62 protein-coding genes (1 of these 62 only partly in view) are annotated in these 54,888 nt (G+C 53.5%); 29 read left to right on the forward strand and 33 right to left on the reverse strand.

All coding sequences use genetic code 11. The features are described 5' to 3' along the window. Positions 1-146, forward strand: a 146-nt coding sequence (locus tag MVK60_RS07760) for an SHOCT domain-containing protein (RefSeq protein WP_297438411.1), incomplete at its 5' end; no start/stop codon positions are given. Positions 147-292: 146 nt separating this feature from the next. Further along, positions 293-646, forward strand: a complete 354-nt coding sequence (locus MVK60_RS07765; RefSeq protein WP_297438131.1) for a hypothetical protein — start codon at positions 293-295, stop codon at positions 644-646. 4 nt (positions 647-650) lie between these two features. On the opposite strand, the gene MVK60_RS07770 is transcribed toward MVK60_RS07765, so the two are convergent. Further along, entirely contained in the window at positions 651-1,244 is a 594-nt protein-coding gene (locus MVK60_RS07770) for a TRASH domain-containing protein (RefSeq protein ID WP_297438133.1), read from the reverse strand. A 118-nt stretch (positions 1,245-1,362) separates the two neighbouring features. Between MVK60_RS07770 and MVK60_RS07775 the strand changes: the two genes are divergently transcribed. Both MVK60_RS07775 and MVK60_RS07780 read left to right on the forward strand, forming a co-directional pair. Continuing rightward, complete coding sequence (locus MVK60_RS07775; RefSeq protein WP_297438413.1) at positions 1,363-3,762, forward strand: heavy metal translocating P-type ATPase; 2,400 nt, start codon at positions 1,363-1,365, stop codon at positions 3,760-3,762. Positions 3,763-3,772: 10 nt separating this feature from the next. Beyond that, a complete protein-coding gene (locus tag MVK60_RS07780) occupies positions 3,773-4,069 on the forward strand; it encodes a thioredoxin family protein (protein ID WP_297438135.1) in 297 nt (98 codons plus the stop codon). 60 nt (positions 4,070-4,129) lie between these two features. Here MVK60_RS07780 and MVK60_RS07785 read toward each other — a convergent pair whose 3' ends face one another. Beyond that, the gene (locus MVK60_RS07785) at positions 4,130-4,309 is read right to left on the reverse strand and encodes a hypothetical protein (RefSeq protein WP_297438136.1); all 180 of its coding nucleotides are present in this window, start codon (positions 4,307-4,309) and stop codon (positions 4,130-4,132) included. 1 nt (position 4,310) lies between these two features. Then, the gene (locus tag MVK60_RS07790) at positions 4,311-5,018 is read right to left on the reverse strand and encodes a SagB/ThcOx family dehydrogenase (protein WP_297438138.1); all 708 of its coding nucleotides are present in this window, start codon (positions 5,016-5,018) and stop codon (positions 4,311-4,313) included. A 378-nt stretch (positions 5,019-5,396) separates the two neighbouring features. Here MVK60_RS07790 and MVK60_RS07795 point away from each other — a divergent pair, with 378 nt between their 5' ends. After that, positions 5,397-6,200, forward strand: coding sequence for a hypothetical protein (locus MVK60_RS07795; RefSeq protein ID WP_297438140.1), 804 nt, complete (start codon positions 5,397-5,399; stop codon positions 6,198-6,200). Between the two features lie 18 nt (positions 6,201-6,218). Here MVK60_RS07795 and MVK60_RS07800 read toward each other — a convergent pair whose 3' ends face one another. The 6 genes from MVK60_RS07800 to MVK60_RS07825 form a co-directional block, all read right to left on the reverse strand. After that, complete coding sequence (locus tag MVK60_RS07800; RefSeq protein ID WP_297438414.1) at positions 6,219-7,307, reverse strand: VIT1/CCC1 transporter family protein; 1,089 nt, start codon at positions 7,305-7,307, stop codon at positions 6,219-6,221. A 40-nt stretch (positions 7,308-7,347) separates the two neighbouring features. After that, complete coding sequence (locus tag MVK60_RS07805) at positions 7,348-7,695, reverse strand: desulfoferrodoxin family protein (protein WP_297438142.1); 348 nt, start codon at positions 7,693-7,695, stop codon at positions 7,348-7,350. A 10-nt stretch (positions 7,696-7,705) separates the two neighbouring features. Beyond that, complete coding sequence (gene rd, locus MVK60_RS07810) at positions 7,706-7,867, reverse strand: rubredoxin (protein ID WP_297438416.1); 162 nt, start codon at positions 7,865-7,867, stop codon at positions 7,706-7,708. 79 nt (positions 7,868-7,946) lie between these two features. Further along, positions 7,947-8,462, reverse strand: coding sequence for a rubrerythrin family protein (locus tag MVK60_RS07815; protein WP_297438144.1), 516 nt, complete (start codon positions 8,460-8,462; stop codon positions 7,947-7,949). Positions 8,463-8,543: 81 nt separating this feature from the next. Next, positions 8,544-8,936: an ArsR family transcriptional regulator gene (locus MVK60_RS07820; protein ID WP_297438418.1), complete on the reverse strand. Its 393-nt coding sequence runs from the start codon at positions 8,934-8,936 to the stop codon at positions 8,544-8,546. A gap of 26 nt (positions 8,937-8,962) precedes the next feature. Then, entirely contained in the window at positions 8,963-9,451 is a 489-nt protein-coding gene (locus MVK60_RS07825; protein ID WP_297438146.1) for a DUF1858 domain-containing protein, read from the reverse strand. A gap of 101 nt (positions 9,452-9,552) precedes the next feature. Between MVK60_RS07825 and MVK60_RS07830 the strand changes: the two genes are divergently transcribed. Together MVK60_RS07830 and MVK60_RS07835 are read left to right on the forward strand one after the other, a co-directional pair. Further along, positions 9,553-10,893 carry a DUF438 domain-containing protein gene (locus MVK60_RS07830; protein WP_297438420.1) on the forward strand — a complete coding sequence of 447 codons (1,341 nt, stop codon included), beginning with the start codon at positions 9,553-9,555 and terminating at the stop codon, positions 10,891-10,893. A 1-nt stretch (position 10,894) separates the two neighbouring features. Then, the gene (locus MVK60_RS07835) at positions 10,895-11,971 is read left to right on the forward strand and encodes a Xaa-Pro peptidase family protein (RefSeq protein ID WP_297438148.1); all 1,077 of its coding nucleotides are present in this window, start codon (positions 10,895-10,897) and stop codon (positions 11,969-11,971) included. A gap of 81 nt (positions 11,972-12,052) precedes the next feature. Here MVK60_RS07835 and MVK60_RS07840 read toward each other — a convergent pair whose 3' ends face one another. Beyond that, entirely contained in the window at positions 12,053-12,331 is a 279-nt protein-coding gene (locus tag MVK60_RS07840; RefSeq protein ID WP_297438150.1) for a hypothetical protein, read from the reverse strand. Positions 12,332-12,471: 140 nt separating this feature from the next. Between MVK60_RS07840 and MVK60_RS07845 the strand changes: the two genes are divergently transcribed. Both MVK60_RS07845 and MVK60_RS07850 read left to right on the forward strand, forming a co-directional pair. Then, positions 12,472-12,942 (forward strand): peroxiredoxin, encoded by a 471-nt coding sequence (locus tag MVK60_RS07845; RefSeq protein ID WP_297438422.1) that lies wholly within the window; start codon positions 12,472-12,474, stop codon positions 12,940-12,942. 11 nt (positions 12,943-12,953) lie between these two features. Then, positions 12,954-13,430: a ferritin family protein gene (locus MVK60_RS07850; RefSeq protein ID WP_297438152.1), complete on the forward strand. Its 477-nt coding sequence runs from the start codon at positions 12,954-12,956 to the stop codon at positions 13,428-13,430. A 37-nt stretch (positions 13,431-13,467) separates the two neighbouring features. Here MVK60_RS07850 and MVK60_RS07855 read toward each other — a convergent pair whose 3' ends face one another. The 4 genes from MVK60_RS07855 to MVK60_RS07870 form a co-directional block, all read right to left on the reverse strand. After that, positions 13,468-14,559, reverse strand: coding sequence for an FAD/NAD(P)-binding oxidoreductase (locus MVK60_RS07855; RefSeq protein WP_297438154.1), 1,092 nt, complete (start codon positions 14,557-14,559; stop codon positions 13,468-13,470). A 35-nt stretch (positions 14,560-14,594) separates the two neighbouring features. After that, a complete protein-coding gene (locus tag MVK60_RS07860; RefSeq protein WP_297438424.1) occupies positions 14,595-15,824 on the reverse strand; it encodes an FprA family A-type flavoprotein in 1,230 nt (409 codons plus the stop codon). Positions 15,825-16,284: 460 nt separating this feature from the next. Then, the gene (locus MVK60_RS07865) at positions 16,285-16,932 is read right to left on the reverse strand and encodes a peroxiredoxin (protein WP_297438156.1); all 648 of its coding nucleotides are present in this window, start codon (positions 16,930-16,932) and stop codon (positions 16,285-16,287) included. Between the two features lie 238 nt (positions 16,933-17,170). After that, positions 17,171-17,677: a ferritin family protein gene (locus MVK60_RS07870; protein WP_297438426.1), complete on the reverse strand. Its 507-nt coding sequence runs from the start codon at positions 17,675-17,677 to the stop codon at positions 17,171-17,173. A gap of 115 nt (positions 17,678-17,792) precedes the next feature. Here MVK60_RS07870 and MVK60_RS07875 point away from each other — a divergent pair, with 115 nt between their 5' ends. Further along, a complete protein-coding gene (locus MVK60_RS07875) occupies positions 17,793-18,605 on the forward strand; it encodes a mechanosensitive ion channel family protein (protein ID WP_297438157.1) in 813 nt (270 codons plus the stop codon). A 468-nt stretch (positions 18,606-19,073) separates the two neighbouring features. Here MVK60_RS07875 and MVK60_RS07880 read toward each other — a convergent pair whose 3' ends face one another. The 4 genes from MVK60_RS07880 to thiC are packed head-to-tail and all read right to left on the reverse strand — an operon-like array spanning position 19,074 to position 22,532. Beyond that, positions 19,074-19,661 carry an IMP cyclohydrolase gene (locus tag MVK60_RS07880; RefSeq protein WP_297438159.1) on the reverse strand — a complete coding sequence of 196 codons (588 nt, stop codon included), beginning with the start codon at positions 19,659-19,661 and terminating at the stop codon, positions 19,074-19,076. After that, positions 19,658-20,590, reverse strand: coding sequence for a formate--phosphoribosylaminoimidazolecarboxamide ligase (locus tag MVK60_RS07885; RefSeq protein ID WP_297438161.1), 933 nt, complete (start codon positions 20,588-20,590; stop codon positions 19,658-19,660). The genes MVK60_RS07880 and MVK60_RS07885 overlap by 4 nt, the downstream gene beginning before the upstream one ends. Beyond that, positions 20,587-21,246, reverse strand: a complete 660-nt coding sequence (locus MVK60_RS07890) for a phosphoribosylaminoimidazolesuccinocarboxamide synthase (RefSeq protein WP_297438163.1) — start codon at positions 21,244-21,246, stop codon at positions 20,587-20,589. The genes MVK60_RS07885 and MVK60_RS07890 overlap by 4 nt, the downstream gene beginning before the upstream one ends. Next, complete coding sequence (thiC, locus tag MVK60_RS07895; RefSeq protein ID WP_297438428.1) at positions 21,243-22,532, reverse strand: phosphomethylpyrimidine synthase ThiC; 1,290 nt, start codon at positions 22,530-22,532, stop codon at positions 21,243-21,245. The genes MVK60_RS07890 and thiC overlap by 4 nt, the downstream gene beginning before the upstream one ends. Positions 22,533-22,674: 142 nt before the next feature. Here thiC and MVK60_RS07900 point away from each other — a divergent pair, with 142 nt between their 5' ends. The 3 genes from MVK60_RS07900 (at position 22,675) to thiD (ending at position 26,432) form a co-directional block, all read left to right on the forward strand. Continuing rightward, positions 22,675-24,267 (forward strand): hypothetical protein, encoded by a 1,593-nt coding sequence (locus MVK60_RS07900; protein WP_297438165.1) that lies wholly within the window; start codon positions 22,675-22,677, stop codon positions 24,265-24,267. A gap of 124 nt (positions 24,268-24,391) precedes the next feature. Then, entirely contained in the window at positions 24,392-25,144 is a 753-nt protein-coding gene (locus MVK60_RS07905) for a sulfide-dependent adenosine diphosphate thiazole synthase (RefSeq protein WP_297438430.1), read from the forward strand. Between the two features lie 4 nt (positions 25,145-25,148). Then, positions 25,149-26,432 (forward strand): bifunctional hydroxymethylpyrimidine kinase/phosphomethylpyrimidine kinase, encoded by a 1,284-nt coding sequence (thiD, locus tag MVK60_RS07910; RefSeq protein WP_297438167.1) that lies wholly within the window; start codon positions 25,149-25,151, stop codon positions 26,430-26,432. A 247-nt stretch (positions 26,433-26,679) separates the two neighbouring features. Here thiD and mrtA read toward each other — a convergent pair whose 3' ends face one another. Next, positions 26,680-27,282: a CPBP family archaeomyxosortase MrtA gene (gene mrtA / locus MVK60_RS07915; RefSeq protein ID WP_297438169.1), complete on the reverse strand. Its 603-nt coding sequence runs from the start codon at positions 27,280-27,282 to the stop codon at positions 26,680-26,682. A 37-nt stretch (positions 27,283-27,319) separates the two neighbouring features. Continuing rightward, entirely contained in the window at positions 27,320-28,312 is a 993-nt protein-coding gene (locus MVK60_RS07920) for a peptidylprolyl isomerase (RefSeq protein ID WP_297438432.1), read from the reverse strand. Positions 28,313-28,487: 175 nt separating this feature from the next. Here MVK60_RS07920 and cysS point away from each other — a divergent pair, with 175 nt between their 5' ends. From cysS to MVK60_RS07935, 3 genes are all read left to right on the forward strand, one after another. Continuing rightward, on the forward strand, positions 28,488-29,918 hold the full coding sequence (gene cysS / locus MVK60_RS07925; protein ID WP_297438434.1) for a cysteine--tRNA ligase: 1,431 nt from the start codon (positions 28,488-28,490) through the stop codon (positions 29,916-29,918). A gap of 90 nt (positions 29,919-30,008) precedes the next feature. Continuing rightward, positions 30,009-30,656 carry a phosphoribosyltransferase gene (locus MVK60_RS07930; RefSeq protein WP_297438171.1) on the forward strand — a complete coding sequence of 216 codons (648 nt, stop codon included), beginning with the start codon at positions 30,009-30,011 and terminating at the stop codon, positions 30,654-30,656. A gap of 21 nt (positions 30,657-30,677) precedes the next feature. Then, a complete protein-coding gene (locus tag MVK60_RS07935) occupies positions 30,678-31,004 on the forward strand; it encodes a hypothetical protein (protein ID WP_297438173.1) in 327 nt (108 codons plus the stop codon). Here the strand turns inward: MVK60_RS07935 and MVK60_RS07940 are convergent. Continuing rightward, positions 30,983-32,821, reverse strand: coding sequence for a DUF4932 domain-containing protein (locus MVK60_RS07940; protein ID WP_297438175.1), 1,839 nt, complete (start codon positions 32,819-32,821; stop codon positions 30,983-30,985). The genes MVK60_RS07935 and MVK60_RS07940 overlap by 22 nt on opposite strands. A gap of 91 nt (positions 32,822-32,912) precedes the next feature. Here MVK60_RS07940 and MVK60_RS07945 point away from each other — a divergent pair, with 91 nt between their 5' ends. Further along, entirely contained in the window at positions 32,913-33,896 is a 984-nt protein-coding gene (locus MVK60_RS07945; RefSeq protein ID WP_297438177.1) for a zinc ABC transporter substrate-binding protein, read from the forward strand. A 31-nt stretch (positions 33,897-33,927) separates the two neighbouring features. Here the strand turns inward: MVK60_RS07945 and MVK60_RS07950 are convergent, their stop codons facing one another. The 4 genes from MVK60_RS07950 to MVK60_RS11245 form a co-directional block, all read right to left on the reverse strand. Next, positions 33,928-34,839: an ABC transporter permease gene (locus MVK60_RS07950; protein WP_297438179.1), complete on the reverse strand. Its 912-nt coding sequence runs from the start codon at positions 34,837-34,839 to the stop codon at positions 33,928-33,930. After that, a complete protein-coding gene (locus tag MVK60_RS07955) occupies positions 34,836-35,879 on the reverse strand; it encodes an ABC transporter permease (protein ID WP_297438181.1) in 1,044 nt (347 codons plus the stop codon). Before MVK60_RS07955 ends, MVK60_RS07950 begins: the two co-directional genes overlap by 4 nt. Next, a complete protein-coding gene (locus tag MVK60_RS07960; RefSeq protein WP_297438436.1) occupies positions 35,876-37,375 on the reverse strand; it encodes an ABC transporter ATP-binding protein in 1,500 nt (499 codons plus the stop codon). The genes MVK60_RS07955 and MVK60_RS07960 overlap by 4 nt, the downstream gene beginning before the upstream one ends. Positions 37,376-37,438: 63 nt before the next feature. After that, the gene (locus tag MVK60_RS11245) at positions 37,439-38,728 is read right to left on the reverse strand and encodes a BMP family protein (protein ID WP_367270879.1); all 1,290 of its coding nucleotides are present in this window, start codon (positions 38,726-38,728) and stop codon (positions 37,439-37,441) included. Positions 38,729-38,850: 122 nt separating this feature from the next. On the opposite strand from MVK60_RS11245, the gene MVK60_RS07975 reads away from it, so the two are divergent. Together MVK60_RS07975 and ftsY are read left to right on the forward strand one after the other, a co-directional pair. Next, positions 38,851-39,300, forward strand: coding sequence for a hypothetical protein (locus MVK60_RS07975; protein WP_297438440.1), 450 nt, complete (start codon positions 38,851-38,853; stop codon positions 39,298-39,300). A 124-nt stretch (positions 39,301-39,424) separates the two neighbouring features. After that, positions 39,425-40,330, forward strand: coding sequence for a signal recognition particle-docking protein FtsY (gene ftsY, locus MVK60_RS07980; protein ID WP_297438183.1), 906 nt, complete (start codon positions 39,425-39,427; stop codon positions 40,328-40,330). Between the two features lie 3 nt (positions 40,331-40,333). On the opposite strand, the gene MVK60_RS07985 is transcribed toward ftsY, so the two are convergent. The 7 genes from MVK60_RS07985 to surE form a co-directional block, all read right to left on the reverse strand. Beyond that, positions 40,334-40,792: a hypothetical protein gene (locus MVK60_RS07985; protein ID WP_297438185.1), complete on the reverse strand. Its 459-nt coding sequence runs from the start codon at positions 40,790-40,792 to the stop codon at positions 40,334-40,336. Between the two features lie 18 nt (positions 40,793-40,810). Next, positions 40,811-41,035: a hypothetical protein gene (locus tag MVK60_RS07990; protein WP_297438186.1), complete on the reverse strand. Its 225-nt coding sequence runs from the start codon at positions 41,033-41,035 to the stop codon at positions 40,811-40,813. Further along, entirely contained in the window at positions 41,022-41,768 is a 747-nt protein-coding gene (locus tag MVK60_RS07995) for a hypothetical protein (protein WP_297438188.1), read from the reverse strand. The genes MVK60_RS07990 and MVK60_RS07995 overlap by 14 nt, the downstream gene beginning before the upstream one ends. 92 nt (positions 41,769-41,860) lie before the next feature. After that, positions 41,861-42,352 (reverse strand): hypothetical protein, encoded by a 492-nt coding sequence (locus MVK60_RS08000; RefSeq protein WP_297438190.1) that lies wholly within the window; start codon positions 42,350-42,352, stop codon positions 41,861-41,863. Between the two features lie 66 nt (positions 42,353-42,418). Continuing rightward, a complete protein-coding gene (locus tag MVK60_RS08005) occupies positions 42,419-42,892 on the reverse strand; it encodes a hypothetical protein (protein WP_297438192.1) in 474 nt (157 codons plus the stop codon). A 4-nt stretch (positions 42,893-42,896) separates the two neighbouring features. After that, positions 42,897-44,132, reverse strand: a complete 1,236-nt coding sequence (locus MVK60_RS08010; protein WP_297438194.1) for a hypothetical protein — start codon at positions 44,130-44,132, stop codon at positions 42,897-42,899. Positions 44,133-44,353: 221 nt separating this feature from the next. Continuing rightward, a complete protein-coding gene (gene surE, locus MVK60_RS08015; RefSeq protein WP_297438196.1) occupies positions 44,354-45,133 on the reverse strand; it encodes a 5'/3'-nucleotidase SurE in 780 nt (259 codons plus the stop codon). Positions 45,134-45,191: 58 nt separating this feature from the next. Between surE and MVK60_RS08020 the strand changes: the two genes are divergently transcribed. The 9 genes from MVK60_RS08020 (at position 45,192) to MVK60_RS08060 (ending at position 52,230) form a co-directional block, all read left to right on the forward strand. Further along, positions 45,192-46,166: an archaeosine biosynthesis radical SAM protein RaSEA gene (locus MVK60_RS08020; protein WP_297438197.1), complete on the forward strand. Its 975-nt coding sequence runs from the start codon at positions 45,192-45,194 to the stop codon at positions 46,164-46,166. A 158-nt stretch (positions 46,167-46,324) separates the two neighbouring features. Continuing rightward, positions 46,325-46,597 carry a 2-oxoglutarate ferredoxin oxidoreductase subunit delta gene (locus MVK60_RS08025; RefSeq protein ID WP_297438199.1) on the forward strand — a complete coding sequence of 91 codons (273 nt, stop codon included), beginning with the start codon at positions 46,325-46,327 and terminating at the stop codon, positions 46,595-46,597. A 2-nt stretch (positions 46,598-46,599) separates the two neighbouring features. Then, a complete protein-coding gene (locus MVK60_RS08030; RefSeq protein ID WP_297438442.1) occupies positions 46,600-47,790 on the forward strand; it encodes a 2-oxoacid:acceptor oxidoreductase subunit alpha in 1,191 nt (396 codons plus the stop codon). After that, positions 47,790-48,644, forward strand: a complete 855-nt coding sequence (locus MVK60_RS08035; protein ID WP_297438201.1) for a 2-oxoacid:ferredoxin oxidoreductase subunit beta — start codon at positions 47,790-47,792, stop codon at positions 48,642-48,644. The genes MVK60_RS08030 and MVK60_RS08035 overlap by 1 nt, the downstream gene beginning before the upstream one ends. Positions 48,645-48,648: 4 nt before the next feature. Then, positions 48,649-49,161 (forward strand): 2-oxoacid:ferredoxin oxidoreductase subunit gamma, encoded by a 513-nt coding sequence (locus MVK60_RS08040; RefSeq protein WP_297438203.1) that lies wholly within the window; start codon positions 48,649-48,651, stop codon positions 49,159-49,161. Then, on the forward strand, positions 49,158-50,306 hold the full coding sequence (locus MVK60_RS08045; RefSeq protein ID WP_297438205.1) for a 2-oxoacid:acceptor oxidoreductase subunit alpha: 1,149 nt from the start codon (positions 49,158-49,160) through the stop codon (positions 50,304-50,306). Before MVK60_RS08040 ends, MVK60_RS08045 begins: the two co-directional genes overlap by 4 nt. A gap of 1 nt (position 50,307) precedes the next feature. After that, a complete protein-coding gene (locus MVK60_RS08050) occupies positions 50,308-51,153 on the forward strand; it encodes a 2-oxoacid:ferredoxin oxidoreductase subunit beta (RefSeq protein ID WP_297438207.1) in 846 nt (281 codons plus the stop codon). Further along, positions 51,150-51,710 (forward strand): 2-oxoacid:ferredoxin oxidoreductase subunit gamma, encoded by a 561-nt coding sequence (locus tag MVK60_RS08055; protein ID WP_297438209.1) that lies wholly within the window; start codon positions 51,150-51,152, stop codon positions 51,708-51,710. Before MVK60_RS08050 ends, MVK60_RS08055 begins: the two co-directional genes overlap by 4 nt. 49 nt (positions 51,711-51,759) lie before the next feature. Next, positions 51,760-52,230: a DUF192 domain-containing protein gene (locus tag MVK60_RS08060; RefSeq protein ID WP_297438211.1), complete on the forward strand. Its 471-nt coding sequence runs from the start codon at positions 51,760-51,762 to the stop codon at positions 52,228-52,230. 12 nt (positions 52,231-52,242) lie between these two features. Here the strand turns inward: MVK60_RS08060 and MVK60_RS08065 are convergent, their stop codons facing one another. Continuing rightward, positions 52,243-52,590, reverse strand: a complete 348-nt coding sequence (locus MVK60_RS08065; RefSeq protein ID WP_297438213.1) for a 6-carboxytetrahydropterin synthase — start codon at positions 52,588-52,590, stop codon at positions 52,243-52,245. 190 nt (positions 52,591-52,780) lie between these two features. Between MVK60_RS08065 and metG the strand changes: the two genes are divergently transcribed. Continuing rightward, positions 52,781-54,888, forward strand: the 5' portion of a protein-coding gene (gene metG, locus MVK60_RS08070; RefSeq protein ID WP_297438215.1) for a methionine--tRNA ligase. It continues 121 nt past the right edge of the window; only the first 2,108 of its 2,229 coding nucleotides appear in the window; the start codon lies at positions 52,781-52,783; its stop codon lies off the right edge, out of view.

Here is a 54,888-nt window from a genome sequence, read left to right on the forward strand (position 1 = left end):
TAGTCTGGTTCATTAAATGGCTGGTTGAGCAGGGCTCTGGGGGAAGCAAGAAGAGCGCCCTGGAGATACTCGATGAGAAGTACGCACGGGGCGAAATAGACGACGAGGAATACGAGAAGCGACGGAGGAAGCTCCTTGGGGGATGAGTACCTCTCATTTTTTCAGCTTTCTTTGTAATTATGGTTTCCTTTCCGAAAATTTTCGGGGTTTGAATTTCCAGAATGTGAGCAATAAGCCCTATATCCCGCCGGGCGAATGCGTATATGGAAAACAAAATTCGAGGTGATGCAAAATGGAGTGGAAGTCCCTGTTTATCGGGCTCCTCATCGGAGCGCTCATAGCCCTTCCGCTTGGAATGGCCCATACGGGGGGATTCGAGACAACCGAAAGAACCGGCACGCGCTGGGGATTTGGCCCCATGGGCGGTTACATGCACGGTGGTATGATGGGCTACGGCATGCACGGCATGATGGATGATGAGATGTACGCGGAAATGGAGGAGCACATGGGGGATGGCAACCTCATTGAGATGCACGATGAGATGGAGTCTGCCATGGAAGACTACATGACCAAGTACATGGGCGACGGCTGGAGGGAGAGGCACGAAGCCTGTGAGGAAGCCATGGGAATCGAGGAGGACGAGTGAGTCCTCAGCTTCCCGCTTTTCCTTTTACCTCCTCTTTTAGCTTGAATTTTTCTATGTTCTCCCTCGTCTTCTTGAACTCCCTCAGGCAGGTCGGGCAACAGAAGAAGTAAACCCTGTTGTGGTACTTATACACGATGGGCTCTCCCACTATCTCCTTGCCGCAGTAGTCGCACTTGAAGGGAACCTTGACCCTTGGAGGACTGGGGCGCTCTACGCTTTCGAGAATGGGCATTATCTCGATAACCTCGAACCCTGCACCCTCTATGACCTTTCTCAGCTCCTCCATGTTCTCAACGGCTATTTTTATGAGGTACTTCCTGCTCGTGAAGCGGTTTATTTCGATGATCTCTTCGAACTCCTTCATCTTATCTGGCTCGTCCGTCTTTACTATCAGCGCAACGACGTTGTGCGCCCTGAAAAGCTGTGGATTGAGCTTTACGGTGTACTTCTCGATTATTCCTTCCCTTTCAAGCTTTTCAAGCCGGGACTTGACGGTCGGCCTGCTGACACCGAGCCTTTCCGCAAGCTCTGAGATGCTCAGCCGGGAGTTGTCCATCAGCAGATAGATGAGCTTCAAGTCCAGGTCGTCTATCTTCATTCAACTTCACCGGGCTGAGGTATCTCCTTCAAACTATAAAAATTCTCTGGTTGAGCTTTTCAGATTGTAAAAAATAATCCCCATAAGTCCTCAAGCATAGTAAGTAACGGTGGAAGAAATGGAGCTTACGTTGAAGGTTAACGGCATGACCTGTGCCATGTGTGTTAAAACCATAGAGAGGGCCCTGAAAGAACTTCCTGGAGTGAAGGAAGCCAGGGCTAATTTGAACTCAGAGAACGTCCACGTTAAATTCGATGAATCCAGGGTTGGGTTGAACAGAATTATAGCCACCATCGAGGAGCTGGGCTATGAAGTAGTTAGAGAGCGGAGGGAAGCGGTGATTAAGATAGGTGGAATGACGTGCGCGATGTGTGCCAGGACCATAGAGGCCGCGCTCGGGGAAGTGCCCGGCGTTCTGGACGTGAGCGTCAACCTGGGAACCGAAAGTGCCAGGGTGAGCTACGACCCTGGCCTCGTAACTACTGATGACATCAAAAAAGCCATTGAAGAAGTTGGCTACCAGTTCATCGGTGTTGAGGGCGAGGAAACCCACGACCTTGAGAGGGAGCTGCGGGAGAGGCATCTCCGCAACATGAAGAAGAAGCTCGGCGTCGCGTGGGGAATAGGGATAGTCCTCTTCACCTCCATGCAGGCCGGGCGCTTCGGCTTTGAAATCCCGTACCCCATGCCCATCCAGTTCATCCTGTCCACCGTTGCGATAGCCTACGCTGGCAGGGAGATATTTGGCAAAGCCTGGGGCTCGCTCAAGCATAAAACCCTCAGCATGGAGGTCATGTACTCCCTGGGCATAGGTTCGGCCTACCTTGCGAGCGTCCTCGCAACGGTAGGGGTCATCCCGGAGGACTTCAACTTCTACGAGGCCAGCGTCCTGCTCATGGCCTTCCTGCTCCTCGGCAGGTACCTCGAAACGAGGGCCAAGGGGAGAACGAGCGAGGCTATCAAGAAGCTCATGGGGCTTCAGGCGAAGAAGGCCACAGTGATAAGGAACGGCGAGGAGATTGAGGTTCCGATAAGTGACGTCAAAGTTGGGGACATCGTGATAGTGAAGCCTGGAGAGAGGGTTCCCGTTGATGGTATCGTGCTCGATGGTGAAGGCTACGTGGACGAGTCCATGATAACCGGAGAGCCGGTTCCGAATCTCAAAAAGGCCGGGGACGAGGTTATAGGGGGGACTGTAAATAGGAACTCAGTGCTCAGGGTAGAGGCAAAGCGCGTCGGCAGGGATACCGTTCTGGCACAGATTATAAGGCTCGTTGAGGAGGCCCAGAACACGAAGCCGCCGATACAGAAGCTCGCCGACGCGATAGTTTCCTACTTCATACCCGCCGTCCTCACAATCGCGCTACTCTCCTTCGCCTACTGGTACTTCGTGGCCGGTGAGCCAGTGCTCTTCTCCTTTACAACCCTCCTCAGTGTCCTGGTAATAGCCTGCCCCTGCGCCTTCGGCCTTGCAACGCCGACCGCTTTGACGGTTGGAATGGGCAAAGGTGCCGAGATGGGGATACTCATCAAGAACGGGGAAGTGCTTGAGATAGCGAGGAAAGCCACCGTCGTGCTCTTCGACAAGACCGGAACGCTCACAAAGGGCAAGCCTGAAGTGACCGACGTAATAACCTTTGGCATGGACGAGAAGGATCTCATAAGGCTCGTTGCCTCGGTGGAGAAGCGCTCCGAGCACCCACTTGGCGAAGCTATCGTGAGGAAGGCCCAGGAACTCGGCCTTGAGCTTGAGGAGCCGGAGGAGTTCGAGGCGATAACCAGCAAGGGCGTTAGGGCGGTTGTTGGTGGGAAGGAGGTACTGGCGGGAAACAGGAAGCTCATGGCAGAGAACGGCATCGATATCACCGGAATAGAGGACTTCCTCACTAGACTTGAAAACGAAGCAAAAACTGCTATAGTGGTCGCTGTGGACGGTAACGTTGAGGGCGTAATCGGCATAGCGGACACAATAAAAGACGGAGCAAAGGAGGCCATTGAGGAGCTCCACAGGATGGGCAAGAAGGTCGGCATGATAACCGGTGACAACAGGAGAACGGCCGAGGCGATAGGGAGAGCCCTTGGGGTGGACTACGTCCTCGCAGAGGTTCTGCCCGGAGACAAGGCGGTGGAGGTCAAAAAGCTCCAGAAGAGAGGCGAGACAGTTATCTTCGTCGGCGACGGCATAAACGATGCCCCTGCCTTGGCCCAGGCGGATATAGGCATAGCCGTCGGCAACGCGACGGACATAGCCATGGAGAGCGGGGACATGGTTCTCATAAAGAACGACCCGAGGGACGTGGTGAGGGCAATAAAGCTGAGCCAGAAGACGCTGGCGAAGATAAAGCAGAACATCTTCTGGGCGATGTTCTACAACACGATGCTGATTCCCTTCGCGGCTGGTCTGGCATTCGTCCTCTTCGGCGTGGAATTCCAGCCCGAGTGGGCAGCGGGAGCGATGAGCATAAGCAGCGTCAGTGTCGTCACAAACTCGCTCCTGCTGAAGAGGGCCAAGGTGTGAGGTGGCCGAGATGATAGTCGAATACAATGGAAACACCGAGCTGAACTCTGGCAAAGTTGTGCTGTGGTTTTCCATCCCGGGCTGTCCACCGTGCAGGATCGTTGAAAGCTTCATGGAGGAGCTGAGCGGGGAGTTTCCCGAGATAAAGGTTGTTCATATCAACGCCGAGAAATGGAACGACCTCGTGAACCACTTTGACGTCCTCAACGTCCCGACGCTGATTTACCTTAAGGACGGGGAAGAGGTTGGGAGGCAGAATCTTATCAGGGGTAGGACGGAAGTGCTGGCAAAACTCGCTGAATTGTAGGACACAGTGGGGCGGTTAGCCGCTCCCCCTTTGACCGCTACCTAGGCGTGACCGGGGAGGCTACCTGACTATCCAGATTGTCCAGACCATGAGGATGTACGCGACGACGCTCAGGAGGATGTGGACTTTTATCCATAGACCTCTCCTTTTTGAGAGAAGGATCAACGCCCCGCTTAGCATGGAGAGCGTCATAACTGCAAAGGTCAGATAACCTATGGTGTTGTGGCTGAGGACGACCATTCTAGGACCTCCCCACGGGGAATATGTAGAGGGGAACACCCTCTGTACCTATTATCCCGGCCACACGACTCTCATCGAAGGCCCCCACTGAAACAGTTCCGAGGCCAAGTGCCGTGGCCTGCAGGTAGATGTTCTGTCCGATATGTCCCGCTTCCATGTGAACGTACATCCTCCCCCTACTCCCGTAGTACCCGGTCGTTCTGCCGTAGAACGCCACCAAGACTATGTCAGCGGCAGCCTTCCCAACCCACTCTTGGTTGAGGGCGGCCTTTTGGAGCTCCCCTCGCAGGTCCCCCATCTTCAAGGTCTGCAGGGAATGCCGGATGGGATCATAGCGGTATATCCCAGGTTCCACTCCCTCGACACTACCCACAAACACGAAAACCTCCATGGGGTAAGTGGCACCAGCACTCGGGGCACTGCGTTTGTTCTCATGTGTTATACCCTGCGCGGCCCAAAGGAGCTGTGAAAGCTCACTTAACGTCAGCGGCTCCCTCCTGTAATTTCGGACGCTCCTTCTGAGGGTTATGGCCTCCTCAACACTCATATCACCTTTCAACCGAGGGGCCGGAAGGAGTATCTCCCCGTTTACCAGTCCCGTGCCACTGCCTTCCCTTGGGATGTAGGGCTTCAACAGAAGCGCCGCGGAGAGCACTATAACAAGGACAACGATAAAAAAGGATATCTTCTTATAGTAGTTCAGGGTCATACTTTATTATACATTGTCATCATATTTTAACTTTATCAAACCATTTAACACTCTAAAGTCAAAGGTTGCTCCGGGCACAAGGGTAATAACCCTCAAGGCTAAAGTGTACATAACGCTCGGGGATTATCGTAGGTAACCACCCGCACATCGAGGCGGATCAATACGGCCGGAATAGAAGGGGTTGTAATGAAGTTAGAATCTTCGGAAAATGAACTTAAAGGATGCCATCCTGGCTCCAAGACACGTGCAGCCCTTTTATTGTCACTCCTGTCCCCCTTTTTCGCCGAGATACTCAGTGGTTCAACCCCACCCCTAAGGGCTCTTAATCCCCTGGCTTTCGGTTTTTTGTGGGCCTTCTACGGTGGGGGTGTCCTTCTAATGCGGGAGCTCTGGGTAAGGTGGGGTAGAGGGTACTTGCGATTGATGCTCCTCGGAGCAGTTTACGGAGTGGTAGAGGAGGGATTGATTATCAAGTCTTGGTTTGACCCCCATTGGAAGGATCTCGGCATGCTGGGAACCTACGGAAGGGTGTGGGGGGTGAACACCGTCTGGGCAGCGTGGCTCACCATCTTCCATTCCCTCCTTAGCGTATCCCTGCCGGTACTGGTGGTTGAGGCTCTTTATCCCAGCTACAAAAACAAGCCACTCCTAGAAGGGAGAGGACTCGCGGTTGCCGCTGGTTCGTTTACACTGTCGGGCTTGGTGATGTTCATCTTCCTCAACCCGTATAGGCCGCCCCTGGTTCAGTACACCTTGACCATTGTCCTGGTGGGCTTCCTCCTGGCGGTCGCCAGGTACCTCCGGAAACCCTCACCCAAGACGTCTAAAGGCCAGACCCAACACCCTTTCCTATACGGACTCGCCGTCGCATTTTTACTGTTCTTTGTGTATACCGCCTTTCCACACTCCTCACTTCCACCGGTTGTGACGATACTCCTTGGTGTCCTGATGGCGCTGTATTTTTATTCCCAGCTTGGCCTGCTTGATGACTCGAGCAGGTTCCTTTTGGTCTTAGGGTTCCTCTCATTTTGGATGATCCCCTACGATATCCTCTTGGAGCTCAAGGGGGTAACGGGGGAGGCAGCAGTTGGCATTACGGCATTTTTACTGCTGCTCCTAAGGTGGAGGTCAGTCGTTCAAAAAAGCCCGTTGGAAGGGGCCCCGGTTAACAGGGAGTCTTAAAACGGGGGCGTGGCCCCCTCAAAGTGCGGAGATATGGAAAACGCTCTCCATCAACCTGCCGAAGAGGTAGCTGAGAAAGGCGGCACCGAGTCCGGTCGTCACCATCTCCGCGATCTTTGTCCGTATTGAGATTCCAGAGAGCACCGAGATGAGTGTGGCCACTACTGCCAGGGCGGCCCCAGCAAAGACCACTGAGAAGGGCAGTGCTGTAAGTGACGAGCCGAATAGGAAGTATGGAAGCACAGGGAAAACGACGCCCAGTATGTATGCCAGGCCGGTATACAACGCCGAGCGCACCTCGTTCTCCACCCTCTCCCCACCAGTGAGTAGCTTCAGAAGCGCCTCATGGTTACTTGAGATTTTCTCCGCGATCTCCTCTGCTATGTCCTCTGGCATCCCGCTCTCCCCGAGCCGTTCAAGTAGTTCATCCTTTGCCCTTCCCGGTGAGACTTCAAAGAGGGCCTCCATACGCTTCTGCACGCTCTCATTTACCTGTCGTTGAGAACGAACCGATATGAAGGACCCTATGGCCATCGAAAGGGCCCCTGCAACACCAACGATCAGACCGCTTATGCCAACTATTCGGGGAGAATTGACGTAAACAGCGGAGAGACCCGTTACAGCACCCAGAAGTTCAACCAGGCCATCGTTCATGCCCAAAACGAAGTCCCGTATGTTGTCCGTGTGGAATCGCTTTTTGGCCTCCGCAAAGAAGTGCTCGTGTTCAAGTTCGTCAACTATTACCTCCGAGAGGATCTTCCTTTCGTCCTCGGCAAGCTCAAACTCAGTGAGGAACTCAAAGTACCTCTCAACTGCAGAGTTCTCCCCCAGCTCAAGGAGCGAAGCAACCGCCCCAGGCCCTAGGAGTCTCCTCAAAAGCTTTATCGAGAGGAACGACAGTTTCCCCACTTTCATCCTCGGGGCCTTTACCCCACGGCGCTCAAGAAAATCATACCAGAACTTGGCGTGCTCTGATTCGATGGTGGAAAGCCTCAAAAATTCTCTTCTCAACGTCCCGTTCTTCTCGCCCTTCGCAAGCTGTGCGTAGAGCACGGAATCTCTGTACTCATCCTCATAAAACTTACTCGCAAGCTCAACCGCCCTCATAACAACCCCCACCAAAAAGAAAAGAACGGGACGTTATAAATCACTCGAGGGAAACCTCGTTCTCCCAGAGGCCGTGGATGTTGCAGTAGCTGAGCGCGTAGAGCTTGCCCTTCTTAGTCGTCTTGAAGAAGAAGACCGCCCTCGGCTCGGTCAGCGGGTCGCTGTGGTTGGTGAAAGCAACCCTGCCGACGAGAATCGGGAAGTTGCCGTCCTCGGGGTGGAAGTAGAGCTCAATCCAGGCTATGTGATGCTCCGGGGTGTTTGGGTGAGGTATCTCCTTGCCGACGCTGACCTCGACCTTGACGAGGTCGCCTTCCTTCTCGTACTCTATAACGGGGACGTGCTTCTCCCCCTTCCAGTCTCCACTCTTTACCGTTCCGCTTATCATCCCAATCACCTCACTCTATCTTTTCAAACATGTCCTTGGGAGCACCGCAGAGCGGGCAGACCCACTCGTCCGGAAGGTCTTCGAACTTGGTTCCAGGCTCAGCTCCGCTGTCCGGATCACCCTCCTCCTCATCGTAGATGTATCCGCAAACCATGCATTTCCATTTGGCCATTTCTTTCACCACCCTAATATTCTTAGCCATACCTTATAAAGTTTGCGTCCCAAACTTGAGAAATAAGAAATCGAAAGGTTTACTCAAAGACCACAAACTTATCCCTTGGAGCGCCGCACACCGGGCAGTACTCTGGGGCTTCGTCAATGGCAGTGTACCCACAGATGGGGCAGATGTAAACCCTCTTTATCTCGATGTCCTTTCCGCTCTCGGCGGTTTCCTTGGCCTTTTCGTAGAGCTTGGCATGTATCTTTTCCGCTTCAAGGGCGTAGTTGGTAGTCCGGACTGCATCTTTCTCTCCCTGGAATTCCGCGGCATTGTGGAATACCGGGTACATCTCCTCGACCTCGTAGGTCTCGCCGTTTATCCCTTCTTGAAGGTTCTCCGGGGTTTTTCCCAACTTCCCGAGGGCCATAAAGTGGTTTTTGGCGTGTACAAATTCAGCGTGTGCAATAGCCCTGAAGAGCTTTGCTATGTTATGATAGCCCTCCTTCTCAGCCTGCCCCGCGAAAATCAGGTACCTCATGTGTGCCATGCTCTCCCCGGCGAAGGCCTCCTCAAGAAACTTCCTCGTCATTTTCCTCTTTACCACCATACGTTTCACCTTCGAAAACTCTCGGAATATGTTATGTAGCAATGTATAAAAGGGTTTTCCGGATCCCTAGTTTGGGCCGTTTCATGACCCTCCGAAAAGTTCAACACAGACCCGGCATTCCGCGGGATCAAGCTCCGGGTCAACCTTGGAGTGAAACGAACAGACGTATCCCTTCCCAAGCATCCTCACTGCGATTCGAACGAGTTCAGAGTGTACCACGTACTCATCTGGCCGTTCCTGAAGCACCCGGTCCGCAAGCGCCTTGATCTCCTCCTCCACATCAGGAAAGATGGACACGTCCATCAGTGCACCCCTGTCCATTCTCAGGTAGCGGGATACCGCTGATTGGGTTATGTGAAGCAGTTCCGCTATCTCCGCCTGTTTCAGCCCCCTATTCCTCAACATCTCAACGAGGCGCCGTCTGAGGGAGGGATACACGTAGCGTGAAGCCACTTCAAAGGCGTTGGTCTTCATGGTCATCTTTATGACATATGGGATATTTAAGTCTTCTTCAGTCCTTTCAGCTCGTTCATCATTTCTATGAATTTCTCGTCACTCATGCCGAGGAGCCTTTTTGCTCCCTTCAGAGTTATCGTCCTCGCGAGGGTCCTCCCCATCACGGGATTCTCAAGGGGGGAGAAGCCGTACTTCACGAGCACCTTAAGTGATTCTGGATATGCCTTAAGGAGCTTACCCACGTTGGTTTCCTCCGTTATCTCGTCCAGTTTATCGTCGCACTCCTTGACCTCCATCCTGAGCTCCTTGGAGCTTTCAGTCTTGGTAACCCTGAGAACGAAGAAGCCCGAGACCTCTTTGACCCCAACTTCGTAGCCCGCCTCATCAAGCTTCCCCAGAATGTCGATGAAAGGCTTATCCCCTATCACCTCAAGTGTTTCATCAACTTTGAGCTTTCCGAGGTTTTCTATGATCATAACCGCCGGCTGAGGCGCCTCTAATCCACGAACATTGAGCATCATATTAATCACCACGTTCGTCTTATATGACGCTCGACATATAAACTTTACCGGGCATATCTGCCCAACAATGCTTATAAGTACTTCATATGACACCCGTCATGAAGGTGATGGAAATGACTGAACTACTGGATAAGCGTGAATACAAGAAGGAACAGCTGAAGAGGCTTCTCCTTAGAATCCACAGAGGAGAGGACGTGAATAAGCTCAAAGAGGAATTCCGCAGGGTTTTGAGCGGGATCTCCCCCCTGGAGATACCCCTAATTGAACAGGAGCTCGTGAAGGAGGGCATCTCCGCCAAGGACATAGCGAAGATGTGCGACCTGCACGTTGAGCTGTTCAGGGAAGCGGTTAAAGGCACGGATGAGCTCGAGGAGAGAGATTTGCCTGACGGACACCCGCTCAAAACCCTCTACCAGGAGAACAAGGAGATTATGAAAGATTCTGAAATGCTCAACCTCTACGCGAGAACCCTCACCACGACAAAGGACGAGCGCATGAGGGAAGAAATTCTCGGCGTTCTGGAAGAGATAGTGGGCAACCTCAGGAAGGTCGGTTTCACTCACTACAACCGTGAGGAGATGCTGACGTTCCCATACATCGAGCGGAGAGGTCTTACGGCGATAGCAACCGTCCTCTGGACAAAACATGATGAGATAAGGTTCATGATAAAGCACATGGCCGGGCTTCTTAGGAAGAGGGATAAGATGCAGTGGAGTGAGTTCATTGAACGCTTTAAGGAGAAAGCCGGCGAGGCTTCATTCGCGCTGAGCGATATGGTTTTCAGGGAGAACAACATCTACTACCCGACGCTCAAAGCCCTCCTCACAGAGGGCGAGTGGAAGGCCGTAAGAATGCAGGAGGATGAGATCGGTTTCTATAAGGTTGATCCACCCGCCTGGGACCTCGGTGAGAGCGTTAAGCCGCTCCACCCCTGGGAGATAGATCCAGAGCTGAGCGTAGAACAGCTCCTTGGACTTCCAAAGGAAGTTCAGCAGGCGTTGAAGGGGCAGCCACTGGAGTTCGATAAGAGCCTGCTGAAGCGGGAAGGCGACGTCGACCTGGGAACCGGCTACCTGAGCGTTGAGGAACTAAAGGCCATCTTCGAGGCGCTCCCGGTTGATATCACGTTCATCGACAAAGACGACCGCGTTAGGTTCTTCTCGCCAGGGGAGAGGATATTCGACAGGACCATGTCGGTGCTGGGCAGGCCCGTTCAACTCTGCCACCCGCCGAAGAGCGTCCATATCGTTAACAAGATACTCAAGGCCTTCAGAGAAGGCAGAAAGAAGGAGGCCGCGTTCTGGCTCAGGCTCGGTCCCAAGTACGTTTACATCAGGTACCTGCCGGTATTCGGTAGAGACGGGAACTACCTTGGCACGCTCGAGATAACCATGGACATCGAACCTTATAAAAGAATAGAGGGCGAGAAGAGACTGCTTGACTGGAGGGATTGAAATGAGGGGAAAAAGGGGTATCTTCAAACGGCGCGTTGAGCGTTTTCAAAATGTCATGAGGGAGAACGGAATAGAAGGCGCCGTTATAAGGACGCTTTCGAGCTTTATTTACTTCACAGGGACAAAATGGCTTAGACCAAGCCTTCTGATTCCGGCGGAGGGAGAGCCCGTAGTCTACGTCGTTAAAGGAGAGGCCGACATCTTCAGGAAAAAGAGCTGGATAGAAAACATCGTGGAGTTCCAAAAGGCCGAGGACCTGATGGCCGGAATCGTTGGCTGGATACACTCCAACGGCATAAGCACAGTAGGCCTTGAATTTGGAATAGAAAGGGACGCCTACCTCATCTTCTTTAAGATATTCAAGCGTCTAAACCCGACCGTTGAGATAGTGGACATCCTGGAGCTGACCATGGGGCTTCGCATGATAAAAGATGAGTGGGAGCTTGAGAACATTAGGAGGGCTGGAAAGATCGCCCGGTGGGGAATGGAGGTTGCGAGGGAGGTCCTAAAACCTGGCATGAGCGAGCTTGAGATCGCCGCTGAGGTGGTTCATGAGCTCATGGTCAGTGGCAGTGAGGATCCGAAGGTCTACGTTTCGACCACACCAAGGGCCCACGCGGAGCCTTTCAGAGACCTTAAGGTTCCTGAGAATGGTGTGGTCACAGTAGTCATAGGTTCAGACTGGAACCACTACTACTCCAACACCGCCAGAACCTTCGTTGTCGGGGATCCGGGGGATCGGGTCAAAAGGGCAATGGATGTTAAAGAAGAAGCCCTGAAACTCGCCCTTGAAGAGACCAGAACGGGTGTTACCCTGGCCTCGGTCGAGAGAAAGCTGGCAAATTTCTTCAAGGACAGGGGGTTCGGCGACGCCTATCTGGCGGGATACACGCACAGCGTTGGTCTTCTGATCGAGGAGCCGCCGATAACTACCATAGTCGTGCCCCAGAGGGCCTCAAAGGTGCAGGAGAACATGGCCCTCGCGATAATTCACCCACCCCTGATGATTCCGGAGGGTGCGATAAAGCACGAGGACACCTACATCGTAGGGAGAAGCGGTCTCGAAAGGGTCACATAAAACCTTTGTTCCCCGTTTCATGAAGGCACTTACTATTTAATACATCAGTTAAATAATTAAATAATTTGATATTTCAAGGATTCAATCGCCACCGATGTAGTCAAGCGTCTCTTCAACGAAGTCCTCGAAAGCGTCTTCATCCATCTCCTCAAGCCTCACCTCGAAACTCCCTCCGAGACTCCACCGGACCGCCACACGCCCCATACTGGTCTCGGCTATGACGAGACCGAACGGCATATCACCCGCCCAGTGATGCTTTGAAAACCTAACCTCAAAACCCTCCTGTTGCAGAGCCTCGAGGATCCTCTCGTACGTCTTGAGGGGTCCCTCACTCGTCTTTACGAATCCGACGTACGGCACGATATCACCTCTGGTCCTTCAATTACCACATTCAGTTTGTACCTCAAACTTTAAAGGTTTTGCTTTTGAAATAAACGGGATAACAAAGCGGTGTCAAAAGACTTAAATCTTAGGGAGATCTAATTATACTGGTGATCTCCGTGGAATACCTGGACGTTAAGGTCTTGGATGAGGAGGGGGAGGAGAGGACACTGAGGGAGCTTGTTCTCGGGAAATGGACGATCCTGTATTTTTATCCAAAGGACAACACGCCCGGCTGCACAACGGAAGCGAAGGAGTTTAGTGGACTTTCTGATGAGTTTAAGGAACTGGGGGTACAGGTGATAGGAGTTTCTAGGGACTCTCCAAGGAGCCACCGTCGCTTTAAAGAGAGGCATGCCCTTGAGGTTCAACTTCTAAGCGACCCTGACGGCAGATTGCATAAGGTTTTTGGGGCCTGGGGAAAAAAGAAAAGCTACGGCAGGGAATACGAGGGAGTGATACGGAGCACCTTCGTCCTAAACCCCGAGGGAGAGATTGTGTGGAAAAAGATAAATGTCCGGGCGAAGGGACATGCCGCGAAGGTCCTTGAAGAGGTCAAAAAGCTAATTAACAGGGAGGAGTATTCATAGCGGTGATCCTTATGAATGAACTTGAAGCACTTGCGCTGGCTCTCGAAATTGAGAAGGTCGAGCTGAAGTTCTACCTGGGCCTGGCCAGGAAAGCAAAAGACGAAAGGGCCAAAAAGATGTTCCTCTTTCTGGCGGAGGAGGAAGCGGAGCACTGGAAATCCTTCGAGGAGAGGTTCGTCGAGGAACTCATCGAGAGGTGTGAACTGCCTGCGGTGGATAGAGAACTTCTCGAAAAGCTCACCCCCAAGTATGAGGGCGAGCTGAGCGAGGTCGACGCGGTCAGGATAGGTATGGAGCAGGAAAAACTCACCTGGGGGTTCTACGAGGAAGCCGCAAAAAACGCGGAGCACGGGGATGTCAAAAGGGTCTTTGAAGAACTCGCGGGGGTGGAGAAGGGACACTACGAGCTTCTTAGAGCCCAGTACGATTCGATAATGAAAACGGGGATATGGATGGACTACCAAGACTTCAGCCTTGAGGTGGACTGACCTCCACCTTCGTTTTCCGGTGAGCGGTAACGGAAGACTAGAGATCAGAGGTCCTGACACCATCCTTTATCTTCGCCTCAAGAGAGAAAGCCTTCCTTGAGTTCCCAACAACAACCGCCCCCACGACCCATTCCCCCTCCGCGAACACCTTCACGTTCTCATCGAGCCACCGGCCCTGTCCCCGTGTACGTCCAATTATGGCCATTGAAAGGTCGCCGAACTTAAAGACCGTGGAACGGAAATCGAAGTCGTAGCTGTTCTCCTTTCCCATTAGAAGGTCTGAGAGAACCCTGGCGTGTCCCATTGCTCCCCTGGCGGTTCCACAGATCGTTCCGTTGTACTCGGCGCAGTCCCCTATGGCATAAACGTCCCGGGCCGAGGTCCGAAACTCTTCATCGATAAGAACACCCCTTCCAACGTGTACCCCGCTCTTCCTTGCGATCCCCACGTTCGGGGTTATCCCGATGGCGCAGAGTTTTACCCTAGATTTTACATAGCCCCCGCTTGTTGCAACCCCATTTGAATCTGCCCGTAGGAGGTCGACGTTCAGGTGAAACTCAACGCCGCTTTCCTCCAGCCTCTTCCGTATTATGGAGCTCAGCTCACGGTCAAGGCCCAGAAACGTGTCCCGCCTGTGGATCAGTTTAACACGATAACCGGCCTTTGCGAGATTCGCCGCCAGCTCCAGCCCCATAAAACCTCCTCCGACCACGAGCAGCTCCCCGTTTTCTTCGACTAGCCGCCTCACTTCTTCTGCATCGTCTAGGTCCCTCAGGGTAAGCAGATATTCCTTTCCCTCTACCCCTGGTTCTCTGGCCCTTGCCCCGGTTGCCAGGACCAAGACATCGTACGGGAGCTCTCCTCCGTTTGTCATCAGAACCTTTCTTCCCCGGTCTATCAGCTTGGCCTCAGTTTCGAGCAAGAGTTCAATGCCCCTCCTCTCGTACCATTCAATTGAATAGGGGAAGAGCTTTTTTCTTCCCACAAGCCCAGCTATGTAGAGACTGAGCATTGGCTTCGAGTAGTGGGGGACTTCCTCACGATCCACCACGGTTACATCGAACGTCCCGGAGAGGTTCTTCGCAAGCTCTACACCTCCGGGACCATTCCCAACCACCAGTACCTTCACCGTAACACCCCGTTCACATCAATAAAGAGGATACATCAGGAGAGCCACCGAACGAGCTTCTTAACGCCTTCTCTGAGTTTTTCCTCATCCTCTGGCCTGGGCATGCCTCTGCTTTCGACGACCTCCACCAGGTCGAACTTGCTCCGGCTTATAAGGGTCTCTATCTTCTTCCCGGCCACACCGCCCCATCCAAAGGCCCCAACGACGAGGACGGGCTTTTCATAGTTAGCTTTATCCAGAATCTCGTAGAGGGTGTAGCGTACTCTCGGGTGTATATCGGCCTCGTAGGTTGAAGCACCGATCACAAGGGCCTCACTGTCGGGAACCTCCCCAAGTATGTCGCTGACGGCGGGTGCATCCCTGTCTGTAAACCTGTAGACCACCGGAGTGAACCCCTGCTTCTCCAGCTCCTCTAGGACTATCCTCATCCGCTTCTCGACGAAGCCGTACATGGAGTCGTAGATAACGAGAACCTTGCCCTTTGTGGCACTCCCAGCCCCCACAGCCTCGTAGAATTCGAAGATTCTGCGGGGGTTCCGCCTCCATATCAGGCCATGACCGGGCAGGATCGCCTTCGCTTCCTCGACTATTCCGAGGTTCTTGAGCTTTTTGATGTTCTGGACTATGTACTTGTGGTAGTGGCCTATTACAGTCACTATGTACTTGGTCACGTGGGGGAGGTACTTCTTAACGACCTCCTCGTCGCCGTCATCTATCGTCTCCGGAATTCCGTAGCCGCCCCCGGCGTCGCAGCTGAATATGAGCTTATCCTCGACTGCATAGGTTATCATAGTGTCCGGCCAGTGGAGCCAGGGGACGGTTACGAAGCGGAACGTTCTGTCCCCAATCCTAATCTCTTCGCCGTCTTTGATTGTGTAAAAATTCTCAACGACCCTCTCGCCGTAGAAACCCTCCAGAAAGCGCTTTGCAAAGCTGGTTCCTATAAGCTGAGCCCTGTAGCCGTTGGCCTCAAGGAAAGCCGGTAGGGCCCCAGTGTGGTCGGGTTCAGTGTGGTGAATAACCACGTGGGTTACCTCTTCTGGATCAACCAGCTTTCTGAGGGCTTCCATAAAGTCCTCCGTGTACTCCCTCTTGCTCAGATCGAAAAGAACTACGGCATCTTTGAGCTTCATTAAGTAGGCGTTGTAGGTTATTCCTTCTGGGATGTCCCAAGTGGCCTCGAAGTAGCCGATACGGTTGTCGTCCACCCTGAGGATGTAGAGCTCCGGATCATCGAAGAGCTTTTCAACCCAGACCTTCGCCATTTCAATCACCGAACCAAGTTAGTGCGAATCATAAAAAAGCTTTCCTGAACAAAACGTTGAGGATGGATGTGGATAGTCCAAAATTGAGAACCGATGGAGAATCACCGTGGCAGCTATGGAAGAAACACGTTTAGTCAAGCCCGTCTTAGGCTTTTAGCCTCCATAAAGGGCCCTCTGACTTCATTCCAGTTCAATGGACTGGCGTAGATGCGGACGTCCGCCACACTCCCACGGAAATGGAGGAACCCCTGGTTATGGGATCAGTCGTCTTTCCATAGTTTATGAGGGGCACGATTAATACCAGCGCCTTCAGTCTGTCCATCACGACCACCGAGGTGTCTTGGGAGTGGCGGTATTTTAGAAACCCGACGGGACGAACGTCCCATACGGTCCCAAAAGACTGTTAGAATGTTAGGTAATGTACAACAGAAGGGGGAAGACAAAATGGGGAAATTCCCCATTAAAGCTTCTTGTGGCAGAACCACCAGTCGTAGCACTCGATCTCGCCCTTGGCCTTGGCCTCCTCGCGCTCCTTGATGGCGTCGACCGTCCCTGCCGGCGGAACGATGGCGCGGTCACCGATGAGCTCGTTGTTGGGCCACTTGTGTGGGAGCGCAACGCCCTTCTCGGTGCTGGTCTTGAGAGCCTTGACAAGGCGAAGTATTTCGTCCCAGTCCCTTCCGACCTCGGCCGGGTAGTAGACTATCGCGCGGATGACACCCTTGTCGTCAACGATGAAGACGGCCCTCGCCGTCTGGGTTGAGCCGCTCGGAATCATGCCAAGGGCCTCAGCGAGGTCGCCGCGGTCGTCGGCTATGATGGGGAAGGTTATCTCCTCATTGAGGTTCTCCTTGATCCACTCAGCCCACTTCAGGTGGCTGAAGACCTGATCCACACTCAGCCCTATCGGCTCGGCGCCGAGCTTTCTGAACTCCTCGACACGCTTCTGCATGCCGTAAAACTCGGTCGTACAGACCGGTGTGAAGTCCGCCGGGTGGCTGAAGAGAACGAACCACTTACCCTTCTCGGCGAAGTAGTCGGGCAGCTTTATCCTGCCGTGGGTGGTGTTGACCTCAACTTCCGGGAACTTTTCTCCTATCACTACCATCTTCCATCACCTCTTCTTTTGGTATGCCTTCTTCAGTATAAACCATGTTGGTTCGAATATATAAAGCTTTCGGTTCGTCTAATGGCATTAACTTTGTCGGATATCCAAGCAATCAGGACAGGGGAAACGTAATCACGCGGAAGATAACACCGGTTCGTCGTCATCCATTCAGAGAGGCATGATGCTGGTTTACATCCCTAAACTAACGGAGTGATTCCAGAACAAATGCCGTGGGGGGTCATTCTCCCGCGGTTTTCAGATGTTCCCTCAGAACTTTGAATTCTTCCATAAGCTTATTGTAGTGCCCGAGTTCAACCCCTGCAAGGGTTTTGTAGATGTTTGCGAGCCCCCCCTCACCAGCTTCCTCGGCGAGAGTTTCGTACACCCTCTTGGCCAGCAGTTCACTCTCCATTGCCAATTCCAGGCCCTCCACAACTTCATCTGCACGTGAGAACTTGTCCAGTATAGGGTACACCTCAAGCGGGGGGATCTGTGGTGGGCGCGGCTCTTCACCATAGGTTTCGACGTAAACCTTCCGTAGCTGTTCCCCATGCTCCCGCGATTCATGGGAGAGCTCGTAGAAAGTCTTCACAAGAGAGTCAGGCAGATCAAGGTCCTTGGCCCTCTCAGCCAACTTCTCATAAAGCTCCGCTTCGTCGAGTTCCCCCTTAATCCAGTACGCCAAGAGGGATTTTTTATCGAGTTTTTTTAGCTCCTCAATTATCGAAGTCGGGAGTTCTTCCATCCACACCACCATACATCATTCTCCCCACCGCTTAATAGCCTTCCGGGATTGAGGTTCTACATGTGGAATGAAAAGCCTTAAGTGATTGAATACGGAACTTAATGGAGGTGTTACCATGGTGGCGGTGGACAAGCCACTCCCATACCTGAACATGAGTCCGATGCAGCTGATAACTGCACTCGTCATACTGATCGTCGGCTGGATACTAACGAAGGTAATAGTGGGCTCGTTCAAGCGTGGACTTAAGAAAACCAAGCTCCCGGAACTCGTGGTTGAGTTCCTTGGGAAGTTCCTCAGCGCCCTGCTGTACGTGGCCGTGATACTGCTCGCGATCAGGGCCCTTGGAATAGGCGTAGGTTCAGTTGTTCTGGGGCTTTCGGCGGTGATAGGTCTAGTACTCGGATTTGGAATGCAGGACACCCTGACGAATCTGGCCGCAGGAGTTTGGATTGCCGCTCTCAGACCAATTGATATTGGTGAAGTTGTTGAGGTAGCTGGAAAAACCGGAAAGGTCAACGCAGTGGGAATAATGAGCACAGAGCTTTTGACACCGGACAATGTTCTCATCACGGTTCCAAACAAGCTCGTTTGGGGAAGTGTGATCACCAATTATAGCCGGATGCCTACAAGGAGGGTCAACGTTGACGTTGGCGTCGCCTACGGCACCGACCTGAACAAGGCCGTGGAGGCTGCGATGAACCTCATGAGAAACAACCCCATGATCCTCGACGAGCCGGAACCGAGCGTCTCCATAACGACCTTGGCAGACTCCTCGATAAACCTCCAGCTCAGGGCCTGGGTGAAGACGGAGGACTACTGGACAGTCAAGGGTGACCTGACGAAGGGCATCTACGAACTCTACGGACAGAAGGGGATAGAGATACCCTTCCCGCAGGTAGACGTGCACGTGAGAGACATGCCCGACTAACCAACATACTTGTTCTGTCAGAGTGTCGGATTTTATCCTCTTTCTTTGAATTTTTTGTCATATTTTCGTAACGTCAGTTTCATCAATCCCAGAGCCGACGAAAAGAAGCTGCTGAACCTTTCGGTGATAACCACCGTCACCATCGGCCTGCCGTCCCTGGCGGCGGCGCTCACCATCCACAGGGAATCGTGGAGTTGCTGATATACTCTTACGATGTGTACACCCCCGGCGTCTTCATACCCCTCGTGCTCGGCATTTACTAGAGACGGGCCACGAAGGAGGGCGCTCTGGCGGGTATGGCAGCAGGTTCCCTGACCGCGGTGCTCGGAATAACCGGTGTCGTGTCCTTTCAGTACTGAGGGTACATCTACGTCAGCGGGGCGCTGGTGTCGGCCGTGGTGATGGTGCTCGTGAGCCTCGCCACCGGGGCAGAGCCGCTTGAGGGGGAGCTGGAGGAGGCCTTTTCGGTTAGGGGCTGACGGCCAGCCTCCACCCTTTTTTCTCCTCCACGACCCCAATCGCCAGAACCTTGTTCTCGAAGGGCAACTCCATAGCCTTCTCGGCAAGCTCGTCTGCACCCTCAAAGCCCGGGAAATCGAGCTCGACAAGGCCGAGATCGTATGTTGCCGTTACGAAGGTCTTTCCATCTTTGAGTCCCAGAGTCTTCACCCAGAACTCGTCCCTGCCGGCGAAGCCCAACCAGCCCCTGCCATCGGTCCCGATTATACCCGCTATTCTCGGCGTGCTGTAATTGTCCCTTTCGTAGTCAAAGGCGTCTAAAACGTGGGTTAGAGCCTTCTTGGGATTCTCCCACTCAAGGGCCTGAGCGATAAAGTCCGTCTGGAGGCCGTTGGTGACGACGGCATAGTCATCGAGGAGCCTCACCACGGGGTAGCTGACGTAGGGGTTGTCCGTCTCCGTCATGTTCTCGATGTAAACTGCCCTCCCTTTAAAGATGGCCTTTCTCTTCGGGAAGGAGCGGGAGCAGAGAAGGTAGAAGACGAAGGGCTCGCCGTTCATCAGGCCAATTCCCAGAGTTCTACCCGTGTACGTCAAGTTACCACCTCCTTAAGGCGGTCCTCCTCGAGGGCGAACTTAATCTCGCGCGCTATCCTCTCGCCCATGAGCATTGGCCTCTCCCAGTAGAGGGCCGAGTACCAGTGTTTGGCATTGCTGCCCCCGTCTATGCGTGAGGCGAAGCCTATGCAGCGGAATTCACCGTCGTAGGCAAAGTGGAGAGCGAAGGGACCGATGATGCCAGGAGGTTCAAGCTCTTCCATGGCCTTGACGAAAGCCAATCCGTAATCGTAGAGCACTGGAATGAGCGACTCTCTCAGCGCTACGGCCTTGTTTCCCACTATGGTGTAGGGGAGGGTCCTGAAGGGCCGCCTCTTGTTTGCGTCCGCGATGACCAGGCGCTCATCAACGCCAAAGAGCTCCAAACGGTTTAAAATCGGCGAATAGAAGAAGTGGACATAGAGGTAAACGCCGTCTGTGAAGCGTTCAATCCTATAGGGTTCGCTCGGGCCTTTGATCTTCTCCTCCAGTTCATAACCGTAAGCCAAGAAGTGCCCGCTTCCGCCCCTCGGTCCCTCAAGGCGGACAAAGTAAAGCTCGTCTGGCTTAGCCTCTTCGGGCTCGATGACTTCAACCATTGGAATGCCGGCCTTTTTAAGGACCCTATCCTGGAGCTCAAAGCTGGTCTCCCACTTGAGGAAACGCTTGTTGCCGAAGAACTTAGCCTTTGCTTTCTCGATGACCCCTATGCCAAGGTAGGCCACGAAAGAGCCGTGGGGTACGATGATGCCGTCATCACCGAGTACCTCCCTCATGTTTTCCGTTACGATGATTTCATCGACAGGCGGGATGGAGGAATAGAAAGCCTTTCTACTCGGTTTGACGTAGAGCCTCGTTCTAAAACCCTCTCTCTTTGCCCCCAGGAGTATCTGAAGTGAGGAATGGGAAGCTATGGTGGAGATTATCATTCTACCACCTCCAGGAGCTCTTCCTGGCTCAAAAGCCTTCCACCCTTCATAACGCGCATTGTGTCGCCGCTGAGCTCGTCTATCACCAGAAGCTCTCCATTCAGCCTGCCGAACTCCAGCTTGAAGTCTATTAGCTCAAGCCCCTTTGCGGAGAAGAACTCCTCCAGGATTTCGGCGACCCTTTTCGTTACCTCCTTCATTTTCTCCAGCTCCCCTTCGCTCGCTATACCGAGCCGTGATATTGCTTCTTCGGTTATGAGGGGGTCGCCGAGAGAGTCGTCCTTGAGGGTGAACTCAACTATTCCCAGCTCTTGGAGGGGCTCCACCCAGCCGCTGTATCTCCTGAGGAAGCTTCCGTAAGCCTTAGAGCGGTATATAGTCTCCAGCGGAATCCTCTCTGCCCTCAGAAAGCGCGCCCACCTCTCGTCAATCCGCTCGACGAAGTGGGTCCTTATCCCGTTCCTTTCCAGCAGGCTGAAGAAGAACTCCGTCTGCTTGAGAACTGCACTCCCCTTGCCCGGTCTCTCGCCTATCACCTCGTTGCCACCCGTGTCCTCTCTGCCGTCTTCGCCCAGCAGGGAGTCCTTGAAGTAAAAGACTAAATACGGGCCATCCTCGTAGACGTCCTTCGTCTTGCCGCTGTAGATGAGCCTCACTCGGCCTCACCCTTCCTCAGCATGTCGTTGATGAGCTTTATCGCGCAGAGGTCGCCGCACATCGAGCAGGCCTCTGTTTTAGTCGGCCTCTCCTTCCTTATCTCGATGAACCTGTCCCTGTCCCCGCTCAGCTCGAACTGCTTTGCCCAGTCGAGCCTGCCCCTCGCGACGCTCATTAGGTAGTCCTTCCTGAAATCGGCATCAAAGCGCGTCAGGTTTACCGCGTGGGCTGCTATCCTTGCTGCAATTACACCCTCACGGACGTGCTCCACCGTTGGCAGTCCGAGGTGCTCCGCCGGCGTTACGTAGCAGAGGAAGTCCGCGCCGTTTAAAGCGGCTATCGCCCCGCCTATGGCCGCCGTGATGTGGTCGTAGCCCGGAAAGATGTCCGTGACGAGCGGGCCGAGGACGTAGAAGGGCGCGTTGTCCGTTGCAACCTTGGCGAGCTTCACTTGGGCCGGAATCTGGTCAATTGGCACGTGACCGGGTCCCTCCACCATCGTCTGGACGCCGGCTTCCCTCGCGCGCTTCACGAGCCTCCCGAGGGTGTAGAGTTCCGCTATTTGAAGCTCATCGCCGGCATCTGGAAGTCCACCCGGTCTTAACCCGTCGCCGAGGCTTAAGACAACGTCGTACTCTTTGGCCAGCTCAAGGAGGTAGTCGTAGTCCCTGTAGAAGGGGTTCTCCTCTCCCCAGTGGAGTATCCATGCCGCCAGAAAGGTTCCTCCGCGCGAGACCATGCCGACAACTCTCTTTACCCTCTTCATCTTCTCGACGACTTCTTTAGTAACTCCAACGTGAATCGTGGTGTAATCGACTCCGTCTTTGAAGTGCTTCTCAACGGCCCTCCACATATCGTCCTCGGTCATCTCGATGATGGCCTTTCCCCTGGCCAGCATCTCTTCCGCTGCCTGATAAATCGGCACCGTCCCGATTGGCACATCAACGGCGTGCATTATGGCATTCCTTATGGAGTCGAGGTCACCGCCGGTGGAGAGGTCCATTATCGTGTCGGCGCCGTACTTGAGGGCAACCTTAGCCTTCTCTATTTCGGCCTTGAGGTCGACGATGTCGCGGGAGGTGCCGATGTTGGCGTTCACCTTGACGCGGACGACATTACCAACCGCGACTGGCTTCACCCAGTCGTGGCGGACGTTGCGGAAGATGACAGTGTGGCCTTTGGCGACGCTCCTCCTGAGCTTTTCGGGGTCTATACCTTCCCTCTCGGCGATGAACTTCATCTCCTCCGTGATTACGCCCCGCTTTGCTTCCTCAAGCTGGGTCATTCCCATCACCCGGTTTTAAAACCTGTTTATAACAAAGTTTTTAAATTTCAAAACTTGTTTTTAGCGGGCCTTAAAAGGTTTTTGGACGCTCGATAGGAAACTTTTTGAAGTTGTAGATACTACGGATTATTGAGGTGACTATATGAAAAGAGTAACAGTAGTCCTTTTCCTGATACTTGCCGTGGTGTCAACGTCGGTTTTTGCGGCCTCTCAGATTCCCACGGAGTCCACCGAATACTATGGAGTAAGGGTGAACTACTACAGGAGCTTTATCTTCAAGCCTTCTTTCGAGGTTGAACTGCCCACCGATGGTCCGGCGACGGTTACTGTCTCAATGCTTATGCCCAACGGCTCTCTGATGGACCTGGGAATTTATTCCGGCAAGGGCAAGATCTCGATAGACTTTTACCGTGTGCTTTATGCCATGCACAAATGGAGTAAGTACTTAACGGCCGAAAGCATCGACCCGGGGAGCGTGAAACCTTCTCTGCTCCTGCTGGGGACTACTGTTGACAGAGATGGCAATCTGAATTACTTCATGAAAACGATTCCCCTCACTGTTGACAAGATCGTATCCAGAATGAGGGTCAAGGTCCAACTTGACAGCAACGTTATTGGCAGACTTTACGAGAAGAAAGAAGTCATGAAGATACTGCAGGACCATGGGAGTGTAACCTCAAAGGAAACCAGAGAAACCATCGGCGTCTCCTCTGAGGGCTCATCGCTTCTCCAGTCCTCCTGTTCGCCAGTGTTCTATGAGGGTAATGATCGGACGTGGTACTGCTTTGAGTGGCTTCACAAGAAGACATTAGGGACAGCCAGCATCATCCCAGTGGCTGCGTTCCAAGTGACCGGCGATACCGATAAGGTGAATAGCATTTTTATTTCTTTGAACTACGATGCAATATCTGACAATAATGCAGAGCTGGCTTTTTCTGCAGTTGGAGCTGTTGAGAAAGGTGGTGTCAGCGGTTCGGTGGAAGGAAAGATCCTTGGTTATTCGTATACAATAGACAGGAGATCACTCAGAATTCCAGAATCGACGGTTAAGATATGGGGTTCAGAGTTAACATCACCTTCTGTTATCGGGGCAGGGCTTAGAGGAAGCGCTATATTCGCTAAGTACCAGCTCTATAGAGTTGATTATATTAACGGTGAAGTTTGGAACAAGAAGCCTCTTGATACTTACGCCTATGTGGTTCTTGGAAAACCCGATGAAAAGGACATGCGCTTAAGGAAATTCGTTGAAGTGGGATGGCCGAGAAAGAGCGGTGGGCCAATGAGTAGAACCATGTGGTTTGTACATTGGTACTGGGATATCAGAGATAACATGGAGAGTAAAGGAGGAATCCTCACTAATACTTACTACTTTGGCCACAGGGTAAATACTCTTCCACTGTTTTCGGCTTCGGCGCCGGTATTGGGCATCATTGGAAGCGAAAACACAAAAGTTACACCATTCACCTTGGCGATAGGTATGGGATTAACCAAAGAAACAAGAACGTCTTCACTAGTCAGCATCTCATTGGCATTGAAAGAGATGTACAAAGATACCAACGTGCGTCTCGCAATATACTCCAGCAAAGTTAGGCTTGAGTATAAGGGTAACAAATATCCCCTCACTGGAATGTTCGGAGACGTCTTCATCCCCGGAGATTCTGGCTACAGCCCGCCCTGTGACCCGCACACGGGTTATTGCCCCACGGTGACCCCCAGCGATTCGACAGAGAGCTGAGGTTTTATTTTTTCCTTTTGATTCCTTCAGGACTTCAATCACCCGGTTTTAAAACCCGTTTATAACAAAGTTTTTAAATTTCAAAACTTGATTTTTAGCGAACCTTAAAAGGTTTTGGGTGGTAATGATGAGGGAGACGGAGATAAGCAGGGCGATAATCGAGGCCTATGCCGAGGAGTTTCTCGAAAGCCTGAGCCTCGACGTCGCTATTGTGGGCGCGGGTCCCTCGGGAATGGTTGCCGGCTACTACCTCGCCAAGAACGGGGTCAAGGTTGCGGTCTTCGAAAAGAAGCTCTCCATCGGCGGCGGAATCTGGGGCGGCGCGATGGGATTCAACAAAATAGTCGTGCAGGAGGAAGCGAGGGGAATCCTCGACGAGTTCGGGATAACGTACAGGCCCTTCAGGGACAGCCTATATGTGGCAGATGCAATCGACACGGCAACAACTATAGCGAGCAAGGCTGTAAAGGCCGGCGTGAGGTTCTTCAACATGGTTGAGGTCGAGGACCTGGTTGTCAAGGACGACCGAGTAGCCGGGATAGTAATCAACTGGACGCCGGTTCTCATGACGGGCCTTCACGTTGACCCGCTCACCGTCGAGGCTAAGATTGTAATCGATTCAACGGGCCACGGGGCGCAGGTAAGTCAGCATCTCGTCAGGCGCGGCCTGCTTGAGGTTCCCGGGGAAGGCCCGATGTGGGTCGAGATGGGTGAGGAGCTGACCGTTAAACACACGAGGGAAATCTTCCCCGGCCTCTATGTCACCGGAATGGCCGCGAACGCGATAAGCGGTGCCCCGAGAATGGGCCCGATATTCGGCGGAATGTTCCTGAGCGGGAGGAAAGCGGCCCTCGAAATCCTTGAGAAGCTGAGGTGATGGGATGGCCGTTTTGATAATAGCGGGCCTCGATACCGGGGGCGGGGCAGGTTTAAAGGCGGACATCGAGACGGTCTCGGCTCTGAGCGAGCACCCGCTCCTCGTTTTGACTGCAGTTACCTATCAGAACCCCGAGAAGGTTTCCGGCTATTTTTCCCTTCCAGCGGAGGTCGTGAAAAACCAGATACGGGCCGTTAGGGGGCACTTTGATATTAAGGCAGTCAAGGTGGGCGTGCTTGGGAGCGGGGAGATAGCGAAGGCAGTTGCCGAGGAGACGGAGGGCTTAACGAGGGTCTTCGATCCGGTGATGGCTTCGAGCACCGGGGAAAAGTTAATAGACGACATCGACTCACTCAGGGTCCTCGTGAAGGGTTCAATCGTTACCCCAAACGTCCCGGAGGCCGAAGCTCTAAGCGGTATTGAAATCCACTCCCTCGAGGACATGAAGGACTCCGCCAGGTTCATCGCCAGAACTCTGAAAGCGGAAGCGGTTATAGTCAAAGGCGGGCACCTGGATCTGACAGATATCCTCCACTGGAACGGGGAGTTCTTCGAGTTTAAGGGAAGAAAAGTTGATGGCTTCACCCACGGGACGGGCTGTGCCTTCTCCTCGGCTTTAACCACTTTCCTCGCCAAGGGCCTTGAGCTTCCCGAAGCTGTCGAAAGGGCCAAGCGCTTCGTCGAAAACTCCATACGATTCTCAAAGGCCGAAGCGAAGGCTGTCAATCCCCTCTGGGAACTACAGAGGGATGCCCACCGCTGGAGGGCGAGAGAAGAGCTTGAAAGGGCGGTTCAAGAGCTGGTGAATCTCGGTGAAAGACTTAACCCCTACCTCCCCGAGGTGGGGGCGAACTTCGCGCTGGCGACTCCCTTTGGAGAGGTCTTCGCGGTGAAGGGCAGAATCGTCCGCTACGGAAAAACGATAAAACCTGTCGGACCGGTCGGGTTGAACGCCAGCGACCACCTGAGGAGGGCTTTGCTCAAGATGCGTGAGTTCTATCCTGAAGTCCGGGCCGTCATGAACTTGCGCTATTCGGAAGGGTTGATAGAGCATGCCAGAGCTATTGACTTCTTCGTTTCCTTCTACGACCGCAAGGAAGAGCCTGAGGATTTGAAGAGGGCCGAGAAGGGCACGATGGAATGGGGCATCGAGGCGGCGGTAAAGAGAGTCGGAAGGAGGCCCGATATAATCTACCATCTCGGCGACTGGGGCAAGGAGCCGATGGTTCTGATCTTCGGAAGGGACTCGCGGGAGGTGGTGGAGAGGGTCAGGGCGCTCGTTTCCTGAGCTTTATGTAAACCTCCACGTGCCCCCGGGAAGGCATCAAAGTTCTCCTCCGTTAGGGCCCTTCGGTAGGACCATCCCTTAGTTCTTCAGCGCTCAGCTCGCCGACATCAGAGGGCGGCTTTGATTCGAGGCGGTTCTCAACGAGGATCAGCGGTTGTGCCTAGCTTGAAAACGCTATCCTATCTCCGGGGATTCGAGGGCAACCAATAAACGTCTCACCACATTTAAAGCCGTGACCGGCCTGGGGTCAGGCAAACGCGCACAGCACATCGAAGAAAGCCGACCCAAACCAGTGAAGAAGAAAGCTCGGAATAAAACTGTTCCCCTTTAAATCCATTTTTGCGAAGATTATTCCTGCGACGAAGGCGTAGGGTATCTCCACACCGGGTTTCCCCAGGTGAATCAAGGTGTAGGGGATGTCCTGAAGAAGGATGGCAAGCCACTCGTTTTTCCGTGATAGGGGAAATAGCAGGACTCCCCGGTAGAAAGCCTCATGGGCGAACATGATGATCCCCATCACAAGTTCATTCACCATGAAGTCCACCGTGGAGGAGTAAGAGAAGATCGGATAGTAGCTTCTCATCTCCGGAATCGTAAGACCGTAAAAGCTGATAGGGACTGAGGCGGCGAAAAGGAGCAGGAGCATAGTCCAGCCATTCCGATTTGGGACATTGAACCCAAGTTCCCCGGGTTTAAACTTTAAGAGAACGGAAGCTATCAAGGGAAGAACCACGTAGCCTACAAAATCGTAGGCCGCCCATTCAAAGATCCCAATTCCCCTGTGCCATATGAGCGGCACAAAACCCAGTGAGAGCAGGTAAAGGACCCAGGGATTCCGTTTGAAATTCATAGGGAGAGATTAGGGGCGGAAAATAAAAGCTTTAGCCTCACTCTTCAGCTTCCTCCCCCTTAGCTTCAGCGGCCTTTGTCCTCTTTTTGCTCGTTGTCTTTCTGGTAGTGGCCCTTCTGGTCTTCCTGCCTTTGGTGCTCCGCTTCTTGGGCTTCTCATTGGGTTCTTCTCCCTGGGATTTTTCCTCCTCTGGTTCAACTTCCCCCTCTGCCGTTTTTTCTTCGATTCCCTCTTCCGTCTCCGCTTCTTCCACGAGGGGTTCACTGGCTTCCTCTTCAATTCCGGTGACTTCTTCCTCTTCTTCGCCCTCCTCGGCAGGCGGCTTAAGAAGCTCGTCGACACTCGGCTTGAATTCGGTCTTCTCGTAGCCGATGAACTTGAGGTCGCTCTCCAGTATCAACTCCCCAAGGACGAGGGTGTTCTTGTCCACCTCCTCTTGGATGGGTGTGAAATCGATCTTAACGTCATTCTCACCGACCTCGATGATGACTTTGTCCCCATCGACCTTGGGCATGCGGAGTTCAATAAGGGCCTTGACCTTCTCTATTGGGTCTTCGACCTTCTCTAGGATCTCGACTTCGTAGAGGAGGTGCTTTCCGGCAAGCGGATGGTTGAAGTCAACCCTCACGCGACCGCTTGAGACACTGAGGACACGGCCCCGGAGTTTCCTGCCCTCATGGGTGTCGATCTCAACATCCATACCAGGAAACGGGTAGAGTCCTTCCCGGCGGAACTGGCCGAGGGTGAAGGTTTTTATGAGCCGGGGATCGCGCTTACCGAAGCCCTTCTCGGGTGGGACGATTATCTCGTACTTTCCTCCTACCTCAAGTCCCTCAATTTGCTCATCAAGACCCTTAAGAACATGACCCGCTCCGACCGCTATCGGAACCGGTCCGTATATGCCGCCTTCCTTATAGATCCCCGCCTCCTTGGCGATATCTTCCGAAGTGGTGTCGAACACCTCCCCCGTTTCTTTTACCCTTCCGGTGTAATGGAGCCTTATGACGTCACCCTTCTGAACCTTGACCATTATCATTACCTCCCTTTTCCGCTCTAACCCCGATTGAATCGGTCGCTTTTTAAGCTTTTGCCGTTTTCCGTTGGAGCCAAAGATGCCCGAGGTAATCGTGTGGTTTAAATCCAACGCAAGATGAAGGCGATAACCTAATAAAATCTGCCGTGAAGTTTCCCTGGTGGTGGAGAAAATGCCCATAAGAGTGTACAACACCCTGACAAGGGAAAAGGAGGAGTTCAGGCCAATACACGACGGTGAGGTCAGGATGTACGTCTGTGGCCCGACGGTTTATGATTACACTCACCTAGGTCACGCAAGGACCTACATAGCCTTTGATGTGGTGAGACGATATCTGGAGCACCACGGTTACACGGTCCTCATGGTCATGAACTTCACGGACATAGACGACAAGATCATCAGACGCGCCAGCGAGACGGGAGAAGATCCCAAAGAACTCGCCGAGAAGTTTCTGAGATACTTCCTCGACGACATGGCTGCCCTTAAGGTCAAACCGGCGGATATCTATCCGCGCGTTACCGAGCACATAGAGGAGATAATAGACTTCGTGAAGAAGCTCCAAAAGAAGGGCTATGCCTACGAGGGCTCTGATGGCGTTTACTTTGAGGTTCAGAGGTTCAGGGACTACGGAAAGCTCAGCGGGATAAAGCTTGAAGAGCTCAGGAAGGGCGCAAGAGTTGAGCCCGGTGAGGGCAAGAAGAACTCTGAAGACTTCGCCCTCTGGAAGAAGGCCAAGCCCGGGGAGCCCAAATGGGAAAGCCCATGGGGCGAGGGAAGGCCCGGCTGGCACATCGAGTGTTCCACGATGAGCACCAAGTACCTCGGGGAGAGCTTCGATATCCACGGCGGCGGCAACGACCTCATCTTCCCGCACCACGAAAATGAGATAGCCCAAACCGAGGCCTGCACCGGCCACGAGTGGGTCAAGTACTGGCTCCACACCGGCTTCCTTATGATAAACGGGGAGAAGATGAGCAAGAGCCTCGGCAACTTCGTGACCATAAGGGAGATGCTCGAACGCTACGACCCGGAGGTCATCAGACTCTTCGTCCTCCAGAGGCACTACCGCTCGCCGCTCGACTACACTGAGGAGGGCATGGAGCACGCCAGGAACAACCTGGAGAGGCTCTACAACACCCTAGAGAACATCCGCGTGGCCATGGAGAAGGGAGAGATTTCCTTTAAGTGGGGCAAAGAGGAGTTCGAGGCCTACGAGGCGATACGGAACGCGAGGAAGAAGTTCTACGAGGCGATGGACGACGACTTCAATACCGCTGAAGCCATGAAAGCTGTCTTTGAGGCCAGCGGCGCGGTAAACAGGTACCTCAGCAGGGTCGAGAGGCCGAAGGAGAGCATCCTCCGCAAGGCGATGGAGTTCTTCAGGATCGTCAGTGAGGTCTTCGGAATCTTCGAGGACTACTTCAGGGAGCAGAAGGCAGGCGAGGAGGAGGCTTTGATAGAGCTCCTTATAAACGTCCGCGCCCAGCTCAGAAAGGAGCGCAACTTTGCTTTGGCCGACAGGATACGGGCAGAACTGCGGGAGCTCGGCATCCAGCTCGAAGACACACCGCAGGGAACGATATGGAAGAGGGTTAAGGTCTGATCTCCCCTCCCTCTTTTGCCATATTTACGTCAAAGCTCCGAGCGTAACGCTTAAATATAACCTCCTCTTTGCTCCGTTAAGGGAAATCCAATGAAGAAGTTTCCGGCTTACCTCGCTTCTTGGAACGACATTGAGAGATGGGCAAAAGAGGGCGCTTGGAGGGTACTGGAGGGGGACTGGAGGCCTGACGTCATAGTCGGCCTCGCAAGGGGCGGCTGGATCGCTGCAAGACTCTACTGCGACTACCTCGGCGTCAAGGACTTGGTTAGCCTCAAGGTCGAGCACTGGGGCGTTACAGCAACTCCAGACGGAAAAGCCAGACTCAAGTACGGAAGCAACTACGACCTTGGAGGCAAGAAGGTTCTCATAGTGGACGACATCAGTGACACGGGAGAGAGCCTGACGCTCGCCAAGAACTACGTTGAGGGACAGAATCCAGCGGAGATAAGGGTCGCAACGCTCCTCACGATAAGGGGCTCGCGCTTCAAGCCGGACTACTACGGTGAAGAGATTGACTGGGCTTGGATTGTCTTTCCGTGGAACTTCGTCGAGGATATGGTCAACCTCGTAGGTAACATCTTCGAGGAAAGGGAGGCTCTAACCACGGATGAGATTGTGGGGCTGTTCAAAGACCTTCACGGGATAGATGTTCCGAAGGGCCGGCTGGAGGAGGCCCTCCGCATGGCCGAAAGAAGGAAGGTTTTTAAATTTCGGGAGGGCGCCTGGCGCAGGGCATGATGAATTCATGGAAGTGATAGCTTGAATAAGGAGAAGAAGGTCGAGGAGATCAAGAGCCATAGCGTTTACGCTAGGGAAATCTACGACATGCACAGCGACAGCATAGACAGGGTTCTCGAAGACTACGACGACCTAAAGGAGGACTACCTGAACGACCACTCGCGGGCTAGGATAGTGCGCATAGTCTTCAACGAGGACAACGGGCTCCCGCTGGCGATAGAGTTCAACAGAAAGGACGATAGCTTCAAGGGATTCACGATAGCCATCGGCAAGCCCCATATAAGGAGCGGAGGAAACGGAAAGGAAGGGGAGAAAAGGGTCACCCCTCAGGAAGGTGCCAGTGGTTGAGAATAGAAACCGATTTCTATCCCCTTCTTACTCCATATTTCGTAGCTGCTGAGGTAGTAGGTGGGGTTCTGGAAGAGCGCCGTCAGGTCTCTGTTCGCTCCTGCTATCCATACGATGTAGTTCCTTGGATCTTTCGGATTTCTGATCGCAATCAGGATGCTGGCCTTGTCCACAGGGCTAAAGTAACAGTGAGCGATGGCGACGTTGCCAAAGGAGGCCCTCTTTGGGGAGTTCGTTGGAAGAAGTAGAAAGCTGTCGGATACCCACCTGAATTCCCAGCTGGTGTTCCGCCAGAGGGCCCATTCTCCATTGATCTTTCTGAACCTTATCGGGAAGGCCCCCTGCATCTCCCTGGCGAGGGCGTTGGAGACCGGTCCGCCCACAATGACAAGGTTGCTCCTGAGATCGTCGGGGGTAACCTCAACATCGGACTTGACATCGACCTCGACCCCCTCCGGCCAAAGCGAGTAGAACTTCATCAGGTTCTCGGCTATTGCCCGGGCAGTTTTTCTGTCGTGGAGGGTTCCGGTCGGGTCGGGGTTCTGGGTTCCGTAAACGATCACGACTCTCCCGGCCTGAGCCCCCCTGTCGAAGGCCCTCAGAGGGGTGACCGGAACAACATTCTGATAAATCTCAGCGGCTTTCTCTGGGGGTATGGTTTTCCTTAGGTACCTCAGTATCTGGGGGACGCAGGAGGTGAAGTTGCCAGCCTCCCCTGTCTGCACTTTAAGGGCACACTCACGGGTCTTGGAGAACAGAGCCCATACCCAGAACTCGCCCCAGGCCTCCTGCATGTCCATGGCGAGCAGGCTGTAGTTCTCGTTGATATGGAAAAGGGCAAAATCTTCCCAAGAATCGGCGAAGCTTTCGTAGAGCATGCCGATTGGGTTCCAGAAATGTATGTCGTACTTCGCGAGATACGGCATGTCGTTTTCTATGGTCTTCTGAAGGTAAGTGAGGTTCTCAAGAGTGTCGTGTTCTTCGTAGAGCTCCTGGAGGGTCACGTCATGGCCCAGCTCGTGGTATATGAAACCCAAGTACAACAGTTCATCTAGGCGGGTGCTGTTCATAATATCCCGATTAAGGGAAAGCCCGAACATGGTGTCCCTGGCGGTTTTGAAGCTCCAGGTTGTTCTCTGAGGCGTTCTCCTGACCAGGGGGAGAATTCCGCCAGCACCCCACACCTGGACACCGTCGATTACCGGGTCAAAGCTGTGGCCGTGAACCGCCAATAGAAACGGGTGCTCAAAGCGATACTCGACATTCGAGAATCCGGAGTAGTTTGCCATGAACCCATCAGGAGGGAGTAGATGAAGGGCTGCCGTGTAGATGTTGAGGCCCTCCCGGTAGTAGTCCACGTGAGAGCTGTAGAACGCCATGAAATCGGTTTTCCTAGCGAAGTCCCTCAGAGCGGGTAGGAAGTCGTCATCGAACCAGGGAACTCCAGAAGGGACGCGGGGCTTTATTTCTGGAGGGTTTGAGCAGAGAAGGAGGTAGTACTCTATCATCATAAGCTGGTAGTCCCTTTGTGGAATTGAAGTGTAGTTCTCAAGGTATCCCCTGAGGAGCCTAACGGCGGGGTGGTCTCGGTAGGGGCCGAAGTACGAGTCGATATCGTCGAGATAACCACCCCGATCTATCACGAAGGTGTCGTTTCTCCCGAAGGCAAGATAATAAACCACCCCAAGAAGTTCGGCGTTTGGGTTTATCTCCACGGTAACCCTCTGATCAACTGAGTACTGGGCGGTACCAACTGCAGCCGTTAGCGGTGTTGTTATAAGGCAAGAGAGGATTATTAACACGAACAGTCGCTTCATGACAACACCCCGTGGTATTGTGTACGTGAACTTATAAATTTTCCGGCACATTTTAAAGCCCAAGCGAGAGAGCGAATTCGGGTGACCGGAAATGCGGTTAAGAGCGCTGGTTCCAGTCCTCCTGCTCATAGGAATGTCAATACCCACGGCAACCGCCGCCGATCAGCACCCCCTTGTGGTGACAACAATAGCCCCCCTAGCCAGTATAGTAAAGGAGGCCTTTGGAGGTTCGGTTGGGGTGACGTACATAATCCCACCCGGTGCTGACCCGCATGAGTACCAGCTCAGCGCGGATCAGATAAACCTCCTGGAAAGGGCGGACGTTGTGGTGACCACCGGAGGCCATCTACCGGTTGAGAAGAAGATAGCGGAGCTGGTGAGGGAGGGAACCATCCAGGGACAGGCACTATTCATCGAGGATTACAAGGCGGAGGGATTTCACTACCTGCCCGAGACGTGGTACCACGGCAAGGACAATCCCCACGGGGTCTGGCTTGATCCCTACAACGCCATATCTATAGCCGCCGCCACTGAAAAGGCCCTTGAAAAGGTTGACCCCGCCAAGGCAGATCTCTACCGGGCGGACTTTCAGGCCTTCAGGACCAGAGTATTGGAGGTCGTAAAGGCGTACGGGGCAATGGTGGAAGAGAACAGGACGGCAATCATACAGATGCCACCTGATGAGTACGCCGTTCACTGGCTTGAAGTGGAAACCGTGGCCGCAATAAAACCGGAGGAGGAAGTGCCCGCGGTAGGTGTGGACACGCTCCTTCCCAAGGCGGAGAAAGCCAACCTCATAGTTTACGGTAGGAACAGCCCCGAGCAGTTAAAGAAAGCCGCAGAGGAGCTATCGGAGAAGAGCGGGAAGCCAACCGCAGAGATAACGGTGTTCTGGGCCAACAAAACGTACACGGATGTGCTGATAGAGAACACGGTCGCAGTTCTCAGGGCCCTGGGCGGAAAACCGCAGGTGAAAATGGTCCAAAGAAGGGGCAACCTCACCACCTACGTGTTCCTCTCCCTTCTGGTGGGCATCATGCTGGGTGCGGCGGTCGGGGTCATACTTAAGAGATGAAAAAGAGGTAAAATACAAGAGAGTGGGGACATCACTCCCTCTTGTACGGCCTGCCGTCCCACTTTGGCGGCCTTGCCCTTCCTATTATGCCTGCAACGACTATCAAGGTCACGATATACGGGAGGGTGGCTATGAACTGCCAGGGTATCGTTCCCGCTAGCCAGGGGTTGTTCTGTATGTAGATGGAGAGGTTGTCAAAGAACCCAAAAATGAATCCCCCGATCAGAGCCACAAGCGGGTTCCACCCACTGAAGACCATGTTAGCGAGCGCGATGAAACCCCTCCCCGCGGCTATCGTCTTGGTCACGGTCCCAAGCCAGTCCACGCTCAGGTAAGCCCCTGCAATCCCACTCAGGGCTGATGCTATCAAGACAGCGGTGAAGCGGTACAGCTCAACGTTGATGCCCAGAGCGTCCGCGGCTTCAGGGTTTTCACCTACGGAACGAATGCGGAGACCGAACGGTGTTCTGAAAAGTATCCACCAGGCAAGGGCGGCCACGATGAAAGTTATGGGTACCATGGGGCTGAGGGAGTTTCCAAACGCGTCCATCCAGAGGGGGCTTATCTGGGCGTAGCTTGGAACCTGGTGCTGTCCCGCCGTACCCCAGTACGCGAGGATTCCAAACGCAACACCGCCGTAGCCGATGAGGTTTATACCGATACCGGGTATAACGTGGTCCCCCTTGAAGTAGACGGTTATCACACCGTGAACGGCACCTAGGGCCAGACCAGTCAACGCACCACCGAGCAGACCAACCCAGCCGCTGTGGGCCATCTCTGCAAAGATAGCTCCAAAGAACGCCGAGAGCATCAGAATCCCCTCGTATCCTATGTTGACCACACCTGCCCGCTCGCTGATAGTCGCGCCAACACTGGTGAGGACGATCGGCACCATCGCGGCCAGTGACCCAAGTACAAGACCCACAATCATGGTCTCGTTCATGGTCCTCCCCTCCTGAAGAGCTTTGTGAAGAGGTCAAGAAGTCCCGGAACCGCAACGGCAACTATTATGATACCCTCGATGACCTTGACCATCTCAAGGGGAACACCGGTCTGCTGCATCTGTGTGGCACCGGCGTTCAGGGCGCCGAAGAGTATACCCGCGAAGATTATACCGAGGGGATGATTCCTGCCGACCAGCGAAACGCCTATTCCATCGAAACCGTAGCCGTAAACGTTGGCAAGTCCCTGACTTATTGAGTAGCTAGGAGGTATGCCCATTACCTGAACCGCGCCGGCCAGACCCGCGGTCATTCCACCTATCAGGAAGGACCACACCATCGCGATCCTCGGGTTTATGCCCCCGTACTCCGCGGCCCTCGGGTTCTGCCCGCTGGTTCTGAGTTCGTAGCCGAGTTTCGTGTGCCACATGACCACGTAAACGATGATCGCCGCTATCACCGATATGACAAATGCAAGCGAGAGTGTTGAGTTCTGAACGAGGAGTGGAAGTCTCGCTCCTGGAGGTATCGGCACGGTGCTATTCTGGTTCTGAGGATTGGCAAGGGCGCTGAGGGCCAGCCAGCTGGCTATGAAGAAGGCAATCCAGTTGAGCATTATTGTCGATATGACCTCGTGAACGCCACGGTACACTTTAAGCACCGCAGCGGGAAGCATCCAGAGGGCCCCAACGAAAAGTCCACTTAAGATGCCAGATACTGGATCCTGAAGGGTTTGAGTAGCGGCAACGGCGGCTATGGCCCCAAAGTAAACGGCCCCCTCCGCACCTATGTTGAAGAGGCCTGTTCTGGCACCGATTGCAAAGGTAATGGCAGTTAGTATCAGCGGGGTGGACTTACTGAGGGTCTCAGCCATATTCCCCATGGAGCCAAAAGAGCCCTGTAGCAGGGCCCGGTATGCCGCAACGGCATCGTAACCACTCAGCCAGAGGACTACAGCTCCAACGAGTGCACCGATCATTATCGCAAGAACACTCTCACTAAGCGGTTTCCAGTAGCTCCGCAACTCGTCCGAGACGTTCATGCCTTCACACCTCCCATCATGAGGCCTATCTGCTCCTCTGTCACCTTGGTGGGGTCGACAACTCCCATAAACTGCCCCTCATACATAATGGCCATCCTGTCGCTGAGCTGGAGCACCTCATCAAGGTCCGCTGAAACGAGCAGAACCGCCTTACCCTCGTTCCTCAGCTTGACAAGGTAGTTCCGGATGTACTCGGTCGATGCAACGTCCACTCCACGGGTCGGCTGTGCCGCAACGATGAGCTCCGGCTTCTTACTAACTTCCCTCGCCACTATGAGCTTCTGCTGGTTTCCTCCGCTGAGAGATTTAACCGGAGCCCTGGCACCGGGCGAGTTGATGTCGAATTCCTCCACGAGGAGCTTTGTGTGATTCTCCACCTGTTTCCAGTTCATGAGCACACCGGCCCGGGAAAACTCCTTCCACCAATGCATCCCGAGTATGGCGTTCTCCATCACCGTCATTTCTAGAATCAATCCCATATGTGTCCTATCCTCAGGAATATGGGCGATACCGATCTCATAGAGGTCCCTTGGATTTTTACCTGTTACGTCCATGTCGCCGACCTGTATTTTGCCCTTTTCCACTTTCCTCAATCCGGTTATCGCCTCGATCAGCTCACTCTGTCCGTTGCCCTCCACACCAGCTATTCCAAATATCTCCCCCGCCCTTACGTCAAAGGATATCCCTCTAACCGCGTCTTCACCACGATCGCCCTTTACCCAGAGGTCCTCCACATGAAGGATAGCCTCTCCAGGCTCTTTGGGTGGTTTTTCGATCCTGAGAACAACGTCCCTGCCAACCATCATTCTGGCTAGGAGCTGGGGGGTCGCATCCTTTGTCTGCACGGTTCCGATGACCTTCCCCCGTCTTATGACCGTTACCCTGTCCGTTATCTCCATGACCTCGTTGAGCTTGTGGCTTATGAATATTATCGTTTTTCCCTGGCTCTTCAGCTTTTTAAGCACCGCAAACAGCTCTTTAACCTCTATGGGGGTCAGGACTGCGGTGGGCTCGTCAAGTATGAGGAGGTCAATGTCTCTGTAGAGCATCTTCAGTATCTCGATCCTCTGCTGGATACCCACTGGAAGGTTCTCAACGGGGACATCGAGGGGGACCTGGAAGTTCAGCTCATCCATGAGACTCTGAAGCTTTTTTCTAGCGTTGTCTACGTTTATTCTTGAGAGCAGGCCGTGTCCCTCCCTGCCAAGGATGATGTTCTCGAGGGCGTTGAAGACCTCAACGAGCGTGAAGTGCTGATGGACCATTCCAATACCGCTGGCCAGCGCATCCGCGGGGCTCTTAAAGCTGGTTTCCTTTCCGTTTAAAAGGATCGTCCCCTTCGTAGGCTTGAGCATACCGAACAGGATTTTCATCAGGGTTGTTTTGCCGGCTCCATTCTCACCCAGAAGGCCGAGTATCTCGCCTGTGTATACCTGAATATCAACCCCCTTCAGGGCCTTTGTGCCGTCGGGGTACACCTTTACAATGTCCCTCATCTCAAGCAGTGGAGTCTCTTTTTCCACAGGAATCACCCCCCAGAACAAAGGAAAGAAAAAAGATCAGTGTGTGTGGTTCTTGTAATAGTTCAGGGCCCAGTAAGCACCGAAGCGGTACCCACCCTCGAACTTGTAGAGAACCGGTATCTCCATTCCAAGGACGATTCCTATGGTGTTCTTGTGGTCATTGAGCGTTATAAGTGTGGCAAGAGCTCCTGCGAGTGCCGAGCCCTCATTCTCCTTGAAGAGGACCATCTGGACGTTGTGAGGCATCTTCGGGTCGTAGCCGTCTATGAGGACGAACCTCTGCTTGGGGTACTCGGCGGCGACTTTCTTAACGGCGTCCGTCATCATGAACCCGACGGCGATGATTATGTCGAACTGGCCCGTTTTGGCCAGGCTCTGGAGGTTGGTGTAGTAGTCGTTCGGGCTGTTGCTCTGGAGTTGGGTGAGCTGGAGTCCGAAGTCCTTGACGGCCCGGCTGGCACCGAGGTACGCCATGTCGTTGAAGCTCAGATCGCCCCTTCCGCCAACGTCGAATACTATTGCTATCTTCTTGGTGTTCTGCCTCTCGTTCAGTGTCTTGTTGAAGTAGGATTCAGAGGATGGAGAGCTGCCTGCCCACTGCTTTCCAAGGGCTTCCATCGCGGTCCAGTTCTTGGCGTTCCTGAGTTCTTCGATCTGGCTCTTCTGAGTGGCCTTCGGGACTATTATCTTGCCGCTCACAATCTCCTGCTGAAGCTGATCGACAGCCTGCCATATCCACGATGGAATCTGCTGGCGGGTCTTGTTAAGGTAATCAAGGAGCTGCTGCTCGTTCTGGAATCCAAGGTCCTGAAGCTTCTTCTGCCTAACATCAGGTGGAAGTGAGTCAAACATGGTCTTAACGTCTTGGAGGGTGCTGAGCTTGACGCCGCCCTCTTTGAGACCCAGCTCAACAACCCCTCCCTTGAACTGGTTCTCTTCCGCGGCCTTAACGGCGTTGTAAACACCGACATCAACGCGCTTCATCATGCTTGCTATTATGACCCCCGGCTTGATCCAGTCCTGGGCTGAGTCAACGCCGATGGCAAACGGAGGACCCATCTTCTTGTTGTTGGCCTTCAGGTAGTCCCCAACCGCTTCAAAAACACCAAGTCCGGTTCCACCTGCTACTTGGTAGATAACCCATGCGCCTTGCTGCAACTGAGCCTGAGCTGCCTGCTTGCCCTTTGCAGGGTCGCTGAAAGAACCCGTGTACGTGTACAGGATGTTTATTTTCGTGGAGGTTGAGTTGCTCCCGCTTATGCAACCGCTTGCCACGATACTAAGGGCCACCAGACCCACCAAAAAGATGCTTAGCCATTTCTTCATGTAGACACCCCTGGGATTTTCTGAACTTATATCCCAACCCGAAATAAATACTTTGTGGTTCTTAAACTGCCGAAAATTTGGGAAAGAATTTTAACTGATAAGTAAAACCCTTTGTGATGCCTATGTTGAAGGAAATTGCGGAGCTCGAAGAGGGAAGGGTCCTACTAACCGGGGACGCCAAGAAGCTCGCCAGGATATACCTCAATGCATGGGTCGGGAGGGGAAAAACTCTTCTTGTCGAGTACCTCCCGTTTCAGGTAAATGGTGATGTGTACATAGGCTCACCCCTTGAAGGAGGGGACTTCGATGCGTACCTGATAGTGAACCCACTATCGCGGCCGAAGAGTGAAAGGGAGAAACTCTACTCCTGGCTCGGGGAGGGAGAGAACAAACTCGTACTCCTGTACGAGCAGAAGTACATCAAGGACTCCATAATCCGTTATCCAATTAAAGAATTCATTGATTATTTAATCGCATATAAACGGGAGACCGTCGGCTTCGAGAGGATAGACGTGATGAAGTTTGAAGCGGGGAGGATCGTTGCAGAAAAAAGCTACGTGAGGAAGTACTGAACTGACTTCATCCCCAATGACGAGCGGTTTCGGGCCTGACGTATGATGACACCAGCTATCGCCGAGGGGTACCACCCGGGGAAATCCTTAAAGGTTCTCTTCCTTCGATGAATTAGGTGATATTATGCTCGGAAAGCTCAAGGAGAAGTTAGGTTCATTTGTAGATAGGGTCTCCCAGACGGAGATCAGTGAGAAGGACGTTGAAAATGCCCTGTGGGACCTGGAGCTTGAGCTACTGGAGGCGGACGTGGCCCTTGAAACCGTCGAGGAGCTGAAGGAAAGGATAAAGGAAAAGCTGGTCGGCCAGAAGGTTAAGATCGGGACCAAAAAGAAAGCCCTCGTTGAGAACGCCGTCAGGGAAGCGATACTTGAGATACTGACACCTGAAAGAAAGATTGACCTGCTGGAAACTATTAAATCCGAAGGAAAGAGGCCATTTGTGATAGCGTTCGTTGGCTTTAATGGGAGTGGGAAGACAACCACAATAGCCAAGCTCGCCCACTGGCTCAGGGGAAACGGTCTCTCCGTGGTTATAGCGGCCAGCGATACGTTCAGGGCGGGGGCGATCGAACAGATCGAAGAGCACGCAAGACGTCTTGGGGTGAAGGTCATTAAGCATGATTACGGTGCCGATCCGGCGGCCGTTGCCTATGATGCGATAGAACACGCCAAAGCCAGGAAAATAGACGTCGTCCTCATCGACACCGCCGGGAGGAACGAGCTGAACAGAAACCTGATGGATGAGATGAAGAAGATAGCACGTGTTGCCAAGCCGGACCTGGTTATATTCGTCGGTGACTCCCTTGGAGGGAACTCCGTCGTTGAACAGGCGAAGCAGTTCAATGAGGCGGTTAAAATAGATGGAGTAATCCTCACCAAGCTCGACGCCGACGCCCGTGGTGGTGCCGCTTTGAGCATAAGCCACGCGATTGGAGCACCGATACTCTTCGTCGGCGTCGGCCAGGGCTACAATGATCTAAAGCCCTTCGACGAGAGGTGGTTCGTAGAGCGGATTTTCGGGGAAGGCTGATCATCAGCAACTGACTGCAAGCCCTCCGAGTATCGTCATTAGCACGATGAAGTCCGGCAGAAGGCCCCCAATTGTGAGCAACGTCTTCTCTCCTTTTCCTTCTTCCAGAACGGCACCGATTAGGAGAGAAACAGGAAAATTAGCTCCTACGCCGTTGCTGAGGCAAGAACAAAGAGATGGAGGAGAGTTCTTCGGGTTTTCATGGTTTTCCACCTTCTGAATTGAGACGGATGTTCCACCCCAGGCCATAGCACAGAGGATAAGCGAGACCACGAGTGACGTGGCTATCAATATCAGCATTTCCGCTCTTCTTATCGGGCCGTCCAGTCTTATACTTGGGAGGCTGTACATGACCACCGAGACTGTTGCAGGTACGAAAAAGGAAATCCATGACCTTTCAAAGATGTCCAAGAGAAGAATCGTTATTAAAACGACGGCAAGGGAAGGAACTCCAAACGCCACGAGTTCACCCCATTTCTTTCAGAGGCCAAGGATGATTGCAATTAGGAACGGTGCTGCTGCGAGAAGGACGAAAGTTGCTGACGGTCCAAAGTTAAAGTTGCAGATTGGATATGGGTGTATTTGAAGGCAGGATGCTTTAACATAATACCTCGAAGGGAGTGAGACCATGAGCAGGAACCCCACGCAGGAAAGAGGAAAGGGTAAAGGAAGTGGTGAAGCTTCATCGGGCTCACCGTCCCCCATTCAAAGGAAAGACGTCGGTGAGTTTTTTAACGTCCTCTCCATTGCCGCTGGCGAGGAGAAGGTACAGGTTGCCATCGTCCCTGACCTCAAGCACGAGAAGATAGTCGTTTCCTCTCCTGAACACCCAGCCCCTGGAAAGACCGTCGGAAAGCTCCCTGACTGCGGTGTAGTCTGAGTTCTTAAGCTTAGAAACGTAAGCGTTCACGATCTCAGTGGGGGACTCTGTGTACTTGAGCCGAAATGCTTCGGTTATCTTTGACTCCTCCGGTTTTTCTCCATACCTCACCTTCGAGATTATAATGGAAGTTTCCTTGGGATACACGTAGACCGCCAGATAAACCCTCCCGGAAAGGGTTACGTTTGAGACAGAGACACCCGGTAGGATTAGACCGGTCCAGTTTTCGGAAAAGCCTTCCAGGGATTTAAAGTAGCACCCTGGCTTCTTCTTCGTCCAGTTGTACGGCTTAAAATTAAAGAACCCGACGAGCACGTGTTCAGCACTTCCATTTACAACCTCATCAAGAGTTATGCCCTTAAATCCTGCTTGAGGAGGATAGCCCGGCCCGATGACGATCGGAGGCTTAACATTGCTGACGTTCACCGGCACCGTTGAAAAGCACTGACTTTCTTCGTTCAGCCCCTTACTTGTAAAAATGCCACCACCTACCAATACTAATACTAAAAGTACTAAAAGCAAAATTGAAAGAAAAAGACGTGAAGCCCTTCTTGTCATCGAATTCACCCCCCTTCTTTAGCTTTGGAGAGAAATACCATTCTCCCAAGATAAAGAACACGATCGGAGCTCCATGGTTCGCTCACCATCCCTTAACACCATACGACCGTGAGTTCAGCCGCTATCATCATACCCACTATAAAGCCCGGCAGAAAGCTCGCAACGCTGAGCAACACTTTTTCCCGCCAGTCCCTCCCAAATCCTCCGCCGACCAGGGCCGAGACAAGGACCAGAACAAACAAAACACCCGGTCCGGTGGTTTTAAAGTAGACGACAATCACCGACAGAAGGGGTAACCCCGTTGAGAGTGCCAATCTCTTCAATGCTGGCTCTCTGAACCGGAGGTACAGGACGAGAAGGACGAGTGCCGGAAGCAGGACCAGGAGAACGAACTCCACTGATGGGGAGTATCTGATCCAGGAAACGCAGGGTTTTCCGGCTCCACCAGTCCAGTTCTCAAAGAAAATCGTGCCTTTCTCAACATAATACTCACTGATGGCACGGCTATTATAGGCAAGTACAAGCTCCCAGACCGTTGCAAAAATAATAGAAAGGACATGTAGAATGAATTCCCTAGGGCTCATGAATTCACCTCCTCTTGGGAACTTTACATCACCTACTTTCACGGACTTCTCCCCCATTGGGTATCTTTAGCACGCACCGTGGAATTGAGCAGATATTACTAATATAAACACCAGCCCCGGTAAAAATCCTCCAAAGGCGAGAATTACCCTATCCCCAATGTCTTTCCCGAGGACGATCCCACTGCTCAAGGAAACGAGCATGAGTAGAATAGAATTGATGGAGAGGTCAAGCATGAAAACTGGTGCCATGGTCGCAGCCAATAGTGAAAACAACATGGAAAGGCCAAGATTTCTAAGTGATGAATCCCTGTGGAAAATATATGAAACTAGGAGCACGAGCGCAGGAAGAAGAACCAGAACAATGAAGATCGGAGAAGGAGAGTACTTCGTCCAACAGACGTAGGGCCTCCCGGCGGAGCCAGTCCAGTTCTCGAACCAGACCATTCCGCCTTTAATATAGTATCCTACAGGAATTTTGAAGGGAAGCATTAATTCCCACACAAAAGCAAAAAAAGGAATGAGGATTCTCAGGAGTTTCATGGGATCACCTCTTTTCAGGGATTATTTTTACAAGGTGAGTATGCGAGCCCCAGTTGCCCCATGTCAAGTAATGGTCATACATGTCCCATCCGCTGTGAATGACCAAATAATCCACTGTGTTAGAATTCCCCACGTACCCTGTTATAACCACACTATGGTCTCCGTAAGGCCCTTGTCCATCCGCTGCGCTTCCACCATTGTGAAGTTGAAGCAGTGCTGGTCTGTAAGAGTTAACTTCCTCAATGACATCATCCTCATTTATGTATCCACCAAACTCCCAGCACAATCCTAATGTGCAAGTGGGTTGCGCATCATAATTGTTCTTAAGAGACCATGAAACTATCCCCTGATCCTTTAATCGCTGATATTCACTTGCAAAGGACTCAATGCCATCACACGCATCGGAACCGGGATATCCACACCACCAAGTCCATCCCTTCTTGTCTTTTGTATCAAACGTCCCCATGGTGTGGTGAAGGATGTCAACCAAAGACGTCATGTACTCCTTGTATTCCTGAGTGTAATAACCGTTTTCATAGATTTCTGGGTGCTCATGGTATGCTATGATCTGAGCGGCGGCAATGGGTGTACATCCGTCCCATATATTCCATGGATCCGCTTTCGGCCCAACATTATTTGGATAGCTTGTTGAGGCTCCTCCCAGATCACCAACTCCTCTGGTGTAAGTCCAATATGAATCTTCTGTCCATACTGGGACATTTGGAATGACTTTGGTTAGCGTTGAAGTTGATAAAACACCCACATCACTTATACCTGTGTCAGTGTCAAATGCTCTCCAAGCACTCGCTACCTGTCTGGGTGAGAGTGCCAATTTAGTGGTTTTTGGAACCGGAACCTGTCTGCCGTAGATGTCCATGGCCTTTCCATTCCCCAGCTCTACGCTGTAGCTCAGCGCACCATAATAGAGCAACTTGTGCCGTTCCCTTAAAAAGCCCTTAATTCTGGCTGTACCAATTCTTCCAAGTCTCCTGCTCGGTGCTTCCCCCTTTCCGAACTCAAGAACCGGGGGCATGTACCTCTGAGCCGCCACGAGTATGAATCCATCGGGCTTACCGTTCACCAGCACGGTGAACTCGTAGGCGCTCCTGGTTCCGTTGGGGAAGTAATACGCCACAGGCCGAGAAAGTTTCGCGTTCTTCCAGTCTTCAAAGTTCGGAATGTTTGAAGACGCCCACTGAAGGTACATCTGAGCGACAGATATGGCTTCAGCTGGCGTCACGGAACCCCCGTGGCCCTTCGGAGGAACCAAGCTCAAAGCTCCCGCGAAGCTACTCAAAACCAGAACCGCAAAAAAAACCACCAACATACGGGTACTCAGTCGGTTCATAATGAACCACCATAAGTCGTATAGTGCAACATCTTAAAAAGTTTTTTGGCCATATATTTTATAATAGACGATTACGTTACCCCTAATAGAAATTAGTGGATATGCTTATACATCTAGTTCCCCAAGAGAATCCTTTTCAATTCCCTGAAATCAACCCTCGCAGTCATGTCTATGTTTATCGGCGTCACACTGACCTTTCTCTCGACCTTCAGGGTGTAGGCGTCCGTTCCGGGCTCAAACTCCGTTGTCTGCCTTCCCACGACCCAGTAGTACGGGTGCCCCCTTGGATCTATACGCTCCTCAACCGTGGGGTTGTAGCGCTTCCTCGCGAGTCTGGTGATGACGATCCCGGTCTCGGAGGTCGCATCGCCCGGCACGTTCACGTTGAGCATGTCAACTCCATCCGGAAGGCCCCTTCTCAGGATGACCTTCGCCATCTCCCTTAGAAAGTGGGCCCCAACCGAGAACTCCACCCCAGCACCGTCCCCGAGCGTCTTCTTCCAGTCAACTTCAAGGCTCACGGCCAGGCCCGGGATATCATGCGTTGCGGCCTCTATTGCCGCCGATGCCGTTCCTGAGACCGTAATCTCGGTACTGAGGTTCTCACCAAGGTTTATGCCGCTGACTGCAAGGTCAAAGCTCCCAAAGCGCGCTATCGCAAAGATGACACAGTCCGTGGGGGTTCCATCTATTCCGTATGCTGTTCTAGCACCGGGGACGTTCACCCGCTTCGCCCTTATCGGCCTGTGGAGTGTCATGGCCCGCCCGCTTGCGCTTCTCTGGAAGAGCGGTGCAACGACATATACCTCACCCAGTTCACTTAACGCTCTGAGGGCGGCCCTTATCCCGTTGGAGTAAATCCCATCGTCGTTGGTGAGTAGTATCCTTGGCATATTTTGGGGTAGACCTCACCTTTAAAAACCCTACCTCTGACCCGGGGTAGGTGAGAGGATGACCTACTGGACGAGCGAGGACAACGTCGCCGGAAACCCCGGAACGGCGCTCTTCATAATCCTGCCCACGATAGGCTGCTACCGCTTCAGGATCAACCAAGCCTGCTACATGTGCGCCTATCCCACCGCGGCACCGAAGGTTAAGTGGAGTCAGGATGCCATAGTGGACTACGTCAGGGAGGCGCTCAAGAAAATCGAGGGTAAAAAAGGCCCCTTCGCGGTCAGAATGTTCACTTCCGGCTCGTTCCTCGACAACGGAGAGCTCAAACCGGAGACGAGGAGAAAAATCTTCGAACTTCTGGCGGGGAGGGAGGACATTGAGGAAATCGTAATAGAGAGCAGGAGCGAACTTGTGAGATACAATGCCGTCAAGGAGCTGGCTGAAATCGTCCCGGACAAGCATTTTGAGGTGGCGGTAGGCCTCGAAACGGCAAACGACGATATTGCTGACGTATCAATAAACAAGGGGAACACCTTCGAGGACTTTGTTAAGGCCGCGGAGATAACTCACGAAGCCGGGGCAACGGTGAAGACCTACCTCCTCCTCAAGCCCATATTTCTGAGCGAGCGCGACGGCATAAATGACGTCAAGGAGAGCATAACCCGGGCAGAACCCTACACGGACACCTTCTCGATAAACATCACGGACATCCAGAAGGGGACGCTCTATGAGAGGTTCTGGGGAAAGGATGAGTACCGCCCGCCATGGCTATGGAGCGCGGTTGAGGTCCTTATATGGGCCAAAAGGCGCTTCCCTGATAAGAGAATCCTGAGCGACCCCGTTGGGGCCGGTTCGAAACGTGGACCTCACAACTGTCTGACCGACTACGACCACATTATCGGGAGGGCCATCAAAAAGTTCTCGGCCACACAGGATCTGAGCCACCTTGAGAACCTCAAGCCGGAGTGCAGGGAGGGGTGGAGCTACATCGTCGAGAACGGGCTTTTGGACTGGCAACTGGTAACGTGGTAGGTGCGCGAAGAAATTTTGATCCCAAAAGGCACTTAACCCCATTTTTTCACAATCACAGCACCCTACCCGACCGTTCTTCTTTACCTGTTAATGTTCATCCACGAAAGGTTTAAATGTTGACAAACGTAAAAGGACCTAACAGAACGCAGGTGATAGTTATGGCAGATGCCGAAAAGAGAACCGTGGTCGTTAGGGAAGGTTACTTGGTTACCGGGAAGGCGGAGGAAATCGTTGAGATAGACATCGACACTTTTCTCTGCAAGGGGTGTGGGGTCTGTGTCGAGATGTGCCCCCGGAAGGTCTTTGAGTGGAGCAAGGACCTGAGCGAGAAGGGTGTCCACTACCCAATCCCAGTCAACGCGGACAAGTGTGTTAAGTGCAAGCTCTGCGAGCTTCTATGCCCCGACTTCGCAATAGCGGTAAGGTGGTGACCATGATAATCAGGGGCGACGAGCCCGAACAGCTCCGGCTTCTGAGAAGGCTGTACAAACCGGGGAACTACTTCATGCAGGGAAACGAAGCACTCTCGTACGGGGCACTTTTTGCAGGATGTCGCTTCTACGCGGGTTACCCCATCACACCATCGAGTGAAATCGCCGAAACCATGGCCCGGGAACTGCCGAAGCTCGGCGGCTACTACCTCCAGATGGAGGATGAGATAGGGAGTATCGCTGCGATGGTTGGTGCCTCATGGACTGGGTTCAAGGTCATGACCGCCACGAGCGGCCCCGGGTTCAGTCTCATGCAGGAGAACCTCGGCTACGCCGTGATGACCGAGACCCCCCTCGTTCTGGTCGACGTCCAGAGGAGCGGGCCGAGCACGGGACAGGCCACGAAGGGCGCACAGGGCGACTTCTTCCAGGCTAGGTGGGGAACTCACGGCGACCATCCGATAGTGGCCGTTTCCCCGACGAGCGGACAGGACGCATTCTGGGAGGTTATAAGGGCATTCAACATCGCCGAGAAGCTTAGGACCCCGGTGGTCTTTCTGTTCGATGGTGTTCTGGCCCACACCAGAGAGCGGGTCACCATACCCTCAGTGGAGGATGTGAAGATAACCTACCGCAAGCTTCCGGATAACGAGGAAGAGGCAAGGCTCCCCTTCGGCGATCCCCACGGGGACGGCGTCCCGCCGATGCCCCTCTTCGGGAAAGGTTACTTCACCCACGTCACCGGCTCGACCCACAAGGAGACCGGCCTTAGGGACGTTTACACGCCGGAGGTTCACGATAAGCTCGTGAGGAGAATCCACCGCAAGATCGAGAAGAACCGCGAGGTTTACGAGAAGTACGAGGAGCACTTCACGGACGACGCCGAGATACTCGTCGTCAGCTGGGGCGTTACCGCTAGACCAGCCCTCGGAGCGGTTCTCCGAGCGAGGAAGGAGGGAATAAAGGCCGGTCTCTTCGTGCCGAAGACCGTCCACCCGTTCCCGGCGGAGAGGATGCGTGAGCTGGCCAAAAAGGCACGGGCAGTGCTCGTCGCAGAAATGAACCTCGGCCAGATGATAATCGAGGTCGAGCGCTACGTCAACGGCGACGTCCTCCTCAAGGGCATAAACAAAATCGGCGGAGTGCCTCTGACCGTTGAGGAGATCCTCCGCGAGATAAGGGGTGTTGCATGATGGCGAAGAAGATATACTCCACCTACCCGATGGTTAAGTACCTCCGCAAGGAGGCCCTTCCAACCGCCCTCTGTCCTGGCTGCGGCGGTGGAACGGTCCTCAACGCCTTCGCGAACGCGATCGACGGTCTCAAAATTGATCCCAAGGACCTCGTCGTCGTTAGCGGTATAGGTTGCTCCGCCTGGATAGCCTCACCGTACTTCCTCGCCGACACGCTCCACACGACCCATGGGAGGGCGATAGCCTTTGCCACCGGAGTCAAGGTCGGTTTGCCGGACAAGAAGGTCGTCGTTATAAGCGGTGACGGCGACCTGGCGAGCATAGGTGGAAATCACCTCCTCCATGCAGCAAGGAGGAACATCGACATAACGGTCATCCTCGTCAACAACTTCATCTACGGGATGACGGGCGGGCAGGTCGCTCCAACGACACCCTTCGGGGCGATAACGACCACATCCCCATACAGGAACATAGAGCACCCCCTCCAGATTTCCGAGACAGTGGCGGCCGCCGGAGCGAGTTACGTGGCGAGGTGGACCACCGCCCACGTCTACCAGCTAATCGAGAGCATCAAGAAAGCTCTTCAGGTGAAGGGCTTCTCGCTCGTTGAGGTAGTCTCCCAGTGCCCGGTCCAGTTCGGAAGGAGAAACAGGATGAAGGAGCCCGCTGAAATGCTCCGCTGGTTCTTGAAGAACTCCGTTCCCATAAGCAAGGCCAGGAAGATGAGCGAGGATGAGCTGGAGGGCAAGTTCATCATCGGGGAGTTCGTCGACAGGAAAAGGCCCGAATACGTCGACGAGATCAACAAACTGATAGACGAGGTTCAGGAGAGTTTTGGACTGAGGGGGGACTGATAACATGCAGATCAGGTTCGCGGGAATAGGCGGTCAGGGGGTCGTCTTGGCCGGTGTCATACTCGGTGAGGCTGCTGCTATAGAGGGGCTGAACGTCGTCCAGACCCAGGACTACAGCTCCGCAAGCAGGGGCGGCCACTCTATAGCGGACGTGATAATATCCAAGGAGCCGATTTATGACGTCATGGTCACTGAGGCGGACGTTCTCGTCGCACTCGCCCAGCTCGGCTATGACACCGTCAAAAACTCCCTTAAGGGGGACGGTCTGCTCATTGTAGAAACCGACTTGGTCAAGCCGGAGAGGCCGCATATAGGCGCCCCCTTCACACGCCTGGCAGAGGAGAGCACCGGACTGGCCCTCACAGTTAACATGGTGGTGCTCGGATACCTCGTGGCGAAGACGGGAGTTGTGAGAAGGGAGAGCGTCGAGGAGGCTATTAAGAGACGTGTCCCCAAGGGGACCGAAGAGGTGAACCTGAAAGCGTTCAGGGCAGGATATGAGGAGGGATCGAAATGAGATATCCATTTCCCACCGGTAAGAAAGACTTCATCCAGGGGAACGAGGCCATAGCACGGGCCGCTATCCTAGCGGGTTGCAGGTTTTACGCAGGGTACCCCATAACCCCCGCCAGTGAGATATTCGAGGCAATGGCCCTGTACATGCCCCTTGTGGACGGGGTGAGCATCCAGATGGAGGATGAGATAGGGAGTATTGCCGCGATAATAGGTGCATCATGGGCCGGGGCAAAGGCCATGACCGCCACGAGCGGCCCCGGGTTCAGTCTCATGCAGGAGAACCTCGGCTACGCCGTGATGACCGAGACACCCATAGTGGTCGTCAACATGATGCGCGGTGGTCCGAGCACCGGACAACCCACACTTCCAGCGCAGGGGGACATAATGCAATCCATCTGGGGAACTCACGGCGATCACATGCTCATCGTACTCTCACCCTCAACCGTGCAGGAGGCGTTCGATTTTACGATACGAGCGTTTAATCTGGCCGAAAAATACCGCACTCCCGTGGTGCTCCTTGGGGACGCCGAGATCGCCCACATGCGCGAGCGCGTTTACATCCCGCATCCAGATGACGTCAAGGTGATAGGCAGGAAGCTCCCCGAGAGCGAAGAGGAGCATAAACTGCCGTTCGGGGATCCCCACGGCGATGGAATTCCACCGATGCCTATATTCGGAAGGGGCTACCGTACGTACGTCACTGGGCTGACCCACGATGAGGTCGGCCACCCCAAGACAGTGGAGGCCGAGATTCATGAGAGGCTCATAAAGAGGATATACGGTAAGATACTTGGCCACAAGGAGGACATCATCTCCTACGAGGAGTTCGAGCTTGAGGACGCTGATGTGGCCATAGTCAGCACGGGTATCGTCTCCCGTTCCGCCATACGCGCGGTCAAAATGCTCCGTGAAAAGGGGATCGAGGCAGGCCTGCTTAAACTCAACACGGTTTGGCCATTCGACTTCGACATGATGGAGGAGCTGGCGGAGCGGGTGAGGAAGATATACGTGCCGGAGATGAACCTCGGACAGCTCTACCACCTGGTAAAGGAGGGGGCGGACGGAAAGGCCGAGGTCGAACTCATCCCCAAGATAGGCGGTGAGGTTCACACTCCGATGGAGATAGTCGAGAAGGTGGTGGGTTGAGATGTACTTTAAGTCAGCTTACGACATCCGCGAGAAGTACCTCAGAAGGGAGATGCTACCAACGATATTCTGTCCAGGTTGCGGGATAGGCTCCGCACTCCAGTACACCCTCCGTGCGATAGACGACCTCGGCATGAACCCCGACGAGATAGTCTGGGTCAGTGGAATAGGCTGTTCCTCCCGTGTCCCGGGCTACGTCAACTTCGACGGCCTGCACACGACTCACGGGAGGGCTCTGGCCTTTGCCACGGGCATAAAGCTAGCCAACCCGAACCTCAAAATAATCGCCTTCATGGGCGACGGCGACACATCAGCCATAGGCGGTAACCACTTCATCCACGCCATCAGGAGAAACCTGGACGTCACCGTGATCCTCATCAACAACTTCACCTACGGAATGACGGGCGGTCAGGTCGCACCTACAACCCTCAAGGGGCTTAAGGGGACCACCGCCCCGTACGGCCAGTTTGAGAACCCATTCGACATAGCTGGCCTGGCGGTTGCGGCCGGGGCGAACTACGTGGCCAGGTGGAGTGTCTTCAACTACATACAGGGCATCAACAGTATCAAGAAGGCCCTCCAGAAAGAGGGCTTTACCCTCGTTGAGTTCCTCAGTCCCTGCCCGGTGAGCTTCGGAAGGCGGAACAGGATGAAGACCGCACCGGAGCTTCTGCGCTGGTACCAGAGGATAACCGTGCCCCTGAATAAGGCGAAGAAGATGTCTCCAGAGGAGCTTGAGGGCAAGGTCGTCATCGGCGAGTTCGTCGACAGGGACAGGCCCGGACTGATCAGGGCGTACCGCGAGTATATAAAGCGCGCAAAGAAAGCTATGGGGTGGAAGGAATGAGGAAAGAGGTCCTTTTCAGTGGATTCGGTGGTCAGGGGGTTATACTGGCCGGAGTCATCCTTGGAAGAGCCGCAGCGGTCTACGAAGACCTCTACGCCGTGCAGACCCAAGCCTATGGCCCAGAATCCAGAGGTGGTGCAAGCATGGCCGGGGTTGTGATCAGCGACGAGCCAATAGACTACCCGAAGGTCATCTCCCCGGATTACGCGGTTCTCTTCTCTCAAGAGGCTTACAACAAGTACATCCACTCCATGAGAGAAGGAGGCACGGTTGTAGTGGAGGAAGAGCTCGTACCCTCCAGAAACGCGGCGGCTGAAAAGAGCCTGAAGGTCTACGCACTCCCCCTGACCGAGCTCGCGGAGCAGACCACCGGCCTGAGTCTAACCATGAATATACTCACCCTTGGGCTCCTGGTGGAAGCAACTGGGATAATCGGAAGGGAGGCGATAGAGCGAGCCGTTCTCGACGCCGTCCCGAGGGGAACCGAAGAGCTTAACCTCAAGGCCCTGCATAAGGGCTTTGACATCGGTGTCAGGATCAGGGACGACGAATCTTGACCTTTTCTTTTCCCAAAAACCTTATCAATTCGGAGACGTAGTTGTTCCCATGCTGACCAACGAGACCAAGAACAGAACATGGCACGGGCCCGTCAGAATGGCCGACACCTTCTTCAGACGCTTCAAGGGGCTGATGCTCGTCAGGAACATAAACTACGCCCTTATTTTCGTCCTGCCCGCCGAGACGAAAGCCAACGCCTCCATTCATACCTTCTTCATGCTGAGGGATATAGATGTCATCTGGCTCGATTCCTCCAGGAGGGTCGTGGACTTCAGAACCGCAGGGATGTGGAGGCTCTACACACCTAGGAGGGCCTCAAAGTACATAATCGAGGGGCCAGTTGGTATGATAAAGGTGCTCGGGGCTGAGGAGGGTGATCTGATAGAGTGGTCGCCGACGGAGGACAGGGGGAAGACGGTGCCCACCAAAGTCTCACTGCCAGGCAAGCTGAGCCTCACGAATCACAACGGGGTCGCGATGACCGAGAGTTTGAAGGACGTTAGGGTGCAGCGGCTTTAAAAAGCAGGGGCTTTAAAAATTGAACTCCACCCCGTTTTCATCGCCCTCCCACAGGGTCAAGCGCTGGAGCACGACGCCTTCTGGCAGCTTTTCTCTTATCCTCTCGGCTATCCACAGGGCCACGTTCTCCGTCGTTGGGTTCTCAAAGAGTTTGTTCAGGTTTATGTGGTCGAGCTTTTTGATGATTTCCTCAACTATGGCCCTCAGCTGGAGGAAGTCTATGACGTATCCGTTCCTAAGGGATCCCTCCACGGCAACTTCCAAGCGGAAAGTGTGTCCGTGTACCTCCTCGACCCGTCCCTCAATAGCCACGGAGTGTGCGGCCGCAAACTTGAACCTCTCAATGACACGAGCATTCATCCAATCACCCCCAATCCCTGCGTAGAGAGGACTGCAGAATAGATAAACTTTCCCACGGAAACCCCACCTGACAGATTCGGGACTTTATATCAAATCATATATATTTGTTACCTCACTTAATAACCCACCGTAATGTTTAAAACCCGCAGGTCTTATAAGGACCTGAATCGACCGGCGGAAGGTGGTTAAAATGGTCAGGTACATGGTCACCTCTGCACTTCCATACGCGAACGGACCGATCCATCTGGGACATCTGGCGGGGGCGTACCTCTCGGCGGACATCTTCGTTCGCTACCTCAGGTTGAAAGGGAATGAGGTGCTGTTCGTCTGTGGAACGGACGAGCATGGGACCCCAATAACCTTCAGGGCCCTCAAAGAGGGCAGAAGTCCAAGGGAAATAGTCGATGAGTTTCATGAGCGCATAAAGACCGCGTTCCAGAGGGCGAGGATAAGCTTTGACTACTTTGGCAGGACGGAGTTGCCGGTCCACTACAGGGTAAGCCAGGAGTTCTTCCTCAAGGCCCTTGAGAACGGCCACCTCGTCAAGAAAGTCACCAAACAAGCCTACTGCGAGCATGACAGGATGTTCCTGCCGGACAGATACGTCATAGGCACATGTCCCTACTGCGGCGCTGAGAACCAGCGCGGGGACCAGTGTGAGGTCTGCGGCCACCCGCTGACGCCGGAGAAGCTCATCAACCCGCGCTGCAACATCTGCGGCCACCCGATAACCTTCAAGGACTCCGCCCACTACTACATCCGGATGGAGGACTTCGAGAAGAGACTGAAGGAGTGGGTTATTGGCCAGGAACACTGGAAGCCCAACGTCAGGAACACGGTCCTCGGCTGGATTAACGAGGGACTCGAAGAGAGGGCCATGACACGGGACCTCGACTGGGGTATTCCCATCCCCCTCGACGATGAGGACGTTAGGGGGAAGGTCCTCTACGTGTGGTTTGAAGCGCCGATAGGGTACATCAGCATAACGATTGACGGTCTCAGGAGGGATGGAAGGGAGAACGAGTGGAAGAAATTCTGGCTGAATCTCGATGGTGAGACAAGGGTTATCCATTTCATCGGCAAGGACAACATCCCGTTCCACGCAATATTCTGGCCTGCCTTCCTCCTCGCGTATGGCAAATACAGGGACGGGGAAGTCGAGGCCGAGTGGCTTTTGCCGTACGACATCCCCGCCAACGAGTACCTCAACTTTGAGGGCAGGAAGTTCTCAACCAGCAGGAACTGGGCCATATGGGTTCACGAGTTCCTCGATGTCTTCCCGGCGGACTACCTCCGCTACTACCTCACCGCAGTAATGCCCGAAACTCGCGACAGCGACTTCAGCTTCGCCGATTTCAAGAGCAAGATAAACGAGGAACTGGTCAACAACCTCGGAAACTTCGTCCACAGGGCAATGACCTTCGCCAACCGCTACTTCGATGGAACTGTGCCGGAGAGGGGTGGGCTGGACGACCTCGATAGGCAGGCTTTTGAAGAGATTGAGAGAGCCTTTGAGGAGACCGGAAAGCTGATAGCTCAGTACAGGTTCAAGGACGCGTTGAAGCGGGTCATGGAGTTAGCAATCTTCGGCAACCGCTACTTCGACTATCAGAAGCCGTGGAAGACGGCCAAAACCGACCGCGTGAGGACGGCAACAACCGTGAACATATCCCTCCAGCTCGTTAAGGCCCTCGGAATACTGCTTGAGCCGTTCCTTCCAGATGCGGGCGAGAAGATATGGCACCTCCTCAACCTTGAGGAGCTCAAGCGCTGGGAGTTCACCGAGATTCCGGCCGGGCACAGGGTCAGGAAGGCCACACCAATGTTCAGGAAGGTGAGCGATGAGGACATCATCTACTTCATCGTGAACTACATAGCGAGGGGCAACCCGGAGAGTGCCAGACTGCTCCTCGACAAGTACTACAAGCGGGACGACGTTGTGAAAGTAGCTCTGGAGCGCTTCAAGAACGGGGAGGAAGCAAGGGCAATCCTTAAGAGCATTTACAGGGATGAAATTGGGGCTAAAGCTGAAAAGTCCGGAAAGGCATTGAAGAAGGAGAAAGTGAAGAAAAGGGAGAAGGGTGGTGAAAGCGTGGAGTATATCAGCTTCGATGAGTTTATGAAGCTTGACCTCAGGGTTGGAAAAATAATAGAGGTTAAGGACCACCCCAACGCAGACAAACTCTACCTTGTCAAGGTGGACCTCGGAAATGAAGTCAGACAGCTGGTGGCGGGACTGAAGAGGTACTACAAACCGGAGGAGCTGCTCAACCACTACGTAGTCATCATAGCGAACCT

Source organism: Thermococcus sp., from assembly GCF_026988555.1.
In the GTDB taxonomy this organism is placed as follows: domain Archaea; phylum Methanobacteriota_B; class Thermococci; order Thermococcales; family Thermococcaceae; genus Thermococcus.

Coding starts and splice junctions, on each gene's coding strand:
- MVK60_RS07765 (WP_297438131.1), top strand. CDS start 293: ATGGAGTGGAAGTCCCTGTTTATCGGGCTCCTCATCGGAGCGCTCATA.
- MVK60_RS07770 (WP_297438133.1), bottom strand. CDS start 1,244: ATGAAGATAGACGACCTGGACTTGAAGCTCATCTATCTGCTGATGGAC.
- MVK60_RS07775 (WP_297438413.1), top strand. CDS start 1,363: ATGGAGCTTACGTTGAAGGTTAACGGCATGACCTGTGCCATGTGTGTT.
- MVK60_RS07780 (WP_297438135.1), top strand. CDS start 3,773: ATGATAGTCGAATACAATGGAAACACCGAGCTGAACTCTGGCAAAGTT.
- MVK60_RS07785 (WP_297438136.1), bottom strand. CDS start 4,309: ATGGTCGTCCTCAGCCACAACACCATAGGTTATCTGACCTTTGCAGTT.
- MVK60_RS07790 (WP_297438138.1), bottom strand. CDS start 5,018: ATGACCCTGAACTACTATAAGAAGATATCCTTTTTTATCGTTGTCCTT.
- MVK60_RS07795 (WP_297438140.1), top strand. CDS start 5,397: ATGCGGGAGCTCTGGGTAAGGTGGGGTAGAGGGTACTTGCGATTGATG.
- MVK60_RS07800 (WP_297438414.1), bottom strand. CDS start 7,307: ATGAGGGCGGTTGAGCTTGCGAGTAAGTTTTATGAGGATGAGTACAGA.
- MVK60_RS07805 (WP_297438142.1), bottom strand. CDS start 7,695: ATGATAAGCGGAACGGTAAAGAGTGGAGACTGGAAGGGGGAGAAGCAC.
- rd (WP_297438416.1), bottom strand. CDS start 7,867: ATGGCCAAATGGAAATGCATGGTTTGCGGATACATCTACGATGAGGAG.
- MVK60_RS07815 (WP_297438144.1), bottom strand. CDS start 8,462: ATGGTGGTAAAGAGGAAAATGACGAGGAAGTTTCTTGAGGAGGCCTTC.
- MVK60_RS07820 (WP_297438418.1), bottom strand. CDS start 8,936: ATGAAGACCAACGCCTTTGAAGTGGCTTCACGCTACGTGTATCCCTCC.
- MVK60_RS07830 (WP_297438420.1), top strand. CDS start 9,553: ATGACTGAACTACTGGATAAGCGTGAATACAAGAAGGAACAGCTGAAG.
- MVK60_RS07835 (WP_297438148.1), top strand. CDS start 10,895: ATGAGGGGAAAAAGGGGTATCTTCAAACGGCGCGTTGAGCGTTTTCAA.
- MVK60_RS07850 (WP_297438152.1), top strand. CDS start 12,954: ATGAATGAACTTGAAGCACTTGCGCTGGCTCTCGAAATTGAGAAGGTC.
- MVK60_RS07860 (WP_297438424.1), bottom strand. CDS start 15,824: ATGGCGAAGGTCTGGGTTGAAAAGCTCTTCGATGATCCGGAGCTCTAC.
- MVK60_RS07865 (WP_297438156.1), bottom strand. CDS start 16,932: ATGGTAGTGATAGGAGAAAAGTTCCCGGAAGTTGAGGTCAACACCACC.
- MVK60_RS07870 (WP_297438426.1), bottom strand. CDS start 17,677: ATGGAAGAACTCCCGACTTCGATAATTGAGGAGCTAAAAAAACTCGAT.
- MVK60_RS07875 (WP_297438157.1), top strand. CDS start 17,793: ATGGTGGCGGTGGACAAGCCACTCCCATACCTGAACATGAGTCCGATG.
- MVK60_RS07885 (WP_297438161.1), bottom strand. CDS start 20,590: ATGATAATCTCCACCATAGCTTCCCATTCCTCACTTCAGATACTCCTG.
- thiC (WP_297438428.1), bottom strand. CDS start 22,532: ATGACCCAGCTTGAGGAAGCAAAGCGGGGCGTAATCACGGAGGAGATG.
- MVK60_RS07900 (WP_297438165.1), top strand. CDS start 22,675: ATGAAAAGAGTAACAGTAGTCCTTTTCCTGATACTTGCCGTGGTGTCA.
- MVK60_RS07905 (WP_297438430.1), top strand. CDS start 24,392: ATGATGAGGGAGACGGAGATAAGCAGGGCGATAATCGAGGCCTATGCC.
- thiD (WP_297438167.1), top strand. CDS start 25,149: ATGGCCGTTTTGATAATAGCGGGCCTCGATACCGGGGGCGGGGCAGGT.
- mrtA (WP_297438169.1), bottom strand. CDS start 27,282: ATGAATTTCAAACGGAATCCCTGGGTCCTTTACCTGCTCTCACTGGGT.
- MVK60_RS07920 (WP_297438432.1), bottom strand. CDS start 28,312: ATGGTCAAGGTTCAGAAGGGTGACGTCATAAGGCTCCATTACACCGGA.
- cysS (WP_297438434.1), top strand. CDS start 28,488: ATGCCCATAAGAGTGTACAACACCCTGACAAGGGAAAAGGAGGAGTTC.
- MVK60_RS07930 (WP_297438171.1), top strand. CDS start 30,009: ATGAAGAAGTTTCCGGCTTACCTCGCTTCTTGGAACGACATTGAGAGA.
- MVK60_RS07940 (WP_297438175.1), bottom strand. CDS start 32,821: ATGAAGCGACTGTTCGTGTTAATAATCCTCTCTTGCCTTATAACAACA.
- MVK60_RS07945 (WP_297438177.1), top strand. CDS start 32,913: ATGCGGTTAAGAGCGCTGGTTCCAGTCCTCCTGCTCATAGGAATGTCA.
- MVK60_RS07950 (WP_297438179.1), bottom strand. CDS start 34,839: ATGAACGAGACCATGATTGTGGGTCTTGTACTTGGGTCACTGGCCGCG.
- MVK60_RS07955 (WP_297438181.1), bottom strand. CDS start 35,879: ATGAACGTCTCGGACGAGTTGCGGAGCTACTGGAAACCGCTTAGTGAG.
- MVK60_RS07960 (WP_297438436.1), bottom strand. CDS start 37,375: ATGAGGGACATTGTAAAGGTGTACCCCGACGGCACAAAGGCCCTGAAG.
- MVK60_RS11245 (WP_367270879.1), bottom strand. CDS start 38,728: ATGAAGAAATGGCTAAGCATCTTTTTGGTGGGTCTGGTGGCCCTTAGT.
- MVK60_RS07975 (WP_297438440.1), top strand. CDS start 38,851: ATGTTGAAGGAAATTGCGGAGCTCGAAGAGGGAAGGGTCCTACTAACC.
- ftsY (WP_297438183.1), top strand. CDS start 39,425: ATGCTCGGAAAGCTCAAGGAGAAGTTAGGTTCATTTGTAGATAGGGTC.
- MVK60_RS07990 (WP_297438186.1), bottom strand. CDS start 41,035: ATGGGGGACGGTGAGCCCGATGAAGCTTCACCACTTCCTTTACCCTTT.
- MVK60_RS07995 (WP_297438188.1), bottom strand. CDS start 41,768: ATGACAAGAAGGGCTTCACGTCTTTTTCTTTCAATTTTGCTTTTAGTA.
- MVK60_RS08000 (WP_297438190.1), bottom strand. CDS start 42,352: ATGAGCCCTAGGGAATTCATTCTACATGTCCTTTCTATTATTTTTGCA.
- MVK60_RS08005 (WP_297438192.1), bottom strand. CDS start 42,892: ATGAAACTCCTGAGAATCCTCATTCCTTTTTTTGCTTTTGTGTGGGAA.
- surE (WP_297438196.1), bottom strand. CDS start 45,133: ATGCCAAGGATACTACTCACCAACGACGATGGGATTTACTCCAACGGG.
- MVK60_RS08020 (WP_297438197.1), top strand. CDS start 45,192: ATGACCTACTGGACGAGCGAGGACAACGTCGCCGGAAACCCCGGAACG.
- MVK60_RS08025 (WP_297438199.1), top strand. CDS start 46,325: ATGGCAGATGCCGAAAAGAGAACCGTGGTCGTTAGGGAAGGTTACTTG.
- MVK60_RS08030 (WP_297438442.1), top strand. CDS start 46,600: ATGATAATCAGGGGCGACGAGCCCGAACAGCTCCGGCTTCTGAGAAGG.
- MVK60_RS08035 (WP_297438201.1), top strand. CDS start 47,790: ATGGCGAAGAAGATATACTCCACCTACCCGATGGTTAAGTACCTCCGC.
- MVK60_RS08040 (WP_297438203.1), top strand. CDS start 48,649: ATGCAGATCAGGTTCGCGGGAATAGGCGGTCAGGGGGTCGTCTTGGCC.
- MVK60_RS08045 (WP_297438205.1), top strand. CDS start 49,158: ATGAGATATCCATTTCCCACCGGTAAGAAAGACTTCATCCAGGGGAAC.
- MVK60_RS08050 (WP_297438207.1), top strand. CDS start 50,308: ATGTACTTTAAGTCAGCTTACGACATCCGCGAGAAGTACCTCAGAAGG.
- MVK60_RS08055 (WP_297438209.1), top strand. CDS start 51,150: ATGAGGAAAGAGGTCCTTTTCAGTGGATTCGGTGGTCAGGGGGTTATA.
- MVK60_RS08060 (WP_297438211.1), top strand. CDS start 51,760: ATGCTGACCAACGAGACCAAGAACAGAACATGGCACGGGCCCGTCAGA.
- MVK60_RS08065 (WP_297438213.1), bottom strand. CDS start 52,590: ATGAATGCTCGTGTCATTGAGAGGTTCAAGTTTGCGGCCGCACACTCC.